Consider the following 57671-nt stretch of genomic DNA (forward strand, 5'->3'; position numbering starts at 1 on the left):
CGCCGCTGAACTCACTGCCACGCAAGCCATCGAGGGTGATGCCGCGAGCGGTCCGCAGCTGGTCACGCCGGTGCGGAGCAAGTTCTCGTCAGCGCCGTCCGACGGGGAATCGGGCATGTCCGTCGTGTCCTTACAGTCGGCGTCGCGGTCGCACTACCGCGTGGTACCTGTCGCCGTCGTGCCCAGGTTCCTGCCGGTCGGGGTCGCACCCGAGCGCGGATTGCAGGTGCGAACAATCCTGGCGGCTCGTGCCGTCAGTGCTGCGTTTCCCGAGATCCACGAGATCGGCGGGGTTCGCCCCGACGCGCTGCGGTGGCATCCCGACGGCCTGGCGCTCGACGTGATGATTCCCAACCCCAGCAGCGCCGCGGGCATCGCGCTGGGCAACGCGATCGTCGCTTATGCCTTGAAGAATGCGGACCGGTTCGGACTGCAAGATGCGATCTGGCGCGGCACGTATTACACGCCCAGCGGTTCACAGGCCGGCGGCTACGGTCACTACGACCACGTCCACCTCACCACCACCGGCGGCGGTTACCCGACCGGCGGCGAGGTCTACGTGCGCTAGACCGCCGGGCTGCCGCCACGGACGAGGCTGACAGCTCGTCCACAGCTCGATCCGGGGCGCGAAGGCGCCGACGTGCGCATACTGGGCGCGTGCTTCTGAAATCGTGGCTGACAGCGGCGTGGCGGTACGTCCGCAGCGCGCCGCTGACCTATATCTGGCTGGCTGCCCTGCTGGTCACCACGATCATTCAGCATCAACTGCACGGGCGGGACCTGCACGTCCTGCTGGTTCAGAGCTCGACCAACATCCATCATCTGGAGACTGACCCGCTGTATGTGCTGGTCACCAGCCTCTTCTGGATCGATGGCCGATTCTGGACGCCGTATCTCGTCTTGTTCAGCCTGATCCTCGCGCCCGCCGAACGCTGGCTCGGACAAATCCGATGGCTGTGTGTCGGCTTGATCGCCCACGTACTGGCCACCTACATCAGCGAAGGTCTGCTGTACCTGGCGATCCACGATCACCTCGCGCCAGAGCGTCTGGTGCACGTGCGCGACATCGGGGTCAGCTATTTCCTGGTCGGGGTGGGCGCGGTGCTGGCGTACCGGATTGTGCGACCGTGGCGGTGGGTCTATCTGGGGACGGCCTTCATCTACTTCGGAGCTGCCCTGGTGGGCAACATCAACTTCACCGCCATCGGGCATCTGTGCGCTCTGCTGATCGGCCTGTGCTGCTACCCCTTCACCCGGCCGTCGGGTGATCAGGGCAGGACGACCGACTCCAGCATCAGGTCGCGGACCACGGTCTGATACTCGCCGTGGGTGTTGTGCTCGATCGTGTCGAACGTTCTGCCCTGCTGTTGCCGCATGTATTCGCGGTATTTCGGCGCGCCCGGGATTTTGACGTTGTCGGCGACGACGATCGAGCCGGGATGTAGCCATCCCCGCTCCATGATGCTGTGCAGGTCTGACAGGTATGCGCTCTTGACATGGTCGAGGAACAGCAGGTCCAGGGTGCCGGGTGCGAATCCGTGGTCTTCGAGCGCCTGTAGCGTGTGGCCACCGTTCCCGATCATCCCGACGACGCAGGTGATCCGGTCGTCGACGCCGGCATGTGCCCAGATTCTGCGCGCGATGTCGGCGTTCGCCTGCGCCCACTCCACCGAAAACACCTTCGCCGTCGGCGCGGCCCGGGCGATGCGCAACGCGCCGTACCCGCAGTAGGTGCCGAGCTCGAGGGCCAGCCGCGTTTCGGCGCGTTTGACCGCGGTATCGAGCAATGCACCCTTTTCATCGCCGACGCTGATCAGGAAGGTCTTGTCGTAGGCGAATCGGTCCATGGCGTCGAGCACGTCGTCGACGTCGCCTCGGCGCGCGTTGGCCAGGACATATTCGGCGGCCGCGGCTTCTCGGCCGTCACCGAACTGGCCGGTCCGCGCGAATGTTCGCGGCAGCAGGAAGGTGTTGATGACCGACCAGCGCAGCGGCGCCAGGAAACGTTTGAGGGTCATCGGAGCCGGCCTTGTTCGGCGGCCCGCCTGCCGCGCACGCGTGCCACTTCCGTCGTCGAGAAAGACTGGGGCGCTTGGACTCTGGCGGAGTGCTCGGTCAGGTAATGCGCGATGTCGCGCGCCAGTCGCGTCGCGTGCCTGCGGATCGACCGCAGCGGGCTGTTGGGCGGTATGCCGTAGCCGATGGTGAACAGGCCGTCGCCGACGTGGCCCGCGAAGCCACCGCGGGGATTGCCGCGTTCGTCCAGGATGCCGAGGTGGCCGACCAGTTTGTCGAGATCCGGGCTGAACCCGGTGGCGGCGATGATCGCGTCGGGTGCGACGGACGAGCCGTCGGCGAGCATCACGCTGGCGGGCCCGACTGCTTTCACCGCCGAGACCACCTCGATGCGTCCGGCCCGCACCGCGTCGACGAGTTCGTCGGCGAATGTCGGGATGCGGCCACGTTGTTCGACAGTTGCCTTCAGCCCCAACGGCGGCCGCTGAAAACCGTATACGGAGAGATCGCTGCCCCACACCAGTCGGTGGGTGCGCGCGATCAGTGGATCGACCACACTCGCCGGAACCCGGGAGGACAGCTCGAGGAACACGTCGGACGGGATCGGGCCCAGCGCCCGGCGGACGAGGTGCGGGGGAGTGCGTACGGAAAGCCAGATCCGGCCTGCGCCGTTGTCGGCGAGTTGGACTGCGATGTCGGCGGCCGAATTCCCGGCGCCGACCACCAGGACGTCGCGGTCCCTATACGGCTTCGCGTTGCGGAACTCTGCGGAATGGGTGACTTCGCCGGTGAAGTCGCTGAGCCCGGGCCAGGGCGGGATGACGGGCGTTCGGTAGTTGCCCGTGGCGAAGACGAGCACCGGTGTCCGGATGGTGCCCGACGAGGTGTCGAGTTGCCAACCCTCCGATGATGCGCGGTCGACGCGGTTGACCTCGCATCCGTAGCGCAGGGAGATGTTCTGACGCTCGACGTAGCTGTCGAAGTAGGCGACCATGTCCTCTCTGGTAGGCCAGCGTCCCGCCGCGACGGGGATTCTCTGGCCCGGGAGATGGGAGAGGAAGCCGGAGGTGTTCAAGCGGAAGTTGTCATAGCGTGTTCGCCACGAAATCGCCGGTGCCCCAGCGCGATCGAGGATCAACGCCCTGATGCCGTGCCGATGCTGTAACTCGCGTGCGACAGCGAGGCCGGACGGACCCGCGCCAATGACGATGGCGTCAAAAAGGTTCCGAGCCTCGGTGGTCATCCACCGCCTCCGTTCGCTCAGCTATCACTGTTCGGGCCTCAAAGGGGCTGGCCTGTGGCGTCGGTCATTTCAGGCTAACGGAAAACAACGTTCGCGCAGTGCTGCGGATCGAAATTGGCGCAATGCGCCGGATGATCTGTCCTGTCCTGGGGCCGTCTCCAACTCTGTGAATTATGGACGGCGCGTAGTGCAGCGAGATTGAGTAATGCACTACTGCATTCTCGTCCGGCGGGCTCGGTACAACTGGTGATGGTTGATCAGGTTCGGTCGTCAGCGCTCCATTCTGGTCGTCACTGATGACACGGTGCTGCCCGCGCCACGGTTCAACGTTCGCATGCCTGGAAATGTCCGTCATCCCCTGTCGTTCTTGATTTTTGACTCGGCAAAAAGGCCTGAATCGATCGCGCTTCGTCGGTCGGTGTCGGATCCGGTCAAGGGCTCCCAGAACCTCGATCTGCCGCTGTAACATCGCAAGTCGTCAAGGTAGCTGGAAATGTCGTCCGCAAAGGGCACGAACTTGCTGCACCGCATTGCTCGGCTCGCCATCGCGGCACCACGACTGACCGTCTCCGTCGCGGCGCTGGTGATGGTCGTCGCCGCCGTCTTCGGTATCCCGGTGGCGAAGAGCCTTTCGCCGACCGGGTTCGAAGACCCGGCGTCCGAATCGGCGATCGCGACGCGAATGCTCGCCGATCGATTCGGCCAGGGCGATCAACAACTCGTGTTCGTCGTCAGCTCGCCGGACGGTGCCGACAGCACAGATGCCCGTCGGACCGGCACCGCGATCGTCGACGATCTGCACCGCTCACCGCACGTCGCCAGCGTGACGTCCGCGTGGACAGTGCCGCCGGCTGCGGCCGCTCAGCTCATCAGTCGAGACGGGCGGTCGGGACTGGTCGTCGCCGGCATCACTGGCGGAGAGCGGGACGCACCCAACTACGCAAACACGCTGTCTGAGCAGATATTGCGGGACCACGGCTCGGTCACGGTGCGGGCCGGCGGGCCGGCGATGGTCAACGCGGGGATCACCGAGCAGACGCAGAAAGATCTGCTGCTGATGGAGTCGATCGCCATACCGCTCAGCTTCCTTGTGTTGGTGTGGGTCTTCGGTGGGTTGCTGGCCGCGGCGTTGCCCGTCATGGTCGCGGTGATGGCGATCGCGGGGGCGCTGGCCGTCCTGCGGTTGATCACGTTCACCACCGACGTGTCGATCTTCGCCCTCAACCTGAGCACCGCGATGGGTCTTGCGCTCGCGATCGACTACACGTTGTTGATCATCAGCCGCTACCGCGACGAGTTGGCGGACGGCGCCGGCCGCGACGATGCGCTCGAGCGCACCATGGTGACGGCAGGCCGCACGGTGTTGTTCTCCGCGACGACGGTCGCGCTCTCCATGGCCGCGCTGATCTTGTTCCCGATGCATTTCCTCAAGTCCCTGGCCTACGCGGGCGTTGCGACGGTGACCTTTGCGGCGATCGTGGCGGTGGTGGTGACGCCGGCAGTGATCGTCCTGCTCGGCACCCGACTGGATGCCCTGGACGTTCGACGACTGCTGCGTAGATCGCCTCCGAGAGCCCGCCCGGTCGAGCAGCAATTCTGGTACCGCTCGACGAGATTCGTCATGCGCCACGCCATTTCCATCGGGCTGGCAGTTGTCACGCTGCTGGTGCTGCTCGGTGTGCCGTTCCTGGGCGTCAAGTGGGGCTTCCCCGACGACCGCGTTTTACCGAGTTCGGCGTCGCCGCATCAGGTCGGTGACCAACTCCGCACCGGATTCGACGCGGACCCCGCCACGTCGGTCTCGGTGGTCATCCCCGACGCCAACGGGATAGGGCCGCAAGACATTACCCACTATGCAGCTGATCTCTCCCGCGTCCCCGGCATCACCGCTGTGTCCACACCGATGGGCACGTTCGTCAACGGGGTGCAGACCGGCCCACCGTCGGCGGCGACCGGCGAAGCGCAGGGCAGCGTGTTTCTGACTGCAGCCAGCACGGCCCCGCTGTTCTCGTCGACGTCGGAGACCCAGCTCGACCAGATCCATGCCCTGGCAGGCCCGGGTGGCCGCACCGTCTACGTCACCGGGACAGCGCAAACCAACCGGGACACCGTGAACGCGATCATGTCCCGGCTACCCGGGGTTCTCGGGGTGATCGCCGTGATCTCGCTGCTCCTGCTGTTCATGCTGACCGGCAGTGTGCTCCTGCCGCTGAAAGCGTTGGTGCTCAACGTGTTATCGCTGAGCGCCGCGTTCGGCGCCATGGTGTGGATATTTCAGGACGGCAATCTTGGCGGACTGGGCACCACGGCCACCGGGACGCTCGTGACCAACATGCCCGTGGTGCTGTTCTGCATCGCCTTCGGTCTGTCGATGGACTACGAGGTATTTCTCGTATCCCGGATCCGGGAGTTCTGGCTGGCGTCGGAACGTACCTGCGCCGCCGCCGACGAGAGCGTCGCCCTGGGTGTCGCGCACACCGGGCGCGTGATCACCGCTGCCGCGCTGGTCATGTCGATCTCGTTCGCGGCGCTCACCGCTGCCCATGTGTCGTTCATGCGGATGTTCGGCCTCGGCCTCACCCTGGCCATCCTGGTCGATGCCACGCTGGTGCGAACGGTGTTGGTGCCGGCGTTCATGCACCTGATGGGCACGTGGAGCTGGTGGGCGCCGGCGCCGCTGGTTTGGCTGCACAAGCACATCGGGATCACCCACGGGGAACCGGCCCCTGCCGCACCGAAGCACCGATTGGTGCCCGCGCAACGCCGCGACAGTGAGGAGGTGCAGTAACCCGTCATGTCCCGACATGTCGTGTGCCTCGGCGACAGCATCACCCGCGGCCAACTCAGCGCCGACTACGTGGCGATGTTGTCGGATCGAACATCGTTGGCGGCCTATGCCTTCACCAACGCCGGCGTCAACGGCGAGCTCGCCGAGAATATGCTGCGGCGCCTTGCCGGAGTCGTCGAACGGCAGCCCGACGTGGTGACGGTGTTGATCGGCAGCAACGACGTGGCCGCCAGCATGTCGGCGAAGAGCAGCGCCAGGGCCCGGCGGATGAACAAGCTCACCCGGCTGCCCAGCATCGAGGGGTTTGCCGACAATGTCGCCGCGATCATCGAGCGGTTGGCGAGTGAAACGTCGGCTCGCATCGGGCTGCTGTCGCTTCCGGTGCTCGGCGAGGACATCGGGTCCGAATCGGTGCGGCGCTCCCAGGAATACAGTGCGGTGCTCAAGAAGATCGCTGAAAGCGCCTGTGTGACATATCTTCCGCTCAACGAACGGCAGATCGAATATCTGACCGGGGGAGGGCACCAACCAGGTACCCACTACCGTGACAACCTGGCACTCATGGCGGGTGGGGCGCTCCAGCACTTTATGCTCCGACGCTCCCTGGACGACATCTCCCGCCGCCGAGGTTTACAGCTCACCACGGACCTGCTGCACCAGAACACTCGAGGCGCGACGATGATCGCGGACCTGATCGAGGACTTCGTGACCGGATAAGGATCGCCACGATTCCATTACTTCCGGCATCCGACGGATCGCGGGATTGTTTCTGAGCCCTATCCGCCAGAACCACCCGATAACACAACACCAGCGCCAGACCGCACGCCCAGCTCCGTGGGGCGTGCGGGCCGTGCGTGCGTGGCGTTGATCGCTGCACCGAAAGACCAACCACCGATGCCAGATTCCTTTCCCTCCCGCCGTGCTGCCGCAATGACCGCGGTGGCCCTTGTCGCCGGCCTGGCGCTATCCGGCTGCGGTGGTTCGGGTCAGACCTCGTCGAACGGCGGGGGCACACCGGTCAGCGGCGGCTCGATCGTCTACGGCGCCGACCGCGAACCACTGTGCCTGGACCCGCACAACAACGGCGACATGCCGCAGACCTACGTCGCCCGGCAGTTCTTGGATTCTCTGGTCTCCGAACGCCGCGACGGCACGGTGGTGCCCTGGCTGGCCGATTCGTGGACCGTGTCACCTGACGGACTGACCTACACGTTCAAGATCAAGCAAGGCGTCAAGTTCCATGACGGCGAGCCACTCGACGCCGCCGCGGTCAAGGCCAACTTCGACCAGATGCTCGACCCCGCAACACAGTCGTTGACCGACGCCGGCTATCTGAAGCCGTACTATCAGTCCTCGCGGGCGGTGGACCCGGCGACGTTCGAGATCAAACTGTCCAAGCCGTATTCGGCCCTGCTGCCGGTTCTTTCGCAGGCGTTCTTCGGCATCGAGTCGCCCAAGGCCATGGCGCGGGGCCTCGGCGTCAACTGCCAGAGCCCTGTGGGTACCGGTCCGTTCAAGGTCAAGGAATGGGTCCACGGCCAGAGTGTCGAACTCGACCGCAATCCCGACTACAACTCCGCACCCGCCGACGCCAAGCATCAGGGCCCGGCCTATCTCGACCATGTGAGCTGGAAGTTCCTGGAAGACGGCTCGGTGCGGTTCGCCGCGGTGCAGGGGCAGGGCGCCGATCTCATCTTCAACCCGCCGCCGCAGCAGAACGCCGCACTCAAGAACGACCCGAACCTGACCCTGCAGGAATTCACTCACACCGGGCAGCCGAACGGATTCGCGCTCAACACAACTCGGGCGCCCTTCACCGACACCGCCGTCCGCCAGGCGTTCATCCACGGCGCCAACGCGGAGGCCGCCGTCAAGAGCGCATACCTGGGCGTCTTCAACTGGGAGCACGGCCCACTGTCGTCCACCACCCCGTTCGTCGACGACAGCCTCGGCGATTTCTACAAGCACGACCCCGACCAGGCCAATCACCTGCTCGATTCGGCGGGCTGGACGCAACGCGACGGTGACGGCTTCCGTACCAAGGACGGTAAGCAACTCACCGCGACAGTCGTGTACTCGTCCGACCCCGGCGACACCCCACCGGCCGACGTGACGCTCTACCAGGACATCCAGGCCGCGGAAAAGGAGATCGGCTTCAACCTCGTCCTCAAACCGATTCCGCAGGACCAGTACTACGCGGCGTTCACCGATCCGAATGCCTACGACGCGCTGGCCGGGGCCTACTGGAACAGCCCGACGCCCCTGGTGTTGTCGATCGTGTACTCCACGGACTCGCTGAAACTGGCGCCCGGCAACAACATGTCGTGGGTGCAGAATCCCGCCATCGACGGCCCGTTGCACGAGGTCGCGGCCTCGAACGAGCCTGAGCAGCAACAGCATCTGTACGACACCGTGCAGAAAGTGGTCGCCGAGAACGCCTATTTCCTGGGTCTGTATCCGCAGACCACGCGGCTGGTCAGCAAGAAGCGGCTCAAGGACGTCTGGATCGAACCCTCCGAAGGCGAACCCGTCCTGCATGACGCGTGGCTGGCACCGTGACCGACCTCGCGGTTGCAGCGCGCCGCACCCCGATCCGGGTGCGGCAGCTGGCCGGTCGGGTCGCCGGTGTCGTCGGCGTGCTGTGGGGTGCGGCGACGCTGACCTTCTTCGCGCAGAAGCTGATGCGCACCGACCCGGTGCTGGCGATCCTCGGCGGCGCCGGCGCCAAGCCCTCACCGGAGCAGATCGCCGCGGTCCGCGTTCAGTACGGGCTCGACCAGCCGGTGCTCTCCCAGTACCTGCACTACCTCGGTGGCTTGGTACGTGGTGATCTCGGCACGTCCTACAGCCGCAAACAACCGGTGACCGACATGATCGTGCAACAGATCGGCCCCACCCTGACACTCACCGCTGTGTCGTTGGCCGCATCGTGGGTGATTGCCGTGGCCGTCACCTTGCTGACGGCGCACCGGAGTCGGCCGGTCTCCGCGATCGGCTCGGCGGTGGAGACCTTCCTGGCCGCACTACCCCAATATTGGCTCGGCATCGTGCTTTTGGTGATCTTCGCCTTCCAGCTGCATTGGCTTCCGGTGGTCGGCGACGGCGGTTTCGACGGGCTCGTCCTGCCCGCATTGACCCTCGCGCTGCCCCTGGCGGGATTCCTCGGGCAGGTGACCCGCGACGAATTCTCGTCGGCACTCGAACAGCCCTTTGCGGTTTCGGCACGTGCCCGCGGGATGAGCGACTGGGGAGTGCGCTGGCGGCATGCTCTGCGCCATGCCGTGCTGCCGGGGCTCACACTGTCCGGTTGGGCGTTGGGTTCGTTGTTCTCGACCGCGGTGATCGTCGAGACCATCTTCGTCCGTCCTGGGCTGGGACGCATGCTCGTCGATGCCGTGATCGCCCATGACATGCCGGTGGTGATGGGCGTGACGTTGTTCGTCGCAGCGGTCTACGTGATCGCCAACGCCGCGGTGAATGCCGCATTCGGCCGGATAGATCCGCGCTTGCGACGGGCCAGCCGATGACCGTCAACATCGCGGACGCGACCGCCGTTCGGTCGACGCTGCACGTTGTGTCGGCGCGCGGATTCCGGCCGGCAGTATGGCTCTCGGCGCTGTTCCTGCTGCTGGTTCTGGCGTGGGCCGTCGCACCGGGGTGGTTCACCCACGAGTCCCCGTTCGACACCGACATCGGCGCTGCCCTGCAGGGCCCATCGCCGCAGAACTGGTTCGGCACCGACGCCTCGGGCCGCGACATCTACACACGCGTGGTTTTCGGCGCCCGCAGTTCGCTGCTGATCGGCACCGGCGCAACGGCTCTCGCGTTGGCCTTCGCGATCGTCTTCGGCTTCACGGCGGGTCTCGGCGGACGGATCACCGACGGTGCGATCAGCCGATTCCTCGAAGTCGTTCTGTCGATACCCGGCTTGCTGATCGCGTTGTTGTTCATCGCGGTGTTCGGGCCCGGCGTCGCGACCGAGATCGTCGCGGTCGCATTGGGATCCGCGGCCGGCTACGCGTGGATGGTGCGCGGGCAGGTGATCGCCGTCAAGGATTCGGGCTATGTCGACGCGGCGGTGGCGCTGGGGCACGCACCATCGCGGATCGTGTGGCGGCACGTGTTTCCCAATGCCATGCGGCCGTTGGTGGCGTTGGCGACGTTGGGTGTCGGGCAGTCGATCGTCTGGGCTTCGTCGTTGAGCTTCCTGGGGCTCGGTGTCGCGCCACCGGCACCCGAGTGGGGCGCGATGCTCGACGCCGGACGCGATTTCGTGTCGACGGCGTGGTGGCTGGAGCTCTTTCCCGGCCTTGCGATCGTCGGCTGCACCCTGGCCGTCACGGTGCTCGGCCGTCACCTGCAGCAGCGACTCGAAGGGCGCCTGACATGACCACACCATTGCTGCGCGTCGAAGATCTCACCGTCGCATTCGGTGCCCGCGACCCGCAACCTGTGGTGCGCGGAGTGTCGTTCGACGTTGCGCCCGGCGAGTGCTTCGCCATCGTCGGCGAATCCGGTTCAGGCAAGAGCGTCACCGCCCGCACCCTTCTCGGATTGACCGGTGCCACTGCGCATGTCAGCGCGGCGCGCCTCGAACTGCAGGGTCGGTCCGTACTTGGCAACCGGGATCGGGACTGGCGCCGCATCCGGGGCGCTCAGGTGGGTTTCGTGCTGCAGGACGCGCTGGTCTCGCTCGACCCGCTGAGGACCGTGGGCAGTGAGATCGCCGAGACGTTGCGGCTGCACCGATTCGGCGGGCGCTCCCGGCGACGCGAGCGGGTGCTCGAATTGCTGGAGGCGGTCGGCGTTCCCGAACCGGAACTGCGAGCACGCCAGTTACCACACCAACTTTCCGGTGGGCAACGCCAGCGTGCCCTCATCGCCTCGGCGATCGCGCTCGATCCTCCGTTGCTCATCGCCGACGAGCCGACCACGGCACTCGATGTCACGGTCCAGGCGCAGATCCTCGACCTGCTGCAGAGCATGAAAGACCGTGGTACCGGCCTGATCCTGATCAGTCACGACCTGGCCGTGGTGACCCGATTGGCCGATCGCCTCGCGGTCATGCGAAACGGTCTACTGGTCGAACAAGGCCCGGTCGCGTCGGTGCTCGCGCAGCCGGCCCATCCCTACACCCGGACCCTGCTCGACGCCGTGCCTGCCGCCCACCGCAAAGGCACACGACTGTCGGGCACGCCGGCCCGAGAGGTGGCGCCGGCGCCGCGCAGGGACGGTGTGCTGTTGGCCGCCGAGGGACTGCGGAAGGTGTTCACCGGACCCGACGGTGTGGAACGCGCTGCAGTCGACGATGTTTCGTTCACGCTCGGCGTGGGGGAGACGCTCGGCATCGTGGGCGAGTCAGGGTCCGGGAAGACGACGACGGCCCGGCTCGCGCTGGCGCTGCTGGAGCCCGACGCCGGAACCGTGACGCTGGCCGGTGAACCCTGGAGCGGTGTGAGCGAAGCGCAGCGGCGGTCGCGGCGCCGCCGGATCTCGGTGGTGTACCAGGATCCGCTGGGATCGTTCGACCCGCGCTGGACCGTGCGGCGCATCATCGAGGATGCGCTGCCCGCCGAGGTGTATGGCGATCCCGGCGCGCGGCGGCACCGCACGGCCGAGCTGCTCGCGGACGTCGGGTTGCCGGCCGAGCATCTAGGTCGGCGCCCACTGCTGTTGTCCGGAGGTCAGCGCCAGCGTGTGGCCATCGCCAGGGCGCTGGCCTCCGAGCCCGATGTCATCGTCTGCGACGAGCCGGTGTCGGCACTCGACGTGACGATCCAGGCGCAGGTGCTCGACCTGCTGACCGACCTGCAGCAGCGGCTCGGCCTGTCGTACCTGTTCATCTCACACGACCTCGGCGTCATCCATCACATGGCCGATCGAGTGCTGGTGATGCGTGGTGGCCGGATCGTCGAATCCGGCACTGCCGAGCAGATATTCGATGCGCCGCGCGACCCCTATACCCAGAAGTTGTTGGCGAGCCTGCCCAGGGCCGCCGAACCGCAATCTGTCTCCGGAGGCTGACATGACCCGACAGATCGTCCTCAACGCATTCGACATGAACTGCGTGGCACACATCGTCGCCGGTACCTGGCGACATCCCGACTCGCAGGCCGCGCAGTACAAGGATCTGCGGTATTGGCTGGACCTGGCGAAGTTGGTGGAGCGCGGGCTTTTCGACGGACTCTTCATCGCCGACGTGCTCGGTGTCTACGACGTCTACGGGGGTGGCCCCGAAGCCGCCTTGCGGTCCGGTGCGCAGGTCCCGGTGAACGACCCGCTGCTGGTCGTACCCGCCATGGCCACGGTCACCGAGCATCTCGGATTCGGCGTCACCGCTGCGACATCGTTTGAGCACCCGTACTCGTTCGCACGACGGATGTCGACGCTGGATCACCTCACCAAGGGCCGCGTCGGCTGGAACATCGTCACCGGCTACCTGGAGAGCGCCGCCCGCAACCACGGACTGGACACCATCACGCCGCACGCCGACCGCTACGACATCGCCGACGAGTACACCGAAGTGCTCTACAAGTTGTGGGAAGGCTCGTGGGACGACGACGCGGTCGGCACCGACCCGGGCCGCGCGGAGTACGCCGACCCGGCCAAGGTGCACCCGATCGACCACGAGGGCAAGCATTTCCGGGTGCCCGGCATCCACCTGTGCGAACCGTCGCCGCAGCGCACCCCCGTGCTCTATCAGGCTGGGGCTTCCAACCGGGGCAAGCAGTTCGGCGCCGAGAATGCCGAGGTGATCTTCGTCAGCGCGCCGACCAAGGAGGCGCTGCGAGAGACCGTCGCCGACATCAGGCGTCGCGCCGAAGCTGCGGGGCGGGATCCCTATGACGTCAAGATCGTCAACGGTCACGTCGTCGTCACCGGTGCCGATGACGCCGCCGCTCAGGCCCGCTACGCCGAGTTCCGACGCTACATCGACCCCGAAGGTGCGTTGGCATTGTGGTCGGGCTGGCTGGGAACCGACCTGTCCCAGTTCGACCTCGACGACCCGGTTTCGGTGACCGACAACGAATTCCTGAAATCCTCCGTGCAGAACTACGGCCAGGGGCAGTGGACCCTGCGCGATTTCGTCGACGCACACGCGATCGACGCCGAAGGCGGATTCAGCGTCGGAGGCCCGCAACAGGTCGCCGACGACCTGCAGGAGTGGGTCGAAGAGACCGACGTCGACGGGTTCAACATCACCAACGTCATCACGCCGGGCTCGTTTGTCGACTTTGTCGATCACGTCGTCCCTGAGTTGCAGCGCCGCGGGGTGTACAAGACGTCGTACGCCGACGGGACGTTGCGGCACAAGCTGTTCGGCCGAGGGCCACGGCTGCCCGAGACCCATCGAGCGGCGGGTTACCGCCGCGTGACCCAGGAGGCACAACGATGACCGTCACCACCATCGATTTGGGTGCGGATCGGCTGCAGGAGCTGTTCGCTGCTATCGGCGCGGGGGCGTTGGACCGCGAGCGCAGCGGTGAACGGCCCTTCGCCGCAATTGATCTCATTCGTGATGCCCGTCTCGGAGCGCTCCGGGTGCCCGCCGAAGACGGTGGCGGCGGCGCCAGCTTGCGCGAGCTGTTCGCCACGGTGATCGCCTTGGCCAGCGTCGATGTCAACGTCGCACACATCCTGCGTGGGCATTTCGCGCACGTCGAAGAGCGGCTGCGGCTTGGGGGTGAAGAACGTCAGCGTGTCATCGATCTGGCGCTCAGTGGCAAACTCGTCGGCAATGCGTCCACCGAATTGGGCACAACCACGGTCGGCGAGTTCACCTGGAAAACCCGGCTGACGCCGCAGGGAAATGAGTTGCGACTCGACGGAACCAAGTACTTCACCACTGGTACCCTCTACGCCGACTACACCGAGGTGCTGGCCAGCGACCACACCGGTGCCACCGTGCTGATCCTGGTGCCGACCGACCGGGCCGGCGTCACGGTCCTCGACGATTGGGACGGTATGGGCCAGCGTGCCACGGGAACCGGCACCGCCGTTTTCGACGATGTGGTGGTGTACCCGCACGAGGTGCTGCCGCTGCCGCCTGCGGCCGAGGGCAGTGACCCGGCGCCGATGTACCTGTCGGGGGCCTTCTTTCAGTTGTATGTAACTGCTTTGATCGTCGGGGTGCTGCACGCGTTGCGTGACGACGCCGTCGCGCACGTGCACCAGCGGTCCCGCAGCTTCGCCTGGGCGCCGACCGCCTCGGCGCCGGACGATCCGCTGTTGCAGCGTGAGATCGGCGAGATCGCGGCGGCGGCCTATGCGGCCGAGACGACGGTGTTGCGTGCCGCCGACGCCCTGGAACTGGCGTTCGACGCAGACACCGCAGGCGTGGATCCCGATCTACGGCTTGCGCACGAGGCGTCGCTGCAGGCAGCCCACGCGAAAGTTGTCGTCGACGCACTGGGCCAGAAAGCGGCGTCGCAGATCTTCGACATCGGCGGCGCATCGGTGGTACGCAACGTGCATCTGCTCGATCGGCACTGGCGGAACATCCGGACGCTCGCCTCGCACAATCCGACGTCGTACAAGGCGCAGGCGATCGGGGCGTATTACGTCCGCGGCACAGCGCTGCCGGGCAGCGGTTACTTCTAACTCAGCCAGATCCACAACTTCTGCGGCTGCCACCACATGTTGACGCGGGCCGTGCAATCCATGTCGGACACGTCGGTGTGGATCACGGTCTCGCAACCGCCGAGGATCTGGACTTTTTCACCGGCATGTAGCGCGTCAGCGAAGTCTGTGGCGAACACTGCCGGGCCGTCGGGGATCGGCGGGAACGTGAAATTGAAGTCGTCGCCCTCCAGCTGGACCCAGGTCCGGCTGAAGACGGTCTTGAATGCCGTGACGCGCTGATCGCCGCGGAGCACCCGGACGAACACGTGGTGGTCGAGCGAGATGGTCGCCGACGAGAGACCGAAGTTGTCGGTTCCGCGCACCCAGATCTGGTTGACCAGATTCTTCATGCTGATCGCGACATTGAGAAAGCCGGAGCTGGGCGCCTCGAAGTCGATACCCACCGACACGTCGCACCCGGCCCAGCGGTTGTAGTCGTTGATCTCGCCGAAGGTGTTGTCGTCGTGCCACGTGACGTCGTTGATGATCAGGCCCTGCGGCGGTGCCGTCGCCGACTGGTTCGATTTGATCGGGTCGGTGCCGGGGATGTCGGGGAATTCTACGATGTCCGACGCGGTGAACGGCGGCTCGAACGTCTGCATGCCGAACGCGTCGAGGTCCTCGGCCCAAGTCTGTGGATGCGCTCGGAGCCGGTCCGTGCGGTGTTCGGTGAGGCGCTCGTAGTCGCGCGAAAACTCTTGCCGCAGTTGCTGTATTGCGTGGTAGTTGGGGATCTTCAGGAGCGCTTGGCGCTTCTCGGCGAGTAGCTTGGCGCGGGTTTCGCCCATCGCGGTGGGGTCGCCGATCGTCATCGCCAACGAGTGTGCCCACGCCGTGCGGTGCTTGGCCCGCAGCTCGGCGAGCGCGGTTCTGCTCTCGGGCGTCAGCAGGGCGTGGACGCGGTCGTTGAACGCCCGCCGCAACCGGGCGATTTCCTGCGTCCGCTCCTGCATGACACGGTTCGTACCACACAGCGGGATGCGAGTTGTGACGAATGTCACGGAACCGCTACGATTTGGCGTTCTTACGTCCACGTCAATTCAAGGTCAGGTTGCCATGCTCGTCCGTGCGTTCCTCGTCGTTGCCGCCATCGCTGTCGCCGGCACCGGTCTCGCGCCCATCGCCGCCGCGCGGCCCTACGCCAACTGCACCGAGGCGCACAAGGACGGCCGATGGAACATTCCGCAGGACGATCCGGCCTACTGGTCGGGTGGCGACCGTGACGGAGATGGACTCGCCTGCGAGTAGTGGGCGCGCTTTCACGCGCCTTCGTGGAAGATGCCACTGAGCAGTAGACGCTGCTCTCGCGTCGTACGAAGGGCGGAATCCATTGGCCCGATCTCGCCATCTGGTGTGGCGCAGTCTGCGCATGCTCCGCCCGGTCCGCGGGCTGCTCGTCGTGCTCCTGCTGCTCGGGGTGGTGGCGTCGGCGTTGCCGTACCTCACCGTCGCGGCCTTCGGGCCCATGATGCAGGTGGTGGCCGACGCCGGTCGCAGTGGAAACCTCAGCGGGGTCTGGGATTTACGCGGGCCTCTGGTCGCCCGCGACAACGGTCTGCTGCGGTCACTGGCGGGTTCGGTGCCGTTCGCGGTGATGCTGGCGGTGTGGGCCGGTTCGCTCCTACTGGCCCAAGGCATGTACTTCGTCAACGCGTGGGTCGGCACGAAGGTCGAGCGGGCGCTCGTGGTCGACATCCGGCAACGCGTGCACGACCACATGCAAACCTTGTCGCTCGATTTCTTCACCGGATCCCGCAACGGTGAACTGATCCAGCGCGTCACCACGGAATCCGCTGGTGTGCAACGCCTTCTGACCGACTGCCTGCTGCCTCCCGTCATCGACGCCGTGGTGCTCGTGGTGGTGATCGGGTATCTGCTGGCCATCTCGTGGCAGATGACCGTTGCGGCATTGCTTCTCACGCCGCTGGCGCTGCTCGTCCTGAGATTCGCGGGCCGCCAGGTGCAAGCCGTGATGCGCCGAGTGATGAATGCCAACCGCACCATGGCCTCCGAGGTGGAGCAGACTGTCAGCGGTATCGCCGAGATCCAGCTTTTCAACGCTCAATCCCTGCGCAGCAGCAGGTTTCGTGCCGCATCGGAGGATGCCGCCAAGAGCGACGCCGACTCGGTCGTGTGGATGCAGGCCACCGTGAACGGCTCGCAGATCTTCGTCGCCCTCAGCACGGTCGTGGTGCTGATCATCGGCGTTGCCTACAGTGCGACGTTCGGCCTGACATTCGCCGGGCTCTTGGTGTTCGCGGGCATGGTGCCGACGATGTTCGGTGCGGCGCAACGGGTTCTGGGTGCCTACACCACCTACCAGTCCGTGGCGCCGAACGCCGCGGCAACCTACGAGTTGCTCGACACCCAGCCCACGGTGCACGAACCCGCGGACGCCGTCGACCTCGGGCACGTGCGCGGCAACCTGGTCTTCGAGGACGTCGCGTTCGGCTACACCGCAGACCGACCGGTGCTCGACGGACTGTCGTTCTCCGTCGCCGAGGGCGAGACCGTGGGCATCGTTGGCGGCATCGGGTCGGGCAAGTCGACGGTGTTCAACCTCGTGCTGCGGTTCCTCGACCCCCAGCGTGGGCGGATTCTGCTCGACGGTCATAACATCACCGGTGTCACGATCGCGTCGCTGCGCGACGAGGTGTCCAAGCTTGCGCAGTTCCCGTTCTTCACCAAAGACACCATCCGCGAGAACATTCGGCTGGCTTCTCCGTCGGCAACCGATGCTGAGATTCAGGCGGCATGCACGCTGGCCCACATCCACTCCGTCATCACCGATCCCACGAAGCTGGCCGACGGCTACGACACCGTCGTCGACGTGCAGGTGCCGTCCGGCGGGCAGAAGCGCCTCATCGCGCTCGCGCGCTGCCTCCTGCGTCGGCCTACCGTGCTGCTGCTCGACGAGCCGACCGAGAACCTCGACGCCGACGAGCGCGCCAGGCTCATCGGAGTGATCCGCGGCTATGCGAAGCAGCGCACGTGTCTGGTGATCAGCCACGACATGGACTTCATCGCCGGTGTCGCCGACCGCATCCTGGTCCTGGAGAGTGGCCGGATCACGCAGTCAGGTGACCATGAGTCGCTCTTGGCGGAGGGTGGGTTGTATCGGCGGTTGTATGAGGCTGGTGCGGTTGTGGGGTGAAGTCTTGGGCGGTCTCGTCTCGGCCTCACGGTCGGCGCCTGGCGAAGGTCATCACGATGTCGCGGATCGGCTCTTCTCTAAGAGCTCCCCACTGCGGGCCGACCGCGAAGCCGGCATCGGTGGCGACGAACCGATAGCCCGGCAGATCGCGACGCGGGGTGAACGGAAACTTCATGTGCCACAACCGTTCCGCGACGGCGACTGCCGCCTCGGTGGGCATCGGCCGGTCAATTCCCAGCGGTATGCAGATGTCCTGGGTGTGCACCAGGATGTCCATCAGCGGGTCGACTTCGGCGGTCATCGGTGGGCGTCTTCTCGAACCGGCCATGGCGCGCAGTTTTGCGGTGATTTCCTGCGGGGTCTGCGTGTCATCGACCGCCGCACGGCGGACCATCGCGTCGAAACGGAAGCCCGACTTCAGCGCCCCCAACACCAGCTCCTTGCGGCCGATGTGTGACTGCGTGATGTGGACCGCGACATCACGCACCGTCCAGCCGTCACACAGCGACTGTGTCGCCCACTGTTCCGGGGTCAAAGTGTCGAGCAGATCGGCAAGTGCAGTTCGCTGCTCATCGATCGTGCGCCAGATCGCGTCGGAGTCCATGCTGTGAACGGTACTGAGGGGCGATCTTCGTGGAGCCGATGACGGGAATCGAACCCGCGTATTCAGCTTGGGAAGTATTTTCTGGCGCGCCGGGGCAACATATCGGTGCTGGTCGGGACAGGCGCGAACCGGGCCGGACCAGCCCGAACCGTCCCGGATCGGGCCGGTGGCATCTTCGCCGCGCTGGTAGAGCAAACGCGCCATCGGGGGTACCGCCGGGGTACGGCAGGCCGGTTCGAACGACTGTTCGCTCGCACTCGACACCAAGGTGCCCCGATACGGCGCGAGCCCCGGCAGCGACACAGTTGGGGGCTAGGAGAGGTCCCGTCTGCATCGCCGCCAGGGTTCGCTGGCGGTGTTGGTCCTTTACTGCCTAGCGTGGCAGCTCGTGGCCGTTCGAGTCAGTGCGTGGGCTAGTGCCGATGTAGCGGCCGCCCGCGCTTGGCGGCTGGCCTACGAGCTGCGGCGGCTCCAGGCCGTAGCCGTGGGAGAACTCGCTCTCGCCCGGTGGCGGGAAGTCGTTAGCGTCGAGACTGGCGAGCCGGTTCTCGGGCATTGCTAGATCCCGATTCCGACGGGCTCGATGCTGGTGGGTGCGGTGTAGCTGCCGGAGGCCTTGACCTGGACGACGCACGCCGCGCCACGGTGCCGCGTACCTACACCAAAAGTCCTCTGGTAGAAGCTGTCGACCAACGGGTACTTACCCGCACCCGGGATTACGCGTAGCCCTTGGTATGTGGGGTCATCCCACTGCCGCACGACGATCGGGTTGCTGGGGGAGTTCGCCCCGCCGGACGCCACCACCGCCACGTAGCCTGCGGGCACGTACGCGTGCGAGATCACCCAGGCTCGCCCGTACGACCCGGCAACCGGCAGGTTCCCGTAGCTGGCGGGAGCCTGCGCGCCGACGATGCTCTCATTGGTCATGAATGCCGGGGCCGACGTCGACGGCACAAAGTCGTACTTGGCCTTGATGCCGGTGGCCGACTCCACCCCCGCCCGCCAAGACGCAATGACATCGCCTTCAGCCGGGTTGCAGAGAATCAGGAGCTGCGAGCCCGGGGCGACGCCGTAGCCGTGGTGGGTGACGTGGTTCATGGCGTCTTCCACGTCGGCCGAGTCCAGTCCGCTGCCCTGGCTGATGAAGTAGTGGGAGTGGTTCCCGTCGAACGCCTGCCCCATGTACGGCGGAGGCACCACTCCGTCCCCGTTCCACAACCCGAACACCCGGCGCGCGTGCTCGTTGGTCAGCTCCTGCGGATCGAACAGCCGCTTGAGGATGGAGCCGTTGATGAGCGCGTTGTCGGCGACCATGATGCTGTTAGCGGAGTCGTAGATCTGCTTGGCCGTAGCCGACCGGAGAAAGCGCCATGTGAACGACTCCCGGCGGTCAAAGTCCTTGAGCCGGTAGCCCAGCGGCAGAGCTGTCGGGGTACCCACCGACGTGGGCACACCGAACTCCGAGGCCTCTTCCATGGTGGCCTGCACGATCCCCTGCGGAATCGCGTCGCCGGTGTCGGTCGTCCAGAACGACAGGACGCTGGCGAGCGCGGAACGCTGCTTATTGTATTCGGTTGTGGCGGCGGTGATCTTGTCCCAGATCACGTTGAGGTCGATCCCGTCCTTGCTCTTATTGACGAGGACGTCGCCTTCGGTCTGGTATCCGCCCCGGTTGTCCCGGCCCGAAAGGCCAACAGCCGCCAGTACTTCGAGGAAGCTCGGCGTGAGCGCGCGAGTAAGCGTCATTGCAGTTCACTCCTAGATCGGTTGTGTATCAACGGGTCCTGCGAGTGACCTCTGATTGACCCTACTCGGTGCTAACAGACCCGGGCTACAGGGTGAGTGCGGGATCTGTTGCTTTGGAACGGGATTAGGCCAGTGTTGCCCTTCGGCGAAACGCAATTGGGTCGGTATTGGCGTAGCGTTGATCGGTAGGAACGAACGCGACCAGAGAGGCAATTCGCTTATGTCCAAGATAATTCCGGCTCCACCGCCAGACTTGGAGTTGTCGCCCGTACCGAACATTCGCACCGCAGCAGCCGCCGCAGAGTGGATTACCGGGACTCTCGGCATCCCCGTCACCGAGCGCTACGTCCGCGTCAAGACTAACGAGAAGCTGATCCGGTACTCCATCATCCAAGGCGTCCGTCACTACTCGTCGCAGGCCTTGTACGAGTTCATCATGTCCACACAGAAGGAGCACCGCCATGGCCGCTAACGATCGAGACGACTTCGACTGCAAGGGAACTGGCTCGGACGACCTGCACGAGTTGCTGATTGCGGCGCGGCTCAAGATGGACTGGACGCCGCTACAAGACGCAGTCGCCGACGCCGGGGCAGAACAGATCGACGCCGCGATGCAGGAAGCCGAGCGTTACGACGACCGCACGCGGTTCCCTCTGCTGAACAACGAGACCGTTCGGGCTAAGGTGCGCGACACCCTCGACGCGATGCGAGCTGTGCGGGCGCTGGGATCTGAAGCGGAGACGTTTGTGGCACCACAGGAGCCTGCAACGAGCGCGTTCGGGTCAACACAGACCTTGCCGCAGTACTTCGACCCGGACGACCCCGAGAGCTACCGAGGGTTGTTCGGGCTTGTGGTGGGGAGGCCGGACCGGGTGCACGTGCTGCGGGGCGGCTACACGCCCGCGAACTGGATCATGGCAGAGCTCGGCAGCGGAGTTGGGTGCGGGTGGCGCGGGCCGGACTGCCTGGACTTCACGCGCACGGGCCTGACCTTCTCCTGCGGTCAGCACCTGGTGCTGGTGCCCACATGCCACAGCTGCGGACCGTGGTTGCTCGCGGGCGGGGCGGACGCGTACCAGACCCCGGCCTAGCAACGCGTCCGCGCACAACGCCTCTGCACGGGCGGCTGCATTTTTGATAGTGTGGACGGACGAGCATGTGGAGATGCTCTGACGGCGCTGAGGCCGGAACCGACCGGGGTTCCTCAGTCAGCGTACGAGTCCACACCTCGGCCGTACATTGCGTTCGCTTGGGTAGGCCGAAAGTTAGCTGCAACAAACGCGTTGCAGTCGCTTTCGGGCCTGCCCATTTTCGTTTGGGCTTTCTGGGAAGTGGCTGCAACCACACCCTGGAAGGAACAACAACATGGGATATGTACCTACCGCCGCAGATCTGCGCTACGAGACTCCCGCGCCTCCATTAGATCTGAACATTGAAACCGAATGGTCGTGCAAGAGCGACGGTCCAGGTGTGCCATGTCTGCATTCCTTGGTGATTCGGGGCCGGTCGGATGGCAGCACCACTACGCTGGACGATCTGCATGCGGAGTTGAGTTCCATCACTGCGCAACTGGCAGAGCAGAATCCAGATTACTGCAACGACTATCTCTGGTTCGAGCTGAAGGTGACCACGGCCGGAGAGATCGAATCGGTCGGGTAACACCCACGTACAGAAGCAATCCCGACGCGAGGCTGGCGGTGTGGCTATAGCTGCGCCGTCGGTCTCGTCGTCGTGCCTCTCGTCCGCCTCTCGACAAACCCGCAGTAGCGCAGGCGAATTCGTCTCTCCGGTTGGGTCGCGGCCTGGCGTACCGTAACGGTAACGTTCGTGAGCGGGGAGGCATAATACGTTGTCCTGCAAGACAAAACACCTCTGGAAGGAACTGGAATGACCGATGAACAGATTGGACACGTCCGAGACGATGATCTCGGCGACGTGCTGACTCTGGGCCCGATGCACAAGACCGACGACGCGGTGGACTACCTGTATCGCACATTCGGAATCCCCGACGTGACCGCAAGCACGCTCACCAAGGCGCGCAAGCGCGGTGAGATTGTGGCGTCGGTGTTTGGACAGAGCGTGGTGTTCGCCGAGCGCGACCTAAACGCGTGGGTGGCGAGCCGGTACGGCAAGGCCAGTGAGCGCTATGCATCACGGGCCGAAGCCATGCTCGGGAATCAGCACGCCGTCAAGGGCAATCGGGGCGCTCGTGCCGCAGGGGAGGCGCAGTGAGCAGCAGGAGACGTGCAGCGAGTACGCCGAAGAGCACGTTTGTGCAACGAGAGCGGCCAAGCGCGAAGCCAAAGCCGATAAGCGGGAAGCAAAGCGCACCAAGGATTCTGATGGAGCGAGTGAGAAAACATCAGAGGCCGCAACGTGATCGGGACGTCAACTGGGCCGGAGAAATGCAAAGAGCCGGGGCAAGCTCACCTCGCAAGTGAAACCCCGGCTCTTCTGCAACAACCTCTGGAAGGTAACCCATCTGAGCAAGAAAGGCAGTATCTATGGTAGCCCATGATGGCGAGCGAGGGCCATTCAGATCCGCCAATCAGCAGTACCGCCAACGTGGTTGGCTTGGAACAATCCCTCTGCCCAAAGGCAAGAAGCATCCCCCGCCCAAAGGCTGGACAGGTCGGAATGCGCAGCATCCCAGCGACGAGCAGATCAGCGAGTGGTGCGAGACCGGACGCTTCGACAAGCACGACGTCGGCAACATCGCTCTGCATCTCGGACCGACCCCGGACGGCAAGCATGAGGTCATCGGCATCGACGTCGACGACTACGGCGATAAGCACGGCGGCAAGGAACTCGAGGAGCTCGAAGCCAAGAACGGCCCACTGCCGGCCACATACATCTCTACGTCGCGAGCATTGCCGAGTGGCATTCGGTTCTACCGGGTGCCCGTGGGGTACGCATTTATCGGCAAGGCCGCCAACGGAATTGACATCATCCAGCGGGCACACCGGTACGCGGTGGTGTGGCCGAGCTGGAACCCCGACTCGCAGGCCCGTTACGGATGGCTGGACGCCGACGGTAGGGAAATTGCTGCGCCGGAGGGACTTCCGAATGTGGGTAGGCTGCCGATCCTGTCGCCACACAGCCCGAAGACGCGGAAGTGGTTCGACTACCTCACGCGTGGTGGGGTCAAGGACCAAGGCCAACCCATGGACATGGACTCGACAAACGACGAGATCAAGGACTGGGCTCTCGCGACGCTGCCGGGCGGTGAGGACACCCCGCCATGTAAGCGGATGCAGAAGGCGTTGGGCAAGTGGCTTTCCCGGATCACGGACGAGGAGAGCACCCATGACAAGATCACTGGTGCACAGTGGGAGCTGGTGAATCTCGCTGTGGAGGGCCACGCCGGGTGGTATGTGGCGTGCACGGCGGCCGGCAATACCTCAGCCCACAACACCATTCAGGTGCGGGGTAAGCGCGGCATCAGCGAGTTGCGCGGTGAACTCGGGCGCGGGCTGTGGGGTGCCCTCCGCAGCGCCAAGGGCACGCTGGACGAGGGGCACGCGCTACCACCCCGGTGCTTGTGTGGCGACGAGGACGCACAACGGCTGATTAAGGAGGCTTTCGCCGAAGGTGGGGCCTGGCGCCTGGGTGTCTCCAGGCCCTGGGAGGACTTCGGCCAAGAGGAGTTCTGGTCGGTCAGACCGGAACTCGCGCGTCTGCGGGAGTTCGCCCAAGCACGCGGTGCTGGGCCGTGGTCGACGCTTGGCGCTGTGCTGGCGCGAGCGATTGCAACGATCCCGCCGAACGTAGTGTTGCCGCCGACCATCGGCGGCGAGGCCAGCGTCAATCTGTTTGTCGCACTGGTGGCCGAGTCGGGGTGGGGCAAGGGTGCATCCGAAACGGCGGCCAAGGCATTCCTAGACACCGCTGTCGATCCGTTCGAGGCGACACTCGGTAGTGGTGAGGGGCTGCTCAAGCAGTACGCCTACAAGAGGCGCGTGAAGGGCCAAGAGCCGGAACAAGTGAATCTGCGGAATGCAGTGGCCTTCACTGCACCCGAAATTGACACGGTCGCCGCTCTGTCAGGCCGCAGCGGATCCACGTTGATGCCGGAGCTACGCAAGGCATGGATGGGGGAACGGCTTGGATTCGGTTGGTCGGACACAGAGAAGGCCGTTGCGCTCATGGCCCATCGCTACCGAATGACGATGATTGTCGGCGTCCAACCAGGCTGCGGCGGCACCTTGCTCAAGGACGCGGACGGCGGTACACCACAGCGCTTTGTGTGGTTGTCGACGGCGGACCCCAATGCGCCGGAGGAAGATGACCGGCCTGAGGAACCCCTTCCGTTGCGTCTGCCAGCTTGGCCTGTCGCGAGCGAGCCGGACGAAGGTGTTTCCGAAGATGAAGACGCTTCCGAGTCTGTGGAGGAGAGCGGCGGCGTCCGACTGAAATTTGCAAACGTCAAGGACGGCTACGAACTTGACAAGCCCGTACCCCGCCACAGATTCCATGTGCTGGGGATACCGCCAGGCGTGGCCGTCGCCATCCGCGCCGAACAGCGGGCAAAGCTGCGAGGTGAATCGACGATCAGCGCCTTGGACTCGCATGCGATGCTCGCCCGGTTGAAGATCGCGGTCGGATTCATGTGGTTGAACGGCCGCACCGACAAGGTCAACGAAGAGGACTGGGCTTTGGCGGGAACTGTTCTCGCAGTGTCGAATGCGACACGCGACAAGGTGCGGTCAGCGCTGAACTTGAACACAACCAAGGCGGCAGAGGCGGCAGGGCGACGCGACGCGGAGCGTGAGGTTGTCAAGGAGGACCTGCTGCGCGACAAGAAGATTGCGCGCATTATCGAGCGTATTCGAACAAAGCTACGCGCCGACAACAACCAGGGCAAGGCGAAGCTGAAACGACAGTTTGGTCCTGACAAGGACTTCTTCGATGAGGCGCTGACGCGTCTTGTAGATGTCGGTGACGTGGATCTGAAACCGATTGAGTACAACGGACGGCCCGGCCATGCTGTGTGTCTGAAGGAGGGCCGATGAGCGGCTCAATTCAGAGGGGTAGAGGGGTAGGCGTGTACCCCTCTGGGGCGGAGAACCAGAAAAACCGGGATTCTAAAACCCCAGGTAGTCGTAATTTAACCATTCCCCCGTATCGCGCGGAGCGCCGGGTCTCGCGCCCCAGAGGGGTAATTCGTACCCCTCTACCCCCCTGGCCAGAAATTAGTGGCCCAGACGTAAGCAATTGCAAAGAAAGGATTTTGACCAATGAGCGATGAATTGATGGATGAATTGATGGATGAACTGATGGATGAAGTGATCGAGACACCACAGGTGTCGAGAGACCGGGAGCCTTCGGCGCGTGAGGAGTTCGAAGACGACCACCAATCGGCCGAGTCGGACGAATCGATCGACACGGGTGAGGAATCGAGAGTGGCAGGCGTGCAGATTCCCGTGAAATACACAAGTGACGAGTGGTGGGCGGCGAATCCCACGAAGCAGCGGTGCGTCGCGCATCGCAAGAACGGTGAGCAGTGCCGGAAGGTTGCGATTGATGGCGCGACGGTCTGCCGGACGCACGGTGGGGCTACCCGCCACATTCGCCGCAAAGCGCGCCAGCGTCTTGAGGAAGCCGCCGATCGTATGGCCCGGGAGCTGCTGAAGATGGCGACGGACGATGGTGTGAGTGATTCGGTGAAGCTCCAGGCGATCAAGGACGCCCTAGACCGGGCGGGGATGAAGGCTCCGGCGCACGTGGAGCTTGAGGTCGGTCCGAGCAAGCCCTACGAGGATCTGCTGGCTGGTCTGGTGGCGTCGGAGACCGACGTGGTCTGGGCGGACGTGAGCCGTGCGGAGAGCCGGGCGCTCCGTGGAGAGCCGGACACACCTGGCGTCCCCGAGGAGTTCGCCGTGGCGGGGTACGACCGCGCGGCAGCCGCACCCGAAGGCGAGATCGTCGACGCGGAAGTCGTGTCGGACCGGTACAGCCACAGACCGCCTCGGACTGCGCCTGGCGGTGCGGCATCACCGCAGGAGCGCACCAAGGACCGACCTGCCTGGGCCGAGGACCATTGCGCGCCCACCGGGGCAGGGAACGGACCCCGCACACCCGGCAACGGCGGTACGGGGCTGATGACGATTGAGGAGGCCAACGAGCTGCTGCTCCAGCAAGAGCGTGAGTACAACCTGCGGACGCAGCGGTCTCGACGCGACTGGTAGCAGCGAATTGCTCGCTCGGAGTGCAAGAATCGAGATTCGGACCGTGGTCCGGTTGGCGTAGCTTTAAGGGGGTGGTAACGGGGAAAGGCCCCAATCACGGTTGCCACCTCTACGGAAGGGAGACGCGATGAGGGTCATCGGGTACATCAGGGTCAGCACAAAAGACCAGGGGCAGAACGGATTTGGTCTTGACGCCCAACGTAAGTCGTTGGAGCAGTGGTGTATTGCACGAGGTCACCAGCTGCTGACGGTGACGTCGGACGTGATGAGTGGCGGTAAGTCTGCTCGGCTCCACGGTCGCGAGGTCGCGATCAACGCGCTGGAGAGCGACCTGGGCGACGCGCTGTTGGTCCGAGCCTTGGACCGTGCGAGTCGTGACAGGCTCGACGCCGCCAAGCTCCAGAAACGTGCGGAGGACTTCGGCTGGCGGCTCTTGGACTGCGACGGAGCTGACAGCTCCGACACCAGCACAGGGCTCACTGCTGACGTCCGGCTGGCAGTGGCGGTGGAGGAGCGCCGCAAGATCAGCCAGCGCACCAGAGAGGGCATGGAGCGCGCACGCGCCCAGGGCACCCGGTCGGGCAGGCCCATCGGCAGACCCAAGCAGATCGACCCCAAGGCCGAGCGTCGTATCCGCGTGATGGCGGGGAATGGCATGGGTCCGAGGGCCATAGCCAAAGCCCTTGAGGCAGAAGGTTATATGGCACCGCGTGGCGGGAAGGCGTGGAGCCACTACACCGTGCGCGACGTGATCGCTCGCCAGCGGAAGGCCAAGACCAATTCCTCAGCGCGCGAAGGAGTGTCAGCATGAGCGACGTTGAGTGTGACTTCTTGCAGCCGATGCATGACCTGGACTGTGACGTCAAATCTGTTGCGGCAGATGGGGATCGTAGCAGTGGCACGCGTGGCAGTGCAAGGGTCGATCCAGCAGTAGCACAGCGGATTGTGGAGATGACGCGGGATGGGTTGAGCACCAAGGCGATTGCCGACCGGCTGACTGCTGACGGCGTCTCGAGGACAAGCCTGGCGGCAACGTCTCAATGGACCAGACAGGCGGTGCGTGGGGTACTGGCGAGAAATGAGCTTCCGGTTGAGCGATTCGTCAGAGTGCAGCCGGTGCACGGGCATACCCAGGCCGCTGAGCTGGACTGGCGGTGGGCCAGTCTGGACAGCTACATCAACGGTCTGATCGCTGAGAGGGAGCGAGCGGCGCAAGAACCGCCGCCAGAGCCTCAGCGGCACTCGGAGGTTTACCTCGAGCCGGTGGACTTCTCCGACGAGCAGCTGAGGTGGTGGTAAGCCATGGCGCGTATCCAGAAGCGGACCCGTGCCGACGGCCAGACGGTGTACGTGGTGAAGTGGAGGACCCCAGACGGCAAGGACCGCAGCAAGGGCGGGTTCCGCACCAAGAAGGCAGCCGACGCCTACGCCACTCGCCAGGCCGAGGCAAAGCTGCGCGGGGTGGAGTTCGACCCCAGTACAGGCGGCACCACCTTCCGGGAGGTGGCCCAGGGCTGGCTCGCCAGCCGCCACGACCTCAAGCCCACGACGCTCGAAGGGCACCGCTATGCCCTCGCGCCTGCTGCGTCCCGACGCGGTGACGGCAAGACCCTTGGGATTGATGCAGTGTTCGGCGGATACCCGCTCAACAAGATCACCCGCACCTACATCTCTGACTGGGTGCAGCGGCTGGTGTCGGCCGGCAAGAAGCCCTCCACTGTTCGGCACGCGTACTTCCTGGTGCGGATGGTGCTGGCGCAGGCAGTAGTGGATGGACGACTGGCGGTGAACCCTGCCGACTACGTAAAGCTGCCCGGTGAGCACTCGGCCAGCGGTGGAACGGCGGGAGTGGTTGACGACCCGGACCAGTTCCTCACTGCCGCTCAGGTTTCCGCCCTCGCCGGGGCTACACCCTGGCCCTACAACGTGTACGTGCACGTGGCGGCATGGGCGGGACCGCGCGCGGCTGAACTGTGCGGGCTACAGCTGGGAGATGTGGAGTTGCCAGTGGTGAATCCGGTGCGGCCGAATGCCGCCACAAAACCCGGCGTCCTGCGTGTGGAGCGGACGGCGCGGGTGATCGGTTCGGAGATGCACTACCTCACGCCTAAGACGAAGGGCTCGCGCCGCCGGATACCGCTCACCGAGCAGACCACGATGCTGCTGCGGGACTACCTAGCGAAGCACCCGCGTCGGTCTGACCCGACGGCTCCGATGTTCCCGGGGATGGTGCTGAAGGCGATGCGGCCTACGGGCGTGCGCGCCACCACCGCAACCGGCGAGCCGGACGCTCAGGCCGCAAAGCGCGTCGCCCGGAGACAAGCCGACGCCCTGGCGGACCTGTCAGTTGAGGAAGCCGAGACGCGGTTGGAGCTGAAGTGGGACGAGCCGCTTCGACACGCCACGTTCTACAAAGCCGTGTACCGGCCTGCGGTGCTCCGGGCGAACCGAATTGCAGCCGGTACCGGAGACCGAGCCGCACTGCTGTCGCCGGAGCTGAAGTTCCACTCTCTCCGCCACACGTACGCGTCTTTGTGTGTGGCAGCTGGGATCACGCCGTTGGAGATCGCCCGATTCATGGGCCACGCCAAAGTCACCACCACGCTGGCGGTCTATGCACACTTGTTCGAGGACGACCACGCCGACGCGATGGCCGCCCTCGGCGCGATGAGTCGCCTTGTCAGCGATTCGAATATCGTCCAGCTGTGGCAGCGGCGAGGGTAGATTCCAGGATCTCTCCTGTTTTACGCTCGGCGCATTCGCGTGCATCTTCTAGGTCGTCTAGGTAGGAATTGACCTCAACCGAAAAGTGACGACGTAGAAAGGCACGTCGCCGAGCTTCGGCGAATTCGGTGTCTTCACGCTTGGGCATTTTCGGGTTCCTTTGTGGTTGTGTCTGATGTTCTAATACTAGCACCATGTGTCAAATGCCAGGTGGGATTGAGGGCGTTGTCGAAATAGTGTTTTCGATTTAGCCAAACGAAGCCGTCCCCGATTGAGATGAGCGCAACGTCTATTGCTCCGCCCACTGTATTCTGCTGATGGATACTCATCCGCTGCCGTAAGGAAGTTAGGTTCACCAAACTCTCGGCCAAAAGACCCAATTCATCTTTTGGCAACATCGCCACACTTGCCCGCATCGGTTTTCGGAAGTTTTCTTCCTCCAGAGTGTTCATCGACTGTCCAAATTGTCCGATCTGGTTATTCGCCATTTCTTCGAAAATCTTCGCGGCCTTTTCGATGTCGTCGCCGGTGAATCCGGCAGCCTTGAGCTTTTCGCGGGCTTGCGTGGGCACTTCGGAAGCGGACCAATCCATCCACTCGGTCACGACCGCAGTACGGACCTCATCGGTTATGCCGTGAACCCATCCCTTGGCGGGGCTGTCCTGGGCGAAGGTATCCCAGATGCCGGGTTTCGCTGCCGTTATTGACTTTAGGACTCCGTTGGAGGTTAGTAGCTCGCCGCGAAACCGCGCTGTTATATCGAGCGAGACCATCGTGGGAAAGTAGTCCCTGGTTCCGAATCCGGCGACAACCAACCCGCTGCCGGAGTTACGGTGGACATCCTTGGTGAGCGCTTTTATTGCAATGTCACGGAGACGCTTGCGCTGGTTAATTGTCGATGTAATGGAGTTGCTCTCCAGCAGCTTTTCAACGATCGTCAATGTGGATTCTTTGAAATCTGCGGAGATCGCAGCTTTCGCCGTGTCACTGATGTCTAGATCTGTCGAATTGTCGATCGCTTCGGCCCAGTAATCCGTTATCGCATTGAGGGCTTCCTTCATGTGCTTTCGAATTATCGTCCCATTGTTTCTAACCAGTTGTTGTGGCCAATAAACCAACTGTGAAATCACTGAAGCGGTAATCTGGGACGCCGAAAGTTGCAGTGCAGTAGCGATTTCGTCGTCAGGTCGCAATAGATCGTTGTGCGTGGCGATGTATCCGAGAAAATGGTCCGCATAGTCGGGAACATGAGAAGCAGTGAATCCGGGATTCTCCTGGCGGTACGCCTTGATAATGGTTTCCCACGGAGTGCTGTTGACTTCGGCCGAGTTATAAACCATCACTCCGATGTTGGAGCCTTTAATCAATTCGAAGAGCTTGTTTGCACCTTCGTAGGTTTTGGACCGCCCTGGGCGGTCAGCCCGCCCAATGGTCACGGCGCTATCGGCGGCTAGCGCGACCGCCGAACGGTTCATGACGATTGCTTCAGCGGTCACTGCGCTCCCTCGTTTGCGTTGACACTGTGAGAGGAACGTACCGGCTGTTGGTGGTACTGGCGTGCAGATCTTCAAACGTCGGCCACCGTAGGACGCTGATGATCCCCGCCGGTGCGCGATGCACTGTGTTGGTGGGGGTACGGGCGGGGTACGGAGTAACGAGGCGAACCAGGATTCGGCGTGAAACCCGAGGTAAACGTGGAGCCGATGACGGGAATCGAACCCGCGTATTCAGCTTGGGAAGCTGATGTTCTGCCATTGAACTACATCGGCGGTGTGGCTAGGAAGATTAGCATCCGCGCCTTACCTATACGCTCGTCGGGTGCTGCTCTCTGATCGCGATATCCGAGCCGAGATCGCCGCGAAGCGCCTGTCCATCGAGCCGTTCGACGACACGCTGGTGCAGCCGTCCAGCGTCGACGTGCGGCTCGACAGCCTGTTCCGCGTGTTCAACAACACCCGGTACACGCACATCGACCCGGCGCTTCAGCAGGACGAGCTGACATCTTTGGTCGAACCCAAGGAGGGTGAGCCGTTCGTCTTGCACCCCGGTGAGTTCGTGCTGGGTTCGACGCTGGAACTGTGCACGCTGCCAGATGATCTGGCAGGCCGTCTGGAGGGTAAGAGCTCGCTGGGTCGCCTCGGCCTGCTGACGCATTCGACGGCCGGCTTCATCGACCCGGGCTTCTCTGGCCACATCACGCTGGAGTTGTCCAACGTCGCCAACCTGCCGATCACGCTGTGGCCGGGCATGAAGATCGGTCAGCTGTGTCTGCTGAGGCTCACTAGCCCGGCCGAGCATCCCTACGGCAGTGCCAAGGTCGGCTCGAAATACCAGGGCCAGCGTGGGCCGACCCCGTCGCGATCGCATCTGAACTTCATCAAGTCCTAGCTCCCGTCGAGTGGCCAGTTACGTACGTCAGACGCGCAAAATGCGTGCATAAGTGGCCGGTCGACGCCACGGACGCCCAACCTCACCCCCGCGGGGCCACGAGCGTGCACAAAGTGCTGGTCAAACACGGCGTGTCGGGCAACAAACACGCGCGCTCGCGGTGCCAACCCGACCCAAGACACCCCGTGAGCTTTCAGTAACCCGGAGGCAACACGAAACATGCCGGAAACACCTTTGCCGCGTGGCTGAAACGCGGGGCCGACATTCTCGTCGGGACCAAAGGAGTTCGAGTTGTCTCAGATCGACCCCGCTGCGACCGCGTGGCTGTTGGCCAGCACCGCATTAGTCCTGCTGATGACGCCAGGCCTGGCGATCTTTTACGGCGGGATGGTCCGCACCACCGGCGTGCTCAACATGATCATGATGAGCTTCATCTCGATCCCGCTGGTCACGGTGGCGTGGCTGGTGGTGGGGTACACGCTGGCGTTCTCCGGCGGCGGTGGCTTCATCGGAAACCTCGAGCACATCGGGATGGCGGGCATCAACCCCGGTACAGCTCACGGCGCGGTCCCCGAACTGCTGTTCGCCACGTTCCAGCTGACCTTCGCGATCATCACCGCGGCGCTGGTCAGCGGGGCTATCGCGGACCGGGCGCGGTTTGCCGCGTGGATGGTGTTCGTGCCGGTCTGGGCGATCGTGGTGTACGCGGTCGTCGCGCACTGGGTGTGGGCTCCGAGCGGCTGGCTGGCGAAGCTGGGCGTGCTCGACTACGCCGGCGGCCTCGTGGTCGAGATCGTCTCCGGCGCGTCGGCGCTGGCCCTGGCGATCGTGCTGGGCCCGCGCATCGGCTTCAAGAAGGAGGCCATGCGTCCGCACAACCTGCCGTTCGTGCTGCTGGGCGTGGGGCTGCTGTGGTTCGGCTGGTTCGGCTTCAATGCCGGGTCGGCGCTGGCGGCCAATGGCACGGCCGCCGCGATCTTCCTCAACACGCTGGTCGCAGGGTGTATGGGCATGTTGGGCTGGCTCACGGTCGAGCAGATCCGGGACGGTAAGCCGACGACGTTCGGCGCGGCCTCGGGTGTGGTGGCGGGCCTGGTGGCGATCACGCCGTCGTGCGGCACGGTGAATACCCTCGGCGCTGTCGTCGTGGGGGTGGCTGCGGGTGTGGTGTGCTCCTTCGCGATCGGGCTGAAGTTCCGCTTCGGATATGACGACTCGCTCGACGTGGTGGGTGTGCACTTCGTCGGCGGCGTGGTCGGCGTGCTGCTGATCGGTTTCCTGGCCACCGAGGTGATGACCCAGGGCCCACAGGGCTTGTTGTACGGCGGCGGCCTGGCCCAGCTGGGCAAGCAGCTGCTGGCGGCGGTCGTCGTCGCCGCTTATGCGTTCGCGATGTCCTATGGGTTGGCCAAGCTCATCGATCGGTTCATGGGTTTCCGGCTCAGTCCCGAGGACGAAACCACCGGCGTCGACTTCACCCAGCACGCCGAGACCGCGTACGCCGAGGGGGTGCACGGGCACCTGCCGCCGCGTCGGCCCGGGCCGTTCGGTCTTCCGTTGGGATTGCGGCCGGAGTCTGCCGACGATGAGCAATCCAGCTGAACTCTGGCGCCAGGACGCCCTCAGCCGACGAGCGTGCGCAGACTGCTGCTGAAACGCGGCGTGTTGGGGCAACAGACACGCACGCTCGCCAAAATGGGGAGGGCATCCGGGTGAACTGGTTGGAGCCGTCGGCCGAAATACCGAGTAGGGTCTAACTAACCGGCGTCGGCGGGCACCGTGTCGTCGCGGTCCGACCAGAACAAGAGCCTTCAGCTAATGCGTTCGGGTGTAACGATCGAGCTGTTTGCGGCGATGAAAGTTCTAGTTGTCGGCTCGTGCGGGATGTGTGCGCAATGGCGACTCACGTAGTGCAGCAAACACTTTGGAGGGCTTGGTGGACATCGTATTAGGTGTGTCGATGACACCTACGACGGTCCGCATGGTGCTGGTCGAGGGGGAGAAAGCCGACGGCGTCACCGTCGATCACGATGTCTTCGACGTCAATGGCGGCGACGGCTCGGCAACCATGAGCGCGGCGGATCAGGTGGTCGCGGCAGTGCTCGGAACCCAAGAGAGCGCCGCGGCGGGCGGGCACCAATTGAAGGCGACCGGTGTCACGTGGACCGACCATTCCGACGCGTCCGCATTGCGTGACGCCCTGACCGCGCACGGCATCGACGACGTGATGCTGGTGTCGGAAGGGCACGCCGCTGCGGCGCTGGCGCAGGCGGTCGGTCATGCCGTCGGCTATGACACCACTGCGCTGCTGTTCATCGACCGCGATGCGGCGACGCTGTCGGTGGTGAAGACCGACGACGGCTCGGTGGTCAAGGTGCTAGGGCGCAGCCTGCACAGCAGTGATGCGATGGCGGTGCTCAGCGAGATGGCCGCCGCCGTCGACGCGCAGGATGCGGCGCCGCAGGCGATGTTCGTGGTCGGCTCCGGCGTCGATGTCAGCTCGGTCAAGGCGCATCTGGAGAACCTGGTGTCGCTTCCGGTCAGCGCGCCCGACGAGCCCGAACTCGCACTGGCCCGCGGAGCTGCCCTGGCGGCGGCGAATGCGCCGGCGTTCGAAGCCTCCACGGTCGGGCTGGCGTACTCCCAGGACCCGGACGGCACCACCGCAGGCAGTGCCTACGCCGGCTTGGCCGCGTTGCCCACTGAGATGGCGCCCGTCGGCGCCGAGCTGGACGCCTTCGAGTCCAATGCCGACGATCTCCCGGTCGACGAGGGGCGCAAGCCGTTCCTGCTGGTCGGCAGTGCGCTGACCTCCATTTTCGTCATCGGTGTTGTCGCGCTGGTCATATCGCTGGCGGTCAGCATCCGGCCGACGGTCGACCAACGCCCGGCTCCCGCCCAGGGCGCGGTGATACCGGCCGCCCCGGTCAAGCCCGCGGCACCGGCCCCTGCTCCGGTCCCCGAGGCGCAGCCCGCACCACAGGCGCCGCCACCCGCGCCGCCGCCCGAGACCATCAAGGCCCCGATCCCGGTGGTGCAGGAGGCTCCGCAGCCGCGCACGGTCGTCGTCGATCAACAGCCCGCGGCCGTTCCGCAGGCCCCGCCGCCGGCAGCGCCCGCCCCGGCTCCCGAGGCTCCGGCGCCTCCGCCTCCCGCGGCGCCCGTGCCGGTGCTGCCTGCTCCCGCGCCGGTCTACAACCCGCCGGGCTACATCCCGCCGGTAGTGGTGCTGCCGCCGCTGCTGCGTCCCCCGGTGATCGACCCGCCACGGCGCTCGCCGTGGCAGCCGCCGTGGCAGCGTCAGCCCGCCGACGAGCCCGACTACCCGTGGCAGCCGCCGTCGCGGCAGAACCCGGATTACCCGTACCCGGGCAATTCCGGCAACGGCCCCGGAGACTGGGGCCCCGGTTCCAATTCCGGCGGAGGCTCGGGCGGGTGGAATCCCGGCTCCAGCTCCGGCGGACGCGGTGGCGACAACGGCTGGAACCCCGGCGGTTCCGGTGGTCACGGCAATGACGGCGGCAGCCGCGGTGGCAACGGTGGTAGCTCCATCTGGCCGTGGCCGTTCGGCGGCGGACACTAGGCCACCACCAACCGTTACCTGACGTTGGCTTGCCGCTCAGGGTGACGTAGCGGCTCGCTCATTCGCACGGCCTATTCAGGCAGTATGCGATGCACCGTATTCGGAACCGGTTACCTCGGCGCCACGCACGCGGCCGGTATGGCCGAGCTCGGCCACGAGGTCATCGGGGTCGACATCGACCCGGGCAAGGTGGCCAAGCTGGCCTCCGGTGACATCCCGTTCTACGAGCCCGGGCTGCGGAAGGTGTTGAACGACAACCTGTCCGCCGGGCGGTTGCGGTTCACCACCGACTACGAGGAAGCCGCCGACTTCGCCGACGTGCACTTCCTCGGCGTCGGCACACCGCAGAAGAAAGGCGAATACGGCGCCGACCTGCGCCACGTGCACGCCGTGATCGACAGCCTGGTGCCGCGGTTGCGCCGCCCGGCGGTGATCGTCGGTAAGTCGACCGTTCCGGTGGGCACCGCAGCCGAGCTGTCCAAGCGGGCCCGCGACCTCGCTCCCGAAGGCGTCGACGTCGAAGTGGCCTGGAACCCCGAATTTCTGCGCGAGGGCTTCGCCGTGCACGACACCCTGCATCCGGACCGCATTGTTGTTGGGGTGCAACCAAATTCGGTGCGCAGTGAGCCTGCGGTGCGAGAGCTGTACGCACCGCTGCTGGCCGACGGTGTGCCGTTCCTGGTCACCGATCTGCAGACGGCCGAGCTGGTCAAGGTTTCGGCGAATGCCTTCCTGGCCACCAAGATCTCGTTCATCAACGCGATCTCCGAGGTGTGTGAGGCCGCGGGAGCCGATGTCACGCTGCTCGCCGATGCGCTCGGCTACGACCCGCGTATCGGGCGCCGGTTCCTCAACGCGGGCCTCGGATTCGGCGGGGGCTGCCTGCCCAAGGACATTCGGGCGTTCATGGCCCGCGCCGGTGAGCTCGGGGCCAACCACGCGCTGACGTTCCTGCGTGAAGTCGACAGCATCAACATGCGGCGTCGCACCGCCATGGTCGAGCTGGCCACCCGGGCGTGCGGGGGATCGCTGCTGGGCGCCAACGTCGCGGTGCTGGGTGCGGCGTTCAAGCCCGAATCCGACGACGTGCGCGATTCACCCGCGCTGAACGTGGCGGGCATGCTGCAGCTCAACGGGGCGACGGTGAACGTCTATGACCCCAAGGCGATGGAGAACTCGCAGCGGGTCTTTCCCACGCTGAACTACTCGACATCGGTCATCGAGGCGTGCGACCGGGCCGACGCGGTGCTGGTGCTGACCGAATGGCAGGAGTTCCTGGATCTGGATCCCGACGCGTTGGCGGGTACCGTGCGCGCGAAAGTGGTTGTCGATGGCCGCAATTGCCTCGACGTGCAGCGATGGCGGCAGGCCGGATGGCAGGTGCATGCGCTGGGCCGCGCGGCCGTCACTGTTTGACACTTGTCCAACAATCCCGCCGGCCGTAGGCTCGGGTCATGCGGGAACGGGTCCGTTGGTTTGCCCTGCACGGCGTCATCCGTGGTCTCTCCGCGATGGGCATGCGCGAGGGGGATCCTCAAGCCAGGCTGATCGCCGATCCACAGGTGCGCGCGGATCCAACGGCCTTCGCCGACGAGATGCGCGTGCGTGGCCCGGTGATCCGTTGCCGCAAAGTGTTGTTGACGTTCGATCACACCGTCGGGCACGAACTACTGCGGTCAGAGGACTTCCGCGTCAGCAAGCTCGGAGCGAATCTGCCGAAACCGCTGCGGTGGATCGTCGACAAGACCGACACAGGCCTGCTGCACCCGATCGAGCCGCCGTCGCTGCTGTCGATCGAACCGCCCGACCACACCCGCATGCGCAAGCTGGTGTCCTCGGTGTTCACCACCCGCGCAGTGGCCCGGCTGCGTGAACGTGTCGAGGAAACCGCAGTCGAACTCCTTGACGGGCTCGGGAACACCGACAGCCCCACCGATGTGGTCGAGCGCTACTGCGCCAAGCTGCCCGTCGCGATCATCGGCGACATCCTCGGTGTGCCCGAACCCGACCGCCCCAACATCCTGCATTTCGGTGAGCTCGCCGCACCCAGCCTCGACATCGGCCTGTCGTGGCCGCAGTACCAGCAGGTCAACGAGGGCATAGCGGGCTTCGACCACTGGCTCACCGGCCACCTGCGGCATCTGAGGAGCGATCCCGGCGACGATCTGATGAGCCAGATCATCGCCGCGTCCGACGGCGGGCAGGCAGGCGAACCCCTCACCGAGCACGAACTGAAAGCCCTGGCCGGGCTGGTGCTGGCGGCTGGATTCGAGACCACCGTCAACCTGCTGGGCAACGGCATCCGGATACTGCTGGACCACCCCGAGCATCTGGAGACATTGGCCGCGCGGCCCGAATTGTGGCCCAACACAGTCGAAGAGATCCTGCGGCTCGATTCGCCGGTGCAGATGAGCGCGCGCATGGCTGCGCGCGACACCGACGTCGCGGGTACCGCCGTTGGCGCAGGCGAACTCATCGTCATCCACCTGGCCGGCGCCAACCGCGACCCCGCGGTGTTCACCGACCCGCACCGGTTCGACATCGAACGCGACAACGCCGGACGGCACCTGTCGTTCTCCGGTGGCCGCCACTTCTGCCTGGGTGCGGCGCTGGCCCGAGCCGAGGGCGAGGTGGGACTGCGCGCGTTCTTCGAACGCTTCCCCGACGCCCGGTTGGCAGGTGGCGGCGTCCGGCGCGACACCCGCGTGCTGCGAGGTTGGTCGACTCTGCCGATCGCGCTCGGCACCGCGCGGGCAGCGGTAAGTTCGTGATGTGGACTTCCGAGCCGCTCTGCTCGATCAGACCCGCGCCTTCGGGGAATTGGTTGCCACCGGCGATCCCGAGACGCACATCCCAACCTGCCCGGACTGGACGCTCAAACAGCTCTTCCGCCACGTCGGTCGCGGAAACCGTTGGGCAGCACAGATAATCGCCGACCGAAGAACCAGTTCGCTGGATCCCCGCGAGGTCCGCGACGGCCGCCCGCCCGAGGACACCGCCGAGGCGGTCGCCTGGCTCAACGACGGTGCAGAGCTGATCCTCAAAGCCGTCGACCAGGTCGGTACCGACGCGCGGGTGTGGACGTTTCTCGGGGCCAAACCCGCGGGCTGGTGGATCCGCCGTCGCCTGCACGAGGTCGCCGTTCACCGCGCCGACGCCGCGCTGGCGCTCGGGGTCGCCTTCGACCTTCCGCCCGATCTCGCCGCCGACGCGATCAGCGAGTGGCTCGACCGGACGTGCGTCGAGGCGACGAAAGCGCACCAGACGCCGCTGCACCCGGGCCAGACACTGCACCTGCACGCCACCGATGAGGGACTGGGCCCGACGGGGGAATGGACCGCCTACAACGAGGACGGTGCGCTCTCGTGGTCGCACGACCACGGCAAAGGCAGTGTCGCGGTGCGGGGTAGCGCCACGAACCTGCTGCTCGCGCTGACCCGCCGAGGCACGGTGGCCGACCTCGGGCTGGAGATATTCGGCGACACCGCCGTCTGGGACCAGTGGCTCGAGCACACCCCGTTCTGAGTGGCGTACGTTTCGTTCATGACCACATCCGAGATCGCGACGGTTCTGGCCTGGCACGACGCGCTCAACGCGCGGGATTTCGACACCCTGGACCGGCTGTGCAGCGACGACATCGAGTTCGGTGACGCCCGAGGGGCCGCACAAGGCCGCGCTGCCCTGCGGCAATGGGCCCAGGAGCTGGGGGAGACCGTGACGGCCGGGCAGATGTTCGTGCACGACGGCGTGGTCGTCGTCGAGCAGACCATCGCCGACGCCGACGGGGAGACCGAAACGTCCGCCTCCGCGTTCCGGGTGGTGCGCGACCACGTCACCTCGGTGTTCCATCACCGCGACCTGGCAGCGGCGCTCGCGGCGACCGACCTGACCGAGAGTGATCTTGTCTAAGGCGTGAGAACACGCATGTCCGGGTACTTCTCCGGGCATGACGGCACCGCGATTGCACGCTGACCCGCGTGACGCCGCCGAAGCTCAGCGCACGATCGACGCGGTGACATCGGCGTTCACCACACGTGTCGTCGGCCAGGATCACCTGCGCAAATCGATGCTGGTGTGCCTGCTCGCCGGTGGCCACCTGCTCATCGAAAGCGTTCCCGGGCTGGCGAAAACCACGGCGGCCCGCGTCGTCGCCGAGTCCATCGACGGCACCTTCCACCGCATCCAATGCACCCCTGATCTGTTGCCGAGCGACATCATCGGCACCCAGATCTACGACGCGGGAGCCGCGCCGGACGCGGCGTTCAGCATCCGGCTCGGCCCGGTGCACGCCAACATCGTGCTGCTCGACGAGATCAACCGGTCGAGCGCAAAGACACAGAGCGCCATGCTGGAGGCGATGGAGGAACGCCAGACCACCATCGGCGGCATCGAATACCGGCTGCCCGAGCCGTTTCTGGTGATCGCCACCCAGAACCCCATCGACCAGGAGGGCACGTATCCGCTGTCGGAGGCTCAGACCGACCGGTTCATGCTCAAGGACATCGTCGGTTACCCGACGGTCGAGGACGAGATCGAGATCGTGGCGCGCATGGACGCCGGTCTCTACGCCCGTGACCACCCGTCACACGCCGTCGTCACGGTCGACGACATCCGACGGGCACAACGCATCGTCGCCTCGGTGTACATGGATCGCGGCCTGGTCGAATACGCCAGCCGGTTGGTCAACGTCACCCGGGAACCGGGCAGGCACCTGCCTGCCAACCTGGCGCGCCTCGTCGAGTACGGGGCCAGCCCTCGCGCCACACTGGCGTTCTGCCGGACCGCACGTGCCATGGCGGTGCTGCGGGGCCGTGACCACGTGGTGCCCGACGACGTCGCCCGCCTCGCGCACCGCGTGCTGCGGCATCGGCTGATCCTTGGTTTCGAGGCCGCCAGTGCCCGCGTCACTCCCGATGTGGTGGTCGACGCGGTGCTGCGCGCGGTACGGGTGCCGTGAGGCCGCCATGGGCAAGTACCTCGACTCTGCGAAGGCATACGTCGGCCGCGACGCCGGCGGTCTGCTCGAAGGCGGCCACTACGCGCTGATCCACACGCGCAGTATGGAATTCGACGAGTTGCGACCGTACGTCCCGGGGGACGACGTCCGCGACATCGACTGGACCGCGACCGCACGCTCCGGGCACACCCTGGTCAAGCGGTTCGTCTCCGAGAAACACCACAAGATCCTGGTGGTCACCGACGCCGGGCGCAACACCCGTGCGCTGGCTCCCTCAGGGGAATTCAAAAGCGATGTGGCCCTTCATGTCATCGGTGCTGTCGGTCTGATGACCCTGCCGCGGTCCGACGAAATCGGCATGGTGCTCGGCGACCGCCGCGGCAGCGTCGACGTCCGGTTGCGGCGCGGGGAGACACACATCGAGAGCATGCTGCACCGGTACCAGCAGCACGCCACCGCGGACCCTGCGCCCAGCGACATCGTCGTCCAATTGAGCTGGGTGGCACGACACTACCGGCATCGGCTTCTGATCGTGGTGGTCAGCGACGAACCGGAAATCAGCGACCGGCTCGACGAGGTGCTGCAGTCGCTGACCGCGCGTCACGATGTGCTGTGGGCGATGGTCGCCGACATGCCCGCCGTCCACCCCGACACCCAGCACCGGCAGAGCTACGAGATCGCCGACGGCCGGCCCATTTTGGCCGATTTGGACGCCGACGTCATCGAGGCGTACCGACGGGCCGAAGAGCACCGGCGCGACCAGCTGTCCGAGTCCCTGACGTCGCACCGGATACCGCACGCGCGGATCACCGGAAGCGCCCGCATCCTGGCGGCCCTCACCACGATCACCGGGGTGTATGCGCGTGCCCGATGACCTGCTCTCGCACTTGATAGGGCCGTCACCGTACTCGGCGGCGTGGTTGTGGACCGCCGTGGTCCTGGTGCTCGGCCTGCTCGCTTGGTACACCGCGGTTTTCGCTCTGACCTCGCGACGCCGTCTTCGGGATCTCCCGGTGCTGGGTGCCGCACGCGACGAGTTGATCCGGCGCCGGGCCGTCCGCGCCGTTCGGTCCATCGGAAACCGCTATCGGGCAGGCGAACTGGAGCCCGCGCGGGCCGGCGCGGCGGTGAGCGGTGAGCTGCGCTCCTTCCTGCATGCCGCGACGGGGATGGCCGCCGAGTACATGCAGGTCGAATCCATGACCGTCGGGAAGCTCGCACCTGCGGCTCCGATCTTGTTCGAACTCAACGATGTTCAGTTCAATCATCGGTCCGTGGTCGACGTGGGGGTGCTCAGCGAGGCAACCGAGGAGCTGATCCGCGAATGGACCTGACCTGGTGGGTGGTGGCGATGGCCGGATGCCTCGCACTCGCCGGGTGCGTGGGACTCGCCGTGCTGCGACCCCGGCAGGTGTCGCGGCAACAGCTGCGGCCGTTGGCCAATACCCAGCGGCTCACCCGGTTGCCGGAATACCGGCGGGCAGCGCGGCGACGCACCCTGACCACCGTGGCGGTGACCGTATTGCTGTTGATCGCATTCGTGGCGTCCGTTTTGGTCGCGGCGCGTCCGACGGGTCTGCCGTCGTGGGCCAGGAATGCCCAGAGTTCGGCGCCCGAGGACATCATGGTGTGTGTCGGCGGCCCGCAGAACAGTCCGGCGGTCACCACGACACTGAAGTATTTCGCCGACCGGGTCACCACGTTCGGCACCCAACGCATCGGGCTGACGTCGGCGAACCGGCGCATCGTCCCGCTGACTCGCGATTACCAGTACGCCGCAGCGCGATTCGCCGACTACGCGCAGCCGCAGGGCAGTCCGTCGTTGGTGGCGCCGGTGTCCTACGCCGACTACACGTCGAGCGTCGAAGACGTGCTGGCGATGTGCGTGACGGGCTTGCCGCCTTTTGACCGCACAGCCGACCAACGGCGGTCGCTGATCTACGTCGGTCCCCAGGCCTCATCCGGTGGTCCCGCGGCGTTGTTCACCGCCGACCGCGTGGCCGACTTGGCGCACAAGGCCGGGGTGCAGGTCAACGTCCTCACCACCGGGGCCACTGCCGGGCCGATGACCGAACTGGCCCACACCACGGGCGGGCAAGCGTTTTCGGGAGACTCCGATGTGACGGCCCACCTCGACCAGATCCGCAAACACCCGCCTGCGGCCCCGCCGGGACTCGGCGCTGCGCGGTCTCCGGAGTCCCCGGAGGTCCCGGCCATCGTGGCGCTGTGCGCGGTCGTCGTCCTCATCGCCCTCGTCGTGGTCCGCCGTCGCGGCATCGCCCGGTGGCGGTTCGGTCTGATGGCCGGTGCGGCAGTGCTTTTGGCGATCGCCGTGGCTCGCCCCGTGTTCGGCGGGACCACCCCGCCGCCCGCGGTCGCAGGTGCTCACGACCCGAGCATCTTCGTGCTGGTCGACCGGTCGGCAGACATGCGCATCTCCGATCGACACGGGCGGACCCGGCTGGCGGCCGCGCGCGACGACATCGCCACCTTGATGGACCGCTACCCGAACGCCCGGTTCGCCGTCATCTCCTTCGGCTCCCGGGCTGCGCTGAATTGGCCGTTGTCGCAGGATAACTGGAGCTTGCGACCGATTGTCGACGCCATGACACCCTACGCGGCGACGCCCGCCCAAGCCGCTCAAGCCGACGTCGGCGCCGCCTCGACAGTGCTGCGCTACCAGCTGTTCGGTGCCGTGCAGCAGTACCCACGGGCACAGAATCTGGTCTTCTATCTCGGGGCCGGAGCGCCCGAATCACAAGAGCCGGCCCGCGCATTCGACCCGCCGGCCGGAGCGATCGACGGCGGTGCGGTGGTGGCCTACGACACGGCGGGCGAGGCAGCTTTGCAGGGCGTTGCCGCGCGGCTGGGAGTGCCGCTGCTCGCACGCGGCGACGAACCACTCACCGGCTGGGCCGAGAAGCCGGCCCATGAGGCCACGCCCACCGCCACCGACGCGACCCGTTTCGAGACGTACTGGATCCTGGCGATGGGTGCGGCGGGTCTCCTCCTCGTCGAGCTGTATCTCGTGTTGCGGCAGTTCGGCCGCACCCGGCTGGTCACCCCGCCGGAGTCGCCATGACCACCCGGCGGCGGCTACTGGTGTACTCGGCCCCGGTCGTGGCCGTCGTGATTCTCGTTGTCGTCAAATGCCTTTCGGTGGTCATCGCAGGCAATATGGCGGCGTCGCACTTCGCATCCCACGACACCGGCGCACTACACCGCGACGTCGCCACGCTGTCGATGCTCAATGTGGCGGAACCGGCGAAGGCGCCGTTCGCGGCGGGCACCCTCGCGGTCCTGCAGAACCGACTCGACGACGCCGAGCGCGAGTTCTCTGCGGCGCTGGCTGCCGACGGTGAATCATGCTCTGCCCGAGTCAATCTCGTCCTGGTCCGCGAGACCATGGGCGACCGGGCGATGGCAGCCTTGGACGGCCGCGGCGCGCTCGACCACTATCTGAGCGCACGCGAACTGGTCGCGCAGGCCCCACGGGGTTGCTTCGCGGGCAACCGCGATGCCGACGAGCCGCGGCGAGTGGTGCGCGAGCAGGGCGCGGAACGTCTCGACGGCAAGATCGCGGCGGCGCGGGCCGCGGTGCCGCCACCCCCACCGGTGTCCGTTGTCCCACCGCCCGGAGTGCCACCACCGGCGTCGGGCCCGGCACCGGAAAGCCCCGACGCCACGCTGCGACTGGACCCGGGGGCAGGCGACCCGTTCGACCGGCTGCAGCAGATCCTGCGCGACGCGCAGCGCTAACGGTGCGAGTGCTGCTCCGGTGTGGCCAGCACGGCCGCGATGCCCGTCGTCAACGGCACCGAGAGGGCCAGGGCGATACCGCCCACCGCGGAGCGGGTGATCTCGATGGCCACGCTCTCACCGGTCAGCACGTCGCCCAGGGACCGGTTGGCCACGCTGAACAACAGCAGCAGCGGCAACGCGCTACCTGCGTAGGCCAGCACCAGGGTGTACACCGTGCTGGCGATGTGGTCGCGGCCCACCCGCATGGCTCCCAGGAAGACGGAGCGTCGGGTGCCGCCATGCTCGGCCAGCTCGAACACCGTCGAGGCCTGCGTCACCGTCACGTCGTTGAGCACACCGAGCGAACCGATGATGAACCCGGCCAGCAGCAGACCCGTGATCGATACGTTGCCCAGGTACGCCGCGACCTCGTTGTTCTGATCTTCCGACAGGCCCGTCAAGTGCGCCATTTCGATTGCGCCCCACGACAACAACGCGGCGAGCAGCAGGGCCGCCAGGGTTCCCAGCAGCGCCGCGCTGGTCCGCAGGCTCACCCCGTGGGCCAGGTAGATGACCGCGTACAAGATGGCCGCAGACGCCACAAGCGACACCGGGACGGCCGCGGCGCCGTCGCGCAGGGCGGGCAGCAGGAACACCACCAGCACCACGAACGCCACGGCGATGCCGATCAGCGCGCGCAGCCCGCGCCAGCGCGCCACCGCGACGATGACCACCGCGAATACCGCGGCCAGCGCCACCAGCGGCCAGGTGCGTTCGAAGTCGAAGAACGCATACGTCGTGGTTCCCGCGTCGTCGACCTGCCGGCTCAGCCGGACGTTGTCCCCGGCCGCAAGATGCGGTTGTCCTGGCCCGTTGGTGAACTCCAGCAGGGTGTTGGCGCCCTTGTTGGGGCCCGAATCGATCGCGACGAGATTCTGCACACACTGGCCGCCGCCCGGTGGGGCCGGGGTCGGGTTGGCGGTGAGCACCCCGCCGGTCGACGGGCTGCCGCAGTCGGCCATGCGACTGGAGAGCACGTGCCCGGCCTCGGTGGTCACCGCGCCGCCCGCCGCGTTCTGGAAGGGCAAGGGAATGGCCACCTTCTGCTGACTCGGCCACAGCAGGGCCAACCCGGCCAGTACCGCGATACCGATGGCGATCAGCAGACCGACGACGATTTTGGCGGCCAGCGGACCGAGTGGGGCAGGACCGCCGCTGAGGGAGTGCGAGTGCGAGTGGGAATGTGCCACCCGCACAGGGTAGAGCGCCGAGCTGTCCGGTTACTGCGCCGGATTGGGCCCTACTGCCGGTAGCTGGCCAGGAAGTTGCCGAGACGTTCGATGGCCGCGGCCAGATCCCGCGACCACGGCAGCGTCACGATGCGCAGGTGATCCGGTGTGGGCCAATTGAATCCGGTGCCCTGGGTGAGCAGGATCTTCTCCTGCATGAGCAGGTCGAGCACCAGTTGTTCGTCGTCCTGGATGTCGTGGACCTCGGGGTCGAGCCGCGGGAACGCGTACAGCGCTCCGGACGGCTTCACACAGGACACTCCGGGAATTTCGTTGAGCTTGGACCACGCGGTGTCGCGCTGCTCCAGCAACCGGCCGCCTGGCAACACCAGATCGTCGATGCTCTGATGGCCGCCCAGTGCCACCTGAATGGCGTGCTGCGCAGGCACATTCGGGCACAACCGCATGTTGGCCAGCAGGCTGATGCCTTCGATGAAGCTGCTCGCGTGCTCCTTGGGGCCGGTGATCACCAGCCAACCGGACCGGTAGCCGGCGACCCGGTACGCCTTCGACAGCCCGTTGAACGTCAGCGTCAGCACATCCGGCGCCACCGAAGCTATCGAGATGTGTTTGGCGTCGTCGTAAAGGATCTTGTCGTAGATCTCGTCGGCCAGCAGCATCAGCTGATGCTTGCGCGCCAAATCCGCGATCTGCGTGAGGGTTTCGCGGCTATACACCGCGCCCGTCGGGTTGTTCGGGTTGATCACGACGATCGCCTTGGTGCGGTCGGTGATCTTGGACTCAAGGTCGGCGACGTCGGGATTCCAGCCCTGGGTCTCGTCGCACAGGTAGTGCACCGGTGTGCCGCCGGCCAACGAGGTGGATGCGGTCCACAGCGGATAGTCCGGCGTGGGGATCAGAACCTGGTCGCCGTTGTCGAGCAGGGCCTGCAGAGTCATGGTGATCAGCTCGGAGACACCGTTGCCCAGAAAGACGTCGTCGACGTCGAACCGGGGAAATCCCTCGACCAGCTCGTAGCGCGTGAACACCGCGCGGCGGGCGCTGAGAATGCCCTTGGAATCGGAGTAGCCCTGCGCGTACGGCAGCGCCTGGATGATGTCGCGCATGATCACGTCGGGGGCCTCGAAGCCGAACGGCGCCGGGTTGCCGATGTTCAGCTTGAGGATGCGATGGCCTTCAGCTTCCAGCCGGGAGGCGTGCTCGTGTACCGGCCCACGAATCTCGTACAGGACGTCCTGCAGCTTCGTCGATTGGGCGAACACACGCGGCTTCGGGTGGTGCCCGGTACCCTGCCACGGCAGCTGATGGGTAGTCACGTCCACCATGGTCTCACCGTCGTCCACTTGTTTTGCAATTTGCGGTGTACGCCACAGATACGCCAGTGGCCAGTCATGACACCCAGTTCATGGCGAACCTGTGTCATAACTGGCCACTGCTCGGTACTGATCTAGCGCTTGCCGGGGCGCCGGGCGCCCGGCTTGATGCCCAGGCCCACCACCGGGGGCTCGGGCTTGGCAGGCTCCGCCGCGGGCTCGGGCTTGGCCGGCTCCGCCGGTGCGGCAGGCTCCGCCGGGGCGGCTGCCGGAGCAGCAGGCGCGGCGTTGTTCTTCGCCGCGGCCTTCTTGGCGCCGGGACGACGCGCGCCCGCGGCGATGCCGAGACCCACGACTGGCGGTTCCGGCTTGGCCGGAGCAGCCTCAGCCGGGGCTGCGGCTGCCGGAGCAGCCTCAGCCGGAGCGGCTTGCGCGGCCGGAGCGGCAGCCGTCTTCTTGGCCCCCGGGCGCTTGGCGCCTGCGGCCAGACCCAGGCCCTTGACCGGTGCGGCGGGTGCCGCGGGTGCTTCCGCCGCGGGTGCCGCGGACGCTGCCGGAGCGGCAGCGGTCTTCTTGGCTCCCGGGCGCTTGGCGCCGCCGGCGATGCCCAGGCCCTTGACCGGCGGTGCGGCAGGTGCCGCGGGTGCTTCGGCTGCCGGTGCCGCGGACGCTGCCGGGGCGGCAGCCGTCTTCTTGGCTCCCGGACGCTTCGCACCGCCGGCCATCCCGAGACCGGTCACCGGCTTGGCAGCCGTGTCGGTCGCCGTCGACGCCGCCGGTGCAGCGGTCTGCTCCTCGGGTTCGGCCGCCGCCGGAGCCGCGGCAGCTGCAGCAGCTTCGGCCTTGGCCTCGGCCTCGGCGCGAACGGCTGCACGGGCTTCGGACGCCTTGGCTGCCGCGCCCTTCTCCGGCAGTGTGATGGCGCTCTTGTCCAGCGAGTTCAGCAGCAGCTGAGCCACGTCGAGCACTTCGGCCTTCTCGACGTTGCGGGCGGCGGCCACGTCGTCGACACCGTCGGTGATCATCACGCGGCAGAACGGGCAGCCGGTCGCGATGGTCGAGGCGGTGTCCATCGCCTCTTCGGTGCGCTCGACGTTGACGCGTTTGCCGATGTGCTCTTCCATCCACATCCGCGCGCCACCGGCACCACAGCACAGGCCGCGATCAGCGTGGCGGGGCATTTCCTTGAGCGTCACGCCCGAGGCCTCGACCAGCTCACGCGGAGCCTCGTAGACCTTGTTGTGGCGACCCAGGAAGCACGGGTCGTGGTAGGTGACCTCGGGGCCGCCGGTGGACTTGACCGGCACCAGCTTCTTGTCCCGGACCAGGCGGTTCAGCAGCTGCGTGTGGTGCACGACGGTGTAGTTGGCGCCCAGCTGCGGGTATTCGCGACCGATCGTGTTGAAGCAGTGCGGGCAGGTCACCACGATCTTGCGGTCGACCGTCTCGACACCCTCGAACAGCTCGTTGATGGTCTCGACGTTCTGCGCGGCCAGCTGCTGGAACAGGAACTCGTTGCCGGAGCGGCGCGCGGAGTCACCGGTACAGGTCTCACCGGTTCCCAGGACCAGGAACTTCACGCCGGAAGCGGCCAGCAGCTCGGCGACGGCCTTGGTGGTCTTCTTGGCGCGGTCCTCGTAGGCGCCGGCACATCCGACCCAGAACAGGTACTCGAAGCCGTCGAAGCTCTCGACGTCCTGGCCGTAGACCGGAACGTCGAAGTCGACCTCGTCGATCCAGTTGGTGCGGTCCTTGGCGTTCTGGCCCCAGGGGTTGCCCTTGGTCTCCAGGTTCTTGAACAGCACGCCGAGCTCACCGGGGAACTCCGACTCGACCATGACCTGGTAGCGGCGCATGTCGACGATGTGGTCGATGTGCTCGATGTCCACCGGGCACTGCTCGACGCAGGCACCGCAGTTGGTGCAGGACCACAGCACGTCGGGGTCGATGACGCCACCCTGCTCGAGGGTGCCGACCAGCGGGCGCAGCGCCTGATCGGGGCCGGAGCCCTCGATGCGGGCGAAGCCGTCCTCGGGCACGGCATGTCCGTGGTGCTCGCGCTCGGCCTTGGCGAAGTCGACCGAGCCTTCCTCGGGCATCGGCCTGCCTTCGATGATGTACGGAGCCTTGGCGAACAGGTGGTCGCGCAGGTTCATCATGACGAGCTTGGGTGACAGCGGCTTGCCGGTATTCCAGGCCGGGCACTGCGACTGGCAGCGGCCACACTCGGTGCAGGTCGCCATGTCGAGGTTGGCCTTCCAGGTGAAGTCCTCGATGCGGCCCTTGCCGAACACCGCGTCCTCGGCGGGATCGTCGAAGTCGATCTTCTCGCCCTTGTACTCCATCGGCAGCAGCGGGCCGAGGCCGTTGGGCAGGCGCTTGAACGTGACGTTGATGGGGGCCAGACCGATGTGCAGGTGCTTGGAGTGCAGCACGATCAGCAGGAAGGCCAGCATGACGCCGATGTGGGCCAGCAGTGCCAGGCTCTCCAGCCACAGGTTGGCGGTGTGTCCCAGCGGGGCCAGCAGGGCGGCCATGGCGTCGGAGAAGAACGCGCCGGACTGGTACGGGAAAGCAGCGCGACCCTCGTAGTTCAGCACGTTCACCGCGGCGCCGCGGAAGATCGCGTAGGTCAGGATGACCAGGAAGATCATGATCAGAATCGTCCAGGCGCCGCCGTTGTGCGAGCCGTAGAAGCGTGATTCGCGGCCGAGCTGCTCAGGGTTCTTGCGGATGCGGATGATCGCGAAGACGACGATGCCGGCCAGCACGGCGACGGCGAAGAAGTCCTGCAGGAAGCCCAGCACGGGCCAGCGGCCGACGAGCGGGATGTGGAACTCGGGGTTGAACAGCACGCCGTAGGCCTCGAGGTACACCGTGGCCAGGACGAAGAAGCCCCACATCGTGAAGAAGTGGGCGAGGCCGGGGATGGACCACTTGAGGAGCTTCGACTGAGCGAAGACTTCTTTGTTCTGGTTCAGGAAGCGACGGACCAGATCGTCTTTGCGGCCGCGTTCGTCACCGAGCTTCTGCCCCGAGCTGATCAGTTTGGTCAGCCACGTGATGCGCTTGGCCGCGAAAACCAAGACGATCGCTGTTGCCAACAATGCAACGATCAACCGGCCTGTCGTGAGCATATGCTCCAGGCTGTTTTCCAACGGGGGCCTCCCTGTTTGTGGTTACTCGTCGGTAACAATCTCCATGTTACTGATCGGTAACTTAAGCTCAGTGCCTGCTTATAGTGACATCAACCACAGATCCGGCGCCACTAAGGTTGTCCTAACCCGGTTTTGGCCCCATCGAGTGCTATTTGTTACTGGTCAGTAACTAGCCACCTCGCGCGGCGTCGCCGGACCGAAACCGGGCCGCGACACGCCCGGGTCACACGACCGGATTCTTCGTTTTTCGGACGCTGATCGGGCCGCGGTTTCAGCCCTGGACGGCCAACATCGCCCGCAACATCGACAGCATTTCCGAGCGAGATTCGGCGCCCAGCCGCCGCCGGATCCGGGCCACGTGATGCTCGACCGTCTTCGCTGAGATGAACAACTGGCTGCCGATATCGCGGTACGGCATACCCAGCAAGAGCAACTCGGCCACCTCCCGCTCGCGGTCGGACAACCGGGCCGCGGAGCTCGAGCCGGACTGGGCCGCAGGCGCCGGAGTCTTCGCGACGGCCGCCACATCGGGCAGCGGTGACTCGTCGACCGCGCTGCTCTGCTTGAGGTCGCGGGCCAGCTGCAGCATGGCCTGCGAGGCCCGGGCATCGGGGGTCTGCAGCGCTGCCTGACTGGCGAGCCGCGTGCCGTCCCAGGTCAGTCCGTATTGCGCCAACGCTCGCGCCGCCACTGTGACCTCATCGGTGTCGACCTGATTGGCCAGCACCCGCAGCCAGGTACGTCCCGCATGCGCCAGGGCTCGCGCGAACGCGCTCTGCCCGGCGGCCGCGGTGAGTGCTTGCCCGTGCGGGGCGACCGCGGCGGGGGAGTTGGCCAGAATTCCGGCGTGCACGCCGGCCCAGTGCAAGGGCACCGACCACAGCACCGGCTTGCCCAACGAATCCAGCAGCTCGAACGCCTGCGACAGCGCGTGCTGCATCCGGTCGACCTGACGCATCCGCGCCCCTGCCACCCACAGCTCACCCAGCGGGAGCAGGGAAAACAGGTCGATCGAGTACTCGGCGAGCACCTCCATGGCCGCATACCAGTGCTGCTGCACGGCGCCGCTGTCTCCGGTGCGGCGCGCGATGGCCGTGCGCAGCGCGGCCGCCCACAGTGCGTCTCGCCGGTGCAGGCCGTGGTCTGCCGCGGCCGCATCGGCGGTGGCCGCGCCGAGCTGGCCGTCCTGCATGCGCACCCAACCCTGCAGCAGCCGGTGCCGGTGCACGGTGAACGGCACCTCGTCGGCACCCTCGGCCCGCACCGCCCGCCCGATCACGCTGCGCGCCCGCACGGGATCGCCGCCATGCAGTGCGACCAGCGTGACCAGCGCCGACGGTGTGTCAGGGGCGACGGCACCGCCGTGCTGCTCGCTCGTGAGGGCCTGCCCGAGCCGGGCGACGGCGGCGGCGAACGGCTGATCCAGCGACGAGAGCACGCCCTCGGCCAGGCTGCGGGCCGCGCGGGCGGCGGCCGTCGGCGGCCCCGTGAGCTCGGCTGTCAGAGCTTCGCGTGCTGTCGACAGGTCGCCCGCCGCGACACTCACGACTACGCCCGCCGCACTCACCGAAGCGTCCGGATACGGGCCAAGCCACCGGAACAGATCGGCTGCTGCCACGGCGTTCCCGTCATGGGCGGCGACGCTGGCGGCGACGCGGACCGCCGCGGCCCGCTGGCCCGCATCGTCGGATTCCAGCAGCTCATCGGCCATCCGTCCAGCCGTCGCGCAGTCACCCGTGAGGGCCAGCGCATCGGCCAGCCGCGCACTACCCGAGATGGATCCGGCCTTGGCGGCGGCCCGGTACAGCGCCGCCGCGCGCGTCGGGCGACCGTGCATCTCGACCGCGCGCCCGATCAGTGCATCGGCCAACCGGTCGTCGCGCAGCCCGTGCTCGGCCAGCTGTACGGCGAGCTCCGCGGACAGCGTCGACATTTCCAACTGCGAATTCAGCAGCGACGTCTCGATCTCGTGATGACGTGCGGCCCCCGCGATCTGCGCGAGGCACTCGTGCACCAGCCGCACGAACCGGCGGTCGTAGGACGGTTCGACGAGCCCGCAGGCCCGGGCCCGGTCGACGAGGTCGACGGCATCGGCGCCACTGCAGTGCAACGCCGCGGCCACGTCGTCGGGACCCAGGCCCTGACTCAGCGACGTGATCAGAAGGGTGTCGCGGGTGCGTTCGTCGATGCGGCGCAGTCGGTCGATCAAGGCGAAACGTGCGGACTGCTCGGGTGGTGCCGATGCCTGCGCGGCCGCGGTCACCAGGAACGGCAGGCCCGCGGTCGCGACCAAGACCGAGCGGACGGTCTCCGACGACGCGGGCGCACCCAGCGCGGTGGTGATGATCTGGTTGACCTCGGCTGCGGGCAGCGGGCCGAGGATGACGTCCGGGCTTTCCCGCTGCAGTGCGGTAACCAGAGCCCGCAGCGCAGGCCGGTGCGCCAGGGGCGCGGTCGCGACCACGACGGTCGCGGCGGGATCGGTGATGTGCTCGACGAATGCGACGAGTTCGTCGTCGCCGAGCAGGTGCGCATCGTCCACGACGTACGCCGAGTCTGCGGCATCGTCGGCGCGGGGCGGGCGGGTCAACACCACCCGGCCGGCATCGCGCAGCGCCCCGCGCACAGCGGCGAGCACCGAGGTCTTGCCTGTCCCGATGCCACCGGTCACCAGCAGTTTTGTCGGCACGGTCGGCGCGGCGAGCACGGCTGCGACGACGCGGCGGGCGGCCGGCGGCAGGTCCATGCCGGTATCCGGCGCCGGGTGCGACATGACCGGCTAGGCGCCGCCGCCGGCCGCGGTCGTGGTGACCGGCGGTTGTGTCGTGGTCGGCGGCTTGGTGGTGGTCGGTTGTGTTGTCGTCGGCTGAGTAGTCGTGGGCTGGGTGGTGGTCGGTTGCGTGGTGGTGGTCGTCGTCGGCGTCGTTGTGGTCGTCGTCGTGGTGGTTGTCGTGGTCGGGCTTGTGGTTGTGGTGGTGGGCTCGGTGGTCGTGGTGCCCGATGTGGGGGTGTCGGTCGACGTGTGCGTCTGGGTGATGACGGTCGTGGGGGTGATGACGGTGGTGGTTCCCTGGCCGTCAGGCCCGACGGTGACCGTGGTGACCGGCGGCAACATCGACACCGTGGTGCTGGTCTCGGTCACCGGTGTCGAATCGCCCGACGAGCTGGTCAGCGTCACCGCGAGCCCCCCCGCCGCGAGCAGGACCGCGGCAGCGGCTGCCGCGAACAGGATCACCGGCCGCTTGTACCAGGGCAGTGGTCCGGGCTCGGCCTCGAACGCCTCTTCTTCGTGGGCGAAAGCCATCTGCGGGCGAGCGGAGGTGGGGCCCGTCCCGCCGCTCTCGTAGTTGTAGTTGTAGTCGGGCCCGGCGTAGGGCACGGGTTCGTCGGTGGGAGCGTCGTCGTCCTGCGACCACGCGAGCGAGCGGAACGTCGCCGATGCGGCTCCGTCGGCCGCGGACTCGGCCGCGGCAGCGCCGGCCGCGCCCACGGCCCATGCGCTCGGCGCCATGCCGGTCGGGGCGTCCGCGGGGTTGATGCCGGGTGCCATGCCGGTCGGGGCGTCGGCAGCGACGATGCCGGGGGCCATGCCGGTCGGGGCACCCGCGTCGGCGACGACGTCGGCCACCAGCGCCGCGCCCGCCGCGGCGGTGAGTTGCGGCTGCGGCGACGTGACGACCGGCGCTCGCAGTTGCTCCGACAGGCGCTGGGTGACCAGCGGAATGGCTGCCGAGCCGCCGACCGTCGCCACCGCAGTCACGCTGGACAACGCAATGTTGTTGCGCTGCAACGTATCTGCCACGCTGTTCAGCAGCCCGGTGAGCGGCCCGGCGACGAGCTGCTCGAGCTCGGAGCGCGTGACCCGGACATCGGAGGTGAACCCGGGGAGCTCGGTCGGTATGACGGCGACGGTGTCGGCAGACAAACGCTCCTTGGCCTGGCGGCAATCGGAGCGCAGCCGGGCCAGCGAGCCGACCGCAGCGGTACCGGCCGGGTCGGCGTTGCCGGCAGCGGCGACACCGCTGAGCACGTGGTTGAGCAGCGCCTGATCCACCTGGTCGCCGGAGAAGTCCGGATACCGCACGGTCTGGCCGATCTGGGTCAGACCGGCCCCTGCGTCGGCGAGTGTCACGCTGGTACCGCTGCCGCCGAGGTCGCACAGCACCACGACGCCTTCGGTGGGCAGGCCGGGACCCGCGCGCAACGCCGCGAGTGCGGCCAGGGAATCCGGGACGAGTTCGGCGGGGACACCGTCGGGAGCCAGTGCGGGCCTGCCGCGCAGGGCGCCGCGCAACGCCCCGACCGTGGCGGGTCCCCAGTACGCGGGGACCGCGATCGTGACCGGTGAACCGCCGCCGGCGGCGCGGGCCATGGCGTCGAGGGCCTCGGCCAGCGCGAGCTCACCACGGTGCTGGGAACCGTCGGCGGCGACGATCGGCACCGGATCGCCCACCCGCTCGACGAACCCCGTCAGGGCCAGGCCCTGACCGCCGTATTCGCCGACCTCTGGAGCCCGATCGGAGAAGAGCGTGAGGATCGATCGGCGAACGACCGGCGGACGGCCCTCGCGGGCAGCCACCAAGTTGGTTGTCCCGATCGACAACCCCAGTGCGTCGGTCATCAGGCGTCACTCCTGTGTTGTCGGGGCCGTCCCCACGATAGCGGCTGGCCCCCTGGTGTCGAGGATCCATCCCCTAGTCGCCAGAATCCCCTAACGGCCGACCCCCTAATTGAACCGCCAAGGGGGTGGGTTGGACACCGATCCCAGTGACGCCACTGGTGGATAGCATCGATGACAGCCGTCACGAGACGGGTCCGAGATGGTCACAAGAGGGTAAGGAAGGTGTCATGGCGAATTCGCTACTCGACTTTGTCATGTCACTCGTGCGTGATCCCGACGCGGCCGCCCGTTATGCCGCCGACCCGTCGCAAGCCATTTCTGATGCCCACCTGACCGGTGTGACCAGCGTCGATGTCAACAATCTCATCCCGGTGGTGTCCGAATCACTGACCGGAGGCGAGGGGTTCGGCACCGAACCCGCGGGCAACGTCTGGGCAAGCGGGGCGGCCACCGCAGCGTTCGACGCCTTCGGCGACCATGTGCCCGCCGCGGCCACGCCCGCCGACACCGGGCACATCGTGGACCAGGTGATCACCCAGCCCGATCACATCGCGCCCGCGGCTCTCGACGACTACTTCACCGACAGCGGGCTCAGCCAGCAGTCGCTGGACGATTCATCGCTGCAGTTCAGCAACCCCGTCATCGATGACGCACCGGCCACCCACGCCGACTTCGGTAGCGAGTGGGCGCCCCCCGCAGTGGACGATCACCACCACGACGATGGTGGGGCCGGCTTCGATCTGTTCAGCTGAACGCCGACGCATCTAACCGTAGCGAATTAGCGCACAACCCCTCGGTTGTGCGCTTTTTTGACGTTGACGTGCATAGATGGCGTTCTCTCAGCGATTGACCATATTTGCTTCAGGAACCCCTAGCGATCCCCTAATCCCCTAATGGGTCCCCATGGGGTACCCCCGGTGGACCTGCGGACGGGAGGGGATCCGGCCCCGTTTCCGGGGGCTTGCGCGGCCCATAACGTTGTCACCAGTTCGCCGGGACACCCCGGAACGAGAACCAGAACCTCAGTCAAGACCCAACGAAAGGCAGTACCGAGATGACCACTCTGATCGACTTCATCATGGACCTGTTCCGCAGCCCCGCCGCTGCCGCGGCCTACGTGGCCGACCCGGAAGGCGCTCTGCGTGACGCCGGCCTGCCGAACGTGACCGCCGCGCAGCTGGCCTCGGTGGCCGCCACCGCCGCTCCCGCCGGCATCGCCCTCGGCAACGGCGACCCGGTCTACGGCCTGCAGCGCGCCGTGGCCGACTACCACAGCATCGCCTCGCCGTTCTCCCCGCAGACGGCGTTCACGTCGCAGCCGACCTTCGCTCCGCAGACCGACACCTCACTGCTGAGCGGCAACTCGACCGACCTGGCCAGCCACAACAACGTGCCGATCATGAGCCCCAACCAGGACGCGGGCGCCAACGCCCAGCAGGGTGCGTTCAACCTGGGCTTCGGTGACATCACCCTCGGTGACAAGACCACGACCACCAACACCGCCACCAACGGCGGTGTGGTCAACACCGGACACTCCAGCGGCCCTATCGTCACCGGTGACGGCGCCGTTCTCGGCCACGGCAACACCGTCAACAACGGCGATGTCTGGGCCGGCTCCGGCTCGCACGTCGCCGTCGGCCAGGGCAACGAGATCTCGGACAGCTCGCAGCACGCAGGCGGTCAGATCATCTCCGGCAACGACGGTCCGGTCATCAGCGGCAACGACATGAGCGGCGGCCATGGCGGCGGCGCCAGCGCCAGCGGCAGCGGCGGTGGCCTGCTCAACATCGGCGGCAGCGGCGGCCACGCCAACGCCGGCGACGGCGGCAACGCCGGCTCGATCATCGTGACCAGCAACGACAGCCACGCAGTGGGCGGCAACCAGACCACCGCGGGTCACGACATCGGCAGCGGCAACACCAGCTCGATCGACTCATCGGTGCACACCGCGTCGTCGACCCACACCTCGCTGTCCGACCAGTCGGTGCACGACAGCTCGGTGGGCAACACCAGCACGGTGCACAGCGACAGCTCGGTGCACAGCTCCGTGACCGACGACTCGGTGCACCAGGTCGGTGGCCTGCACACCAACGTGTCGACCACCAACGATGTGGCCAGCCACAACACCGTCGACCCGCACGCCGGGTTCCACGGCTTCTGATCGGAACAGCACCGCTACTGGCGGGGACCCCAAGGGTCCCCGCCAGTTCGCCGTTTACCGTTAGAGGCCGGAGGACTCGCGAATGACGCAACCGAATGACCCCCGCAGGGCACCGGCCGGCGGGCCGGCCAGACCAATCGCGGTGATCGTCGAGCTGATCGACCACACCAGCAGGATCGCCGGTGCTAGAGATCGCGGTGATCTCGTGGAGAGCCTGGCCCGCGCCAAGGCGCGCATCAGCGACCCGCATATTCGGGTGGTCATCGCCGGCCAGCTCAAACAGGGCAAGAGTCAGCTGCTCAACTCGCTGCTGAACATGCCGGTGGCCCGGGTCGGCGACGACGAGAGCACGGTGCTGGCCACCATGGTGTCCTACGGTGAACAGCCGTCGGCCCGGCTGGTGGTGGCACGGCCCGACGGGGCGGAACCCGAACTCATCGACATCCCGCCGGGTGAACTGCGCAACGATCTGCGCCGGGCCCCGCAGGCAGGCGGGCGGCAGGTGTTGCGGGTCGAGGTGACCGCACCGAGCCCCCTGCTGCAGGGCGGCCTGGCGTTCATCGACACCCCGGGCGTGGGTGGACACGGGCAGCCGCACCTGTCGGCGACACTGGGCCTGCTCCCTGACGCCGACGCGATGCTGATGGTCAGCGACACCAGCCAGGAATTCACCGAGACCGAGCTCAGGTTCATCCGTCAGGCACTCGAAATATGCCCGGTGGCAACGATTGTCGCGACCAAGACCGATCTGTACCCACATTGGCGGGACATCGTCGCCGCCAACACCGCCCACCTGCAACGCGCCGGGCTGAACGTCTCGGTGACGCCGGTGTCGAGTGTGCTGCGCAGCCATGCCATCCAGCTCAACGACAAGGAACTCAACGAGGAGTCCAACTTTCCGGCGATCGTCAACTTCCTCTCCGAACGGGTGCTGTCCCGCGAGAACGACCGCATCCGCGATCAGGTGGTCGACGACATCCGTTCCGCTGCAGAACATTTGATGCTGGCGGTGGAAAGCGAGCTGGCCGCGATCAACGATCCGGAGGTCCGTGCACAACTGACGAGCGAGCTGGAGCGGCGCAAGCAGGAGGCGCAGGACGCCCTCGCACAGAGCGCGCTGTGGCAGCAGGTGCTCAACGACGGTATCGCCGATCTCACCGCAGACGTGGATCACGATCTGCGGCAACGGTTCCGGACCATCAGCGCGCACACCGAGAAGATGCTCGACAAGGTCGACCCCACGGCGCACTGGGCCGAGATCGGTGCTGAGCTCGAGGACGCGGTGGCCACCGCGGTCGGCGACAACTTCGTGTGGGCCTACCAGCGGGCCGAGGCGCTGGCCGCCGAGGTGGCCGACACCTTCACCAAGGCGGGCCTTGACGCAGTGGCCCTTCCTCAGATCGACGCGCGCGAA

Annotated in this window: 47 protein-coding genes and 1 tRNA gene (2 of these 48 running past the window's edge); 36 read left to right on the top strand and 12 right to left on the bottom strand. The window is 66.2% G+C overall.

Annotation, left to right across the window (positions count from 1 at the left end):
• Positions 1–568, top strand: the 3' portion of a protein-coding gene (locus tag RMCB_RS17305; protein ID WP_029366839.1) for a VldE C-terminal domain-containing protein. 98 nt of this gene lie to the left of the window's left edge; the window shows 568 of its 666 coding nt (coding positions 99–666); its start codon lies beyond the left edge, outside the window; its stop codon occupies positions 566–568.
• 95 nt (positions 569–663) lie between these two features.
• Entirely contained in the window at positions 664–1317 is a 654-nt protein-coding gene (locus tag RMCB_RS17310) for a rhomboid-like protein (protein ID WP_029366840.1), read from the top strand.
• Here the strand turns inward: RMCB_RS17310 and RMCB_RS17315 are convergent.
• Positions 1269–2018, bottom strand: coding sequence for an O-methyltransferase (locus RMCB_RS17315; protein WP_062829747.1), 750 nt, complete (start codon positions 2016–2018; stop codon positions 1269–1271). The two genes, RMCB_RS17310 and RMCB_RS17315, sit on opposite strands and share 49 nt — an antisense overlap.
• The gene (locus tag RMCB_RS17320) at positions 2015–3259 is read right to left on the bottom strand and encodes a flavin-containing monooxygenase (protein WP_063979630.1); all 1245 of its coding nucleotides are present in this window, start codon (positions 3257–3259) and stop codon (positions 2015–2017) included. Before RMCB_RS17320 ends, RMCB_RS17315 begins: the two co-directional genes overlap by 4 nt.
• A gap of 517 nt (positions 3260–3776) precedes the next feature.
• On the opposite strand from RMCB_RS17320, the gene RMCB_RS17330 reads away from it, so the two are divergent.
• From RMCB_RS17330 to RMCB_RS17365, 8 genes are all read left to right on the top strand, one after another.
• Positions 3777–6047: an MMPL family transporter gene (locus tag RMCB_RS17330; RefSeq protein WP_062829811.1), complete on the top strand. Its 2271-nt coding sequence runs from the start codon at positions 3777–3779 to the stop codon at positions 6045–6047.
• A 6-nt stretch (positions 6048–6053) separates the two neighbouring features.
• Entirely contained in the window at positions 6054–6764 is a 711-nt protein-coding gene (locus tag RMCB_RS17335; protein ID WP_062829749.1) for an SGNH/GDSL hydrolase family protein, read from the top strand.
• A gap of 213 nt (positions 6765–6977) precedes the next feature.
• Complete coding sequence (locus tag RMCB_RS17340; RefSeq protein ID WP_062829750.1) at positions 6978–8606, top strand: ABC transporter substrate-binding protein; 1629 nt, start codon at positions 6978–6980, stop codon at positions 8604–8606.
• A complete protein-coding gene (locus RMCB_RS17345) occupies positions 8591–9574 on the top strand; it encodes an ABC transporter permease (protein WP_234792153.1) in 984 nt (327 codons plus the stop codon). Before RMCB_RS17340 ends, RMCB_RS17345 begins: the two co-directional genes overlap by 16 nt.
• Positions 9571–10437, top strand: coding sequence for an ABC transporter permease (locus RMCB_RS17350; protein WP_062829751.1), 867 nt, complete (start codon positions 9571–9573; stop codon positions 10435–10437). The genes RMCB_RS17345 and RMCB_RS17350 overlap by 4 nt, the downstream gene beginning before the upstream one ends.
• Positions 10434–12071, top strand: a complete 1638-nt coding sequence (locus tag RMCB_RS17355) for a dipeptide ABC transporter ATP-binding protein (RefSeq protein WP_062829752.1) — start codon at positions 10434–10436, stop codon at positions 12069–12071. Before RMCB_RS17350 ends, RMCB_RS17355 begins: the two co-directional genes overlap by 4 nt.
• Before the next feature lies 1 nt (position 12072).
• Complete coding sequence (locus RMCB_RS17360; protein ID WP_062829753.1) at positions 12073–13443, top strand: LLM class flavin-dependent oxidoreductase; 1371 nt, start codon at positions 12073–12075, stop codon at positions 13441–13443.
• Positions 13440–14648 carry an acyl-CoA dehydrogenase family protein gene (locus RMCB_RS17365; RefSeq protein ID WP_062829754.1) on the top strand — a complete coding sequence of 403 codons (1209 nt, stop codon included), beginning with the start codon at positions 13440–13442 and terminating at the stop codon, positions 14646–14648. Before RMCB_RS17360 ends, RMCB_RS17365 begins: the two co-directional genes overlap by 4 nt.
• Here RMCB_RS17365 and RMCB_RS17370 read toward each other — a convergent pair.
• Entirely contained in the window at positions 14645–15622 is a 978-nt protein-coding gene (locus tag RMCB_RS17370) for a hypothetical protein (RefSeq protein ID WP_131805546.1), read from the bottom strand. The genes RMCB_RS17365 and RMCB_RS17370 overlap by 4 nt on opposite strands.
• Positions 15623–15725: 103 nt before the next feature.
• Here RMCB_RS17370 and RMCB_RS17375 point away from each other — a divergent pair, with 103 nt between their 5' ends.
• A complete protein-coding gene (locus tag RMCB_RS17375; protein WP_029366853.1) occupies positions 15726–15917 on the top strand; it encodes an excalibur calcium-binding domain-containing protein in 192 nt (63 codons plus the stop codon).
• 121 nt (positions 15918–16038) lie between these two features.
• Positions 16039–17823, top strand: coding sequence for an ABC transporter ATP-binding protein (locus RMCB_RS17380; RefSeq protein WP_062829756.1), 1785 nt, complete (start codon positions 16039–16041; stop codon positions 17821–17823).
• Between the two features lie 25 nt (positions 17824–17848).
• Here RMCB_RS17380 and RMCB_RS17385 read toward each other — a convergent pair whose 3' ends face one another.
• The gene (locus RMCB_RS17385; RefSeq protein ID WP_062829757.1) at positions 17849–18427 is read right to left on the bottom strand and encodes a maleylpyruvate isomerase family mycothiol-dependent enzyme; all 579 of its coding nucleotides are present in this window, start codon (positions 18425–18427) and stop codon (positions 17849–17851) included.
• Positions 18428–18985: 558 nt separating this feature from the next.
• The gene (locus tag RMCB_RS17395) at positions 18986–20173 is read right to left on the bottom strand and encodes a hypothetical protein (RefSeq protein WP_063979632.1); all 1188 of its coding nucleotides are present in this window, start codon (positions 20171–20173) and stop codon (positions 18986–18988) included.
• A 220-nt stretch (positions 20174–20393) separates the two neighbouring features.
• Here RMCB_RS17395 and RMCB_RS17400 point away from each other — a divergent pair, with 220 nt between their 5' ends.
• From RMCB_RS17400 to RMCB_RS17440, 9 genes are all read left to right on the top strand, one after another.
• A complete protein-coding gene (locus RMCB_RS17400; RefSeq protein ID WP_062829759.1) occupies positions 20394–20645 on the top strand; it encodes a hypothetical protein in 252 nt (83 codons plus the stop codon).
• On the top strand, positions 20635–21264 hold the full coding sequence (locus tag RMCB_RS17405; RefSeq protein WP_062829760.1) for a hypothetical protein: 630 nt from the start codon (positions 20635–20637) through the stop codon (positions 21262–21264). Before RMCB_RS17400 ends, RMCB_RS17405 begins: the two co-directional genes overlap by 11 nt.
• 274 nt (positions 21265–21538) lie before the next feature.
• Positions 21539–21832: a hypothetical protein gene (locus RMCB_RS35870; RefSeq protein ID WP_131805547.1), complete on the top strand. Its 294-nt coding sequence runs from the start codon at positions 21539–21541 to the stop codon at positions 21830–21832.
• 228 nt (positions 21833–22060) lie between these two features.
• Entirely contained in the window at positions 22061–22405 is a 345-nt protein-coding gene (locus RMCB_RS17415) for a helix-turn-helix domain-containing protein (protein WP_062829762.1), read from the top strand.
• Between the two features lie 272 nt (positions 22406–22677).
• Positions 22678–25185 (top strand): bifunctional DNA primase/polymerase, encoded by a 2508-nt coding sequence (locus tag RMCB_RS17420; protein ID WP_062829763.1) that lies wholly within the window; start codon positions 22678–22680, stop codon positions 25183–25185.
• Between the two features lie 225 nt (positions 25186–25410).
• The gene (locus RMCB_RS17425) at positions 25411–26361 is read left to right on the top strand and encodes a hypothetical protein (protein WP_062829764.1); all 951 of its coding nucleotides are present in this window, start codon (positions 25411–25413) and stop codon (positions 26359–26361) included.
• Between the two features lie 127 nt (positions 26362–26488).
• A complete protein-coding gene (locus tag RMCB_RS17430; RefSeq protein ID WP_062829765.1) occupies positions 26489–27172 on the top strand; it encodes a recombinase family protein in 684 nt (227 codons plus the stop codon).
• A complete protein-coding gene (locus RMCB_RS17435; RefSeq protein WP_109784324.1) occupies positions 27169–27660 on the top strand; it encodes a recombinase family protein in 492 nt (163 codons plus the stop codon). Before RMCB_RS17430 ends, RMCB_RS17435 begins: the two co-directional genes overlap by 4 nt.
• A gap of 3 nt (positions 27661–27663) precedes the next feature.
• Positions 27664–29085 carry a tyrosine-type recombinase/integrase gene (locus RMCB_RS17440; protein WP_062829767.1) on the top strand — a complete coding sequence of 474 codons (1422 nt, stop codon included), beginning with the start codon at positions 27664–27666 and terminating at the stop codon, positions 29083–29085.
• A 134-nt stretch (positions 29086–29219) separates the two neighbouring features.
• Here the strand turns inward: RMCB_RS17440 and RMCB_RS17445 are convergent, their stop codons facing one another.
• Positions 29220–30581 (bottom strand): hypothetical protein, encoded by a 1362-nt coding sequence (locus RMCB_RS17445; RefSeq protein ID WP_131805548.1) that lies wholly within the window; start codon positions 30579–30581, stop codon positions 29220–29222.
• Between the two features lie 199 nt (positions 30582–30780).
• Positions 30781–30854 (bottom strand) — tRNA-Gly (locus RMCB_RS17450).
• Positions 30855–30903: 49 nt separating this feature from the next.
• On the opposite strand from RMCB_RS17450, the gene dcd reads away from it, so the two are divergent.
• The 12 genes from dcd to RMCB_RS17510 all read left to right on the top strand — a co-directional run bounded on the left by dcd (position 30904) and on the right by RMCB_RS17510 (position 43772).
• The gene (dcd, locus tag RMCB_RS17455) at positions 30904–31473 is read left to right on the top strand and encodes a dCTP deaminase (RefSeq protein WP_062829769.1); all 570 of its coding nucleotides are present in this window, start codon (positions 30904–30906) and stop codon (positions 31471–31473) included.
• Positions 31474–31764: 291 nt separating this feature from the next.
• On the top strand, positions 31765–33075 hold the full coding sequence (locus RMCB_RS17460) for an ammonium transporter (RefSeq protein ID WP_062829770.1): 1311 nt from the start codon (positions 31765–31767) through the stop codon (positions 33073–33075).
• 334 nt (positions 33076–33409) lie between these two features.
• Positions 33410–35056 carry a DUF7159 family protein gene (locus tag RMCB_RS17465; protein WP_109784325.1) on the top strand — a complete coding sequence of 549 codons (1647 nt, stop codon included), beginning with the start codon at positions 33410–33412 and terminating at the stop codon, positions 35054–35056.
• Positions 35057–35140: 84 nt separating this feature from the next.
• Positions 35141–36472, top strand: coding sequence for a UDP-glucose dehydrogenase family protein (locus RMCB_RS17470; RefSeq protein ID WP_062829772.1), 1332 nt, complete (start codon positions 35141–35143; stop codon positions 36470–36472).
• 38 nt (positions 36473–36510) lie between these two features.
• A complete protein-coding gene (locus RMCB_RS17475) occupies positions 36511–37827 on the top strand; it encodes a cytochrome P450 (protein ID WP_062829773.1) in 1317 nt (438 codons plus the stop codon).
• A 1-nt stretch (position 37828) separates the two neighbouring features.
• A complete protein-coding gene (locus RMCB_RS17480; RefSeq protein ID WP_062829774.1) occupies positions 37829–38581 on the top strand; it encodes a maleylpyruvate isomerase family mycothiol-dependent enzyme in 753 nt (250 codons plus the stop codon).
• 18 nt (positions 38582–38599) lie between these two features.
• Positions 38600–38965 carry a nuclear transport factor 2 family protein gene (locus RMCB_RS17485; protein WP_029366866.1) on the top strand — a complete coding sequence of 122 codons (366 nt, stop codon included), beginning with the start codon at positions 38600–38602 and terminating at the stop codon, positions 38963–38965.
• 37 nt (positions 38966–39002) lie between these two features.
• Positions 39003–40013: an AAA family ATPase gene (locus tag RMCB_RS17490; protein ID WP_062829775.1), complete on the top strand. Its 1011-nt coding sequence runs from the start codon at positions 39003–39005 to the stop codon at positions 40011–40013.
• A 7-nt stretch (positions 40014–40020) separates the two neighbouring features.
• On the top strand, positions 40021–40887 hold the full coding sequence (locus RMCB_RS17495; protein WP_062829776.1) for a DUF58 domain-containing protein: 867 nt from the start codon (positions 40021–40023) through the stop codon (positions 40885–40887).
• Positions 40871–41347 carry a hypothetical protein gene (locus RMCB_RS17500; RefSeq protein WP_276064644.1) on the top strand — a complete coding sequence of 159 codons (477 nt, stop codon included), beginning with the start codon at positions 40871–40873 and terminating at the stop codon, positions 41345–41347. The genes RMCB_RS17495 and RMCB_RS17500 overlap by 17 nt, the downstream gene beginning before the upstream one ends.
• Positions 41338–43095: a VWA domain-containing protein gene (locus RMCB_RS36600; RefSeq protein WP_084388525.1), complete on the top strand. Its 1758-nt coding sequence runs from the start codon at positions 41338–41340 to the stop codon at positions 43093–43095. Before RMCB_RS17500 ends, RMCB_RS36600 begins: the two co-directional genes overlap by 10 nt.
• A complete protein-coding gene (locus tag RMCB_RS17510) occupies positions 43092–43772 on the top strand; it encodes a hypothetical protein (RefSeq protein ID WP_062829777.1) in 681 nt (226 codons plus the stop codon). The genes RMCB_RS36600 and RMCB_RS17510 overlap by 4 nt, the downstream gene beginning before the upstream one ends.
• On the opposite strand, the gene RMCB_RS17515 is transcribed toward RMCB_RS17510, so the two are convergent.
• The 5 genes from RMCB_RS17515 to RMCB_RS17535 all read right to left on the bottom strand — a co-directional run bounded on the left by RMCB_RS17515 (position 43769) and on the right by RMCB_RS17535 (position 54096).
• A complete protein-coding gene (locus tag RMCB_RS17515) occupies positions 43769–45004 on the bottom strand; it encodes a YibE/F family protein (protein ID WP_109784333.1) in 1236 nt (411 codons plus the stop codon). The two genes, RMCB_RS17510 and RMCB_RS17515, sit on opposite strands and share 4 nt — an antisense overlap.
• Before the next feature lie 50 nt (positions 45005–45054).
• Positions 45055–46329: a pyridoxal phosphate-dependent aminotransferase gene (locus RMCB_RS17520; protein ID WP_062829815.1), complete on the bottom strand. Its 1275-nt coding sequence runs from the start codon at positions 46327–46329 to the stop codon at positions 45055–45057.
• 122 nt (positions 46330–46451) lie between these two features.
• On the bottom strand, positions 46452–49454 hold the full coding sequence (locus tag RMCB_RS17525) for a heterodisulfide reductase-related iron-sulfur binding cluster (RefSeq protein ID WP_062829779.1): 3003 nt from the start codon (positions 49452–49454) through the stop codon (positions 46452–46454).
• 292 nt (positions 49455–49746) lie between these two features.
• The gene (iniR, locus tag RMCB_RS17530) at positions 49747–52248 is read right to left on the bottom strand and encodes an isoniazid response ATPase/transcriptional regulator IniR (RefSeq protein WP_062829780.1); all 2502 of its coding nucleotides are present in this window, start codon (positions 52246–52248) and stop codon (positions 49747–49749) included.
• Positions 52249–52254: 6 nt separating this feature from the next.
• On the bottom strand, positions 52255–54096 hold the full coding sequence (locus RMCB_RS17535) for an Hsp70 family protein (protein WP_062829781.1): 1842 nt from the start codon (positions 54094–54096) through the stop codon (positions 52255–52257).
• A 227-nt stretch (positions 54097–54323) separates the two neighbouring features.
• On the opposite strand from RMCB_RS17535, the gene RMCB_RS17540 reads away from it, so the two are divergent.
• The 3 genes from RMCB_RS17540 to iniA all read left to right on the top strand — a co-directional run.
• Positions 54324–54848: an Rv0340 family IniB-related protein gene (locus RMCB_RS17540; protein ID WP_029366877.1), complete on the top strand. Its 525-nt coding sequence runs from the start codon at positions 54324–54326 to the stop codon at positions 54846–54848.
• Between the two features lie 302 nt (positions 54849–55150).
• Positions 55151–56257, top strand: a complete 1107-nt coding sequence (locus RMCB_RS17545) for an IniB N-terminal domain-containing protein (RefSeq protein WP_029366878.1) — start codon at positions 55151–55153, stop codon at positions 56255–56257.
• A gap of 82 nt (positions 56258–56339) precedes the next feature.
• On the top strand, positions 56340–57671 hold the 5' portion of the coding sequence (gene iniA, locus RMCB_RS17550) for an isoniazid-induced dynamin-like GTPase IniA (protein ID WP_062829782.1). Its footprint extends 516 nt past the window's final position; 1332 of the gene's 1848 nt are visible here — the first part of the coding sequence; its start codon is at positions 56340–56342; its stop codon lies beyond the right edge, outside the window.

The organism is Mycolicibacterium brisbanense (assembly GCF_001570425.1).
GTDB classification, from domain to species: domain Bacteria; phylum Actinomycetota; class Actinomycetes; order Mycobacteriales; family Mycobacteriaceae; genus Mycobacterium; species Mycobacterium brisbanense.

Excerpts from the sequence above, each read along its gene's own strand:
- RMCB_RS17360 (WP_062829753.1), top strand. The coding sequence starts at position 12,073 with ATGACCCGACAGATCGTCCTCAACGCATTCGACATGAACTGCGTGGCA.
- RMCB_RS17510 (WP_062829777.1), top strand. The coding sequence starts at position 43,092 with ATGACCACCCGGCGGCGGCTACTGGTGTACTCGGCCCCGGTCGTGGCC.
- RMCB_RS17520 (WP_062829815.1), bottom strand. The coding sequence starts at position 46,329 with ATGGTGGACGTGACTACCCATCAGCTGCCGTGGCAGGGTACCGGGCAC.
- RMCB_RS17435 (WP_109784324.1), top strand. The coding sequence starts at position 27,169 with ATGAGCGACGTTGAGTGTGACTTCTTGCAGCCGATGCATGACCTGGAC.
- RMCB_RS17490 (WP_062829775.1), top strand. The coding sequence starts at position 39,003 with ATGACGGCACCGCGATTGCACGCTGACCCGCGTGACGCCGCCGAAGCT.
- RMCB_RS17370 (WP_131805546.1), bottom strand. The coding sequence starts at position 15,622 with ATGCAGGAGCGGACGCAGGAAATCGCCCGGTTGCGGCGGGCGTTCAAC.
- RMCB_RS17350 (WP_062829751.1), top strand. The coding sequence starts at position 9,571 with ATGACCGTCAACATCGCGGACGCGACCGCCGTTCGGTCGACGCTGCAC.
- RMCB_RS17545 (WP_029366878.1), top strand. The coding sequence starts at position 55,151 with ATGACCACTCTGATCGACTTCATCATGGACCTGTTCCGCAGCCCCGCC.
- RMCB_RS17475 (WP_062829773.1), top strand. The coding sequence starts at position 36,511 with ATGCGGGAACGGGTCCGTTGGTTTGCCCTGCACGGCGTCATCCGTGGT.
- RMCB_RS17500 (WP_276064644.1), top strand. The coding sequence starts at position 40,871 with ATGCGCGTGCCCGATGACCTGCTCTCGCACTTGATAGGGCCGTCACCG.
- RMCB_RS17335 (WP_062829749.1), top strand. The coding sequence starts at position 6,054 with ATGTCCCGACATGTCGTGTGCCTCGGCGACAGCATCACCCGCGGCCAA.
- RMCB_RS17355 (WP_062829752.1), top strand. The coding sequence starts at position 10,434 with ATGACCACACCATTGCTGCGCGTCGAAGATCTCACCGTCGCATTCGGT.
- RMCB_RS17395 (WP_063979632.1), bottom strand. The coding sequence starts at position 20,173 with ATGACGCTTACTCGCGCGCTCACGCCGAGCTTCCTCGAAGTACTGGCG.
- RMCB_RS17380 (WP_062829756.1), top strand. The coding sequence starts at position 16,039 with ATGCTCCGCCCGGTCCGCGGGCTGCTCGTCGTGCTCCTGCTGCTCGGG.
- RMCB_RS17385 (WP_062829757.1), bottom strand. The coding sequence starts at position 18,427 with ATGGACTCCGACGCGATCTGGCGCACGATCGATGAGCAGCGAACTGCA.
- RMCB_RS36600 (WP_084388525.1), top strand. The coding sequence starts at position 41,338 with ATGGACCTGACCTGGTGGGTGGTGGCGATGGCCGGATGCCTCGCACTC.
- RMCB_RS17430 (WP_062829765.1), top strand. The coding sequence starts at position 26,489 with ATGAGGGTCATCGGGTACATCAGGGTCAGCACAAAAGACCAGGGGCAG.
- RMCB_RS17485 (WP_029366866.1), top strand. The coding sequence starts at position 38,600 with ATGACCACATCCGAGATCGCGACGGTTCTGGCCTGGCACGACGCGCTC.
- RMCB_RS17535 (WP_062829781.1), bottom strand. The coding sequence starts at position 54,096 with ATGACCGACGCACTGGGGTTGTCGATCGGGACAACCAACTTGGTGGCT.
- RMCB_RS17415 (WP_062829762.1), top strand. The coding sequence starts at position 22,061 with ATGACCGATGAACAGATTGGACACGTCCGAGACGATGATCTCGGCGAC.
- RMCB_RS17340 (WP_062829750.1), top strand. The coding sequence starts at position 6,978 with ATGACCGCGGTGGCCCTTGTCGCCGGCCTGGCGCTATCCGGCTGCGGT.
- RMCB_RS17365 (WP_062829754.1), top strand. The coding sequence starts at position 13,440 with ATGACCGTCACCACCATCGATTTGGGTGCGGATCGGCTGCAGGAGCTG.
- RMCB_RS17425 (WP_062829764.1), top strand. The coding sequence starts at position 25,411 with ATGAGCGATGAATTGATGGATGAATTGATGGATGAACTGATGGATGAA.
- RMCB_RS17405 (WP_062829760.1), top strand. The coding sequence starts at position 20,635 with ATGGCCGCTAACGATCGAGACGACTTCGACTGCAAGGGAACTGGCTCG.
- RMCB_RS17470 (WP_062829772.1), top strand. The coding sequence starts at position 35,141 with ATGCGATGCACCGTATTCGGAACCGGTTACCTCGGCGCCACGCACGCG.
- RMCB_RS17440 (WP_062829767.1), top strand. The coding sequence starts at position 27,664 with ATGGCGCGTATCCAGAAGCGGACCCGTGCCGACGGCCAGACGGTGTAC.
- RMCB_RS17540 (WP_029366877.1), top strand. The coding sequence starts at position 54,324 with ATGGCGAATTCGCTACTCGACTTTGTCATGTCACTCGTGCGTGATCCC.
- iniR (WP_062829780.1), bottom strand. The coding sequence starts at position 52,248 with ATGTCGCACCCGGCGCCGGATACCGGCATGGACCTGCCGCCGGCCGCC.
- RMCB_RS35870 (WP_131805547.1), top strand. The coding sequence starts at position 21,539 with ATGGGATATGTACCTACCGCCGCAGATCTGCGCTACGAGACTCCCGCG.
- RMCB_RS17375 (WP_029366853.1), top strand. The coding sequence starts at position 15,726 with ATGCTCGTCCGTGCGTTCCTCGTCGTTGCCGCCATCGCTGTCGCCGGC.
- RMCB_RS17315 (WP_062829747.1), bottom strand. The coding sequence starts at position 2,018 with ATGACCCTCAAACGTTTCCTGGCGCCGCTGCGCTGGTCGGTCATCAAC.
- RMCB_RS17525 (WP_062829779.1), bottom strand. The coding sequence starts at position 49,454 with ATGCTCACGACAGGCCGGTTGATCGTTGCATTGTTGGCAACAGCGATC.
- RMCB_RS17420 (WP_062829763.1), top strand. The coding sequence starts at position 22,678 with ATGGTAGCCCATGATGGCGAGCGAGGGCCATTCAGATCCGCCAATCAG.
- RMCB_RS17495 (WP_062829776.1), top strand. The coding sequence starts at position 40,021 with ATGGGCAAGTACCTCGACTCTGCGAAGGCATACGTCGGCCGCGACGCC.
- RMCB_RS17400 (WP_062829759.1), top strand. The coding sequence starts at position 20,394 with ATGTCCAAGATAATTCCGGCTCCACCGCCAGACTTGGAGTTGTCGCCC.
- RMCB_RS17320 (WP_063979630.1), bottom strand. The coding sequence starts at position 3,259 with ATGACCACCGAGGCTCGGAACCTTTTTGACGCCATCGTCATTGGCGCG.